This is a genomic window from Streptomyces sp. NPDC004732 (assembly GCF_040609235.1).
GTDB lineage: Bacteria > Actinomycetota > Actinomycetes > Streptomycetales > Streptomycetaceae > Streptomyces.
Genome location: NZ_JBEXJR010000001.1, coordinates 664,053 through 721,723, shown reverse-complemented (window position 1 = coordinate 721,723; position 57,671 = coordinate 664,053). Strand labels below are relative to the sequence as shown.

The following is a 57,671-nucleotide window of genomic DNA, read 5'->3' as shown; positions in this document are numbered from 1 at the left end:
CGCTCGGCTCCTGGGACTCCCAGGCGCAGCCGTCGCAGGAGATCCAGTTCACGCCGGCTCGCGTGATCATGCAGGACTTCACCGGCGTGCCCTGCGTCGTGGACCTCGCCACCATGCGTGAGGCCGTGAAGGAGCTCGGGGGTGACGCGGACAAGATCAACCCGCTGGCCCCGGCCGAGCTGGTCATCGACCACTCCGTCATCGCCGACAAGTTCGGTACGTCCGACGCCTTCGGCCAGAACGTCGAGCTGGAGTACGGCCGCAACAAGGAGCGCTACCAGTTCCTGCGCTGGGGCCAGACCGCCTTCGACGAGTTCAAGGTCGTCCCCCCGGGCACCGGCATCGTCCACCAGGTCAACATCGAGCACCTGGCGCGCACGGTCATGGTCCGCAACGGCCAGGCCTACCCCGACACCCTCGTCGGCACCGACTCGCACACCACGATGGTCAACGGCCTGGGCGTCCTGGGCTGGGGCGTCGGCGGCATCGAGGCCGAGGCCGCGATGCTGGGCCAGCCGGTCTCCATGCTCATCCCGCGCGTCGTCGGCTTCAAGCTGACCGGTGAGCTGAAGCCGGGCACCACCGCCACGGACCTCGTGCTCACCATCACCGAGATGCTGCGCAAGCACGGCGTCGTCGGCAAGTTCGTCGAATTCTACGGTGAGGGCGTCGCCGCCACCTCCCTCGCGAACCGCGCCACCATCGGCAACATGTCGCCGGAGTTCGGCTCCACCGCCGCGATCTTCCCGATCGACGGCGAGACGCTGAACTACCTGAAGCTGACCGGCCGCTCCGAGCAGCAGGTCGCGCTCGTCGAGGCGTACGCCAAGGAGCAGGGCCTCTGGCTCGACCCGGCCGCCGAGCCCGACTTCTCCGAGAAGCTGGAGCTCGACCTCTCCACGGTCGTTCCGTCGATCGCCGGTCCGAAGCGTCCGCAGGACCGCATCGTCCTCGCCAACGCCTCGCAGCAGTTCGCGCTCGACGTGCGCAACTACGTCGCCACCGCCGACGAGGCGGGCGAGGAGTCCTTCCCGGCCTCCGACGCCCCGGCCACCACCAACGGCGTCCCGTCGAACCCGACCACGGTCACGGCCCCCGACGGCTCGACCTACGAGATCGACCACGGTGCGGTGACGGTCGCGGCCATCACCTCCTGCACCAACACGTCGAACCCGTACGTGATGGTCGCCGCCGCGCTCGTCGCGAAGAAGGCCGTCGAGAAGGGCCTGACCCGCAAGCCGTGGGTCAAGACCACCCTCGCCCCGGGCTCCAAGGTCGTCACCGACTACTTCGACAAGGCGGGGCTCACCCCCTACCTCGACAAGGTCGGCTTCAACCTCGTCGGCTACGGCTGCACCACCTGCATCGGCAACTCGGGCCCGCTGCCCGAGGAGGTCTCGAAGGCCGTCAACGACCACGACCTGGCCGTGACGTCCGTCCTCTCCGGTAACCGGAACTTCGAGGGCCGCATCAACCCCGACGTCAAGATGAACTACCTCGCGTCCCCGCCGCTGGTCGTCGCGTACGCCATCGCGGGCTCGATGAAGGTCGACATCACGACCGAGGAACTCGGCACCGACCAGGACGGCAACCCGGTCTTCCTCAAGGACATCTGGCCCTCCGAGGCCGAGGTGAACGACGTCGTCGCCAACTCCATCGGCGAGGACATGTTCAACAAGTCCTACTCCGACGTCTTCGCGGGCGACGCCCAGTGGCAGGCGCTGCCGATCCCGACCGGCAACACCTTCGAGTGGGACGCCGAGTCGACCTACGTCCGCAAGCCCCCTTACTTCGAGGGCATGGCGCACGAGCCGTCCCCCGTCGAGGACATCGCGGGCGCCCGCGTCCTCGCCAAGCTGGGCGACTCGGTCACCACCGACCACATCTCCCCGGCCGGTGCGATCAAGGCCGACACCCCGGCGGGCAAGTACCTGACGGAGCACGGCGTGCAGCGCCGCGACTTCAACTCGTACGGCTCGCGCCGCGGCAACCACGAGGTCATGATTCGCGGCACGTTCGCGAACATCCGCCTGCGCAACCAGCTCGCGCCGGGCACCGAGGGCGGCTTCACCCGCGACTTCACGCAGGCCGAAGGACCGGTGTCGTTCATCTACGACGCCTCGCGCAACTACATCGAGCAGGGCACCCCGCTCGTCATCCTGGGCGGCAAGGAGTACGGCTCCGGCTCGTCCCGCGACTGGGCCGCCAAGGGCACCGCGCTCCTCGGCGTCAAGGCCGTCATCACCGAGTCGTACGAGCGCATCCACCGCTCGAACCTCATCGGCATGGGCGTCCTGCCGCTCCAGTACCCGGAGGGCCAGAACGCCGACTCCCTCGGCCTGACCGGCGAGGAGACCTTCTCCTTCGAGGGCGTCACCGAGCTGAACAACGGCTCGACCCCCCGCACGGTGAAGGTCACCACCGACACCGGTGTGGAGTTCGACGCGGTCGTCCGCATCGACACCCCCGGCGAGGCGGACTACTACCGCAACGGCGGCATCATGCAGTACGTGCTGCGCAACCTGATCCGCAAGTAAGCGGTCTGGTACGGCAGTTGAGGGCCGCACCCCCGGGCATGTCCCGGGGGTGCGGCCCTCGCCGCGTTCTCACCTCGTGACCAGCGACTCCGACGAGCCCGAGCGCATCACGTGGTCGACGTGGATCAGACGGGCGAGGGCCCGGCCGTTCTCCACGTTCGCCGAGATGCCCACCGGGACCACGTAGTTCCCGTCCGGGAGCCCGGCGTAGTACAGGCCGGGGAGCGGGCCGAGGCGGCCGTTCTCCTGGATCGGCGCCCCGTTCGCGTCGAGCACGTGGCGCGGCAGGATGCGGTAGTCGGGGCCGAATCCGGTGGACCAGACGATCGTCGTGATGCCGTGGTGCGCCAGGTCGAGCCGCTCGCCGAAGTCGGCGACGTGCTCCATGGGGACCTCGGGGGCGGGCTTCTGCTCCGGTGCCACGAAGCCCCGTCGCCGGATGCGGGTGTCGATCATGTCGACGGCGTGCCGGAAGGAGCGGGCGGACTCCTCGGCGACGGCGACGACGTTGTCCTTGAGGAGGAGCGCGCCGCCGTCGGCCGCCCGCACGGAGCCGACCAGGGTGACGCCCAGATCGGCCAGGGTGCCGACGTTGAGGTCCTCGCGCTTGTCCCGTACGGCGGTCACCGGCAGGCCGGGCAGCACGCAGCCGTCGCCGTCGCCGCCCACGGTCCCGAAGTTGTCGTACAGGGAGAGCGCCGACAGCCAGTCGAGCAGGCCGCGGCCGCGGTACTGGCGCGGCCAGGCGCGGTGCCGCCCGACCGCGAGGAAGGTGCGCCGTTCCGCGCTCGCCAGCTCGTGCGCGATCTGCTGACCGCTGATGCCCGCGCCGACCACGAGGACCGCGCCGTCCGGCAGGGCCGCGGGGTTGCGGTAGTCGCGGGAGTGCAGCTGGTGGATGGACGGGTCGACATCGGCGGCGAGGGCGGGGGTGCGGGGCGCCGCGTAGCCGCCCACCGCCACGACCAGGTTGCGGGACTCGACGGCGCCTCCCGCGGACAGGTGCGTCCTGAACCGCACCTCGGCGTGGTCCGGGGCGTCCGGCAGGCACTCGACCTCCCGGACGGACGTGTGCTCGCGCACCTGCAGTCCCCGGTCCGCCACGTAGCGGCGCAGGCGCCCGGCCAGTTCGGGCCCCGACATGAACCCGTCGGGGTCGTCACCGTCGTACTCCCTGCCGGGAAAGCGGACCGACCGGTTGCCGCTGCCGACCAGCAGGCTGTCCCACCGCTCGTGCGCCCAGGCCTGCCCGATCTCCGCCCGTTCAAGGACGAGCGCCTCGTGCCCCAGCTCCTGCAGCGCCGCGGCCGCGCCGCACCCCTGCTGCCCGGCGCCGACGACGACGGTCTCCACGTACTCGACTGCTGCCACGACAAAACCCCTCTGCCTCCGCCGCGAGAACACGGCTACTTAGGTTTACCTAAGTAAGACCTTGCCTCCTCAAGTCGACTTGATGTCAACTGTGTTCATGACGCGGCGAAGTGCGGTCCTCATCGGTGAAGCGGCGGCTCTCTACGGCCTGGCGCCGTCCACGGTGCGGTGGTGGGAGCAGCAGGGCGTGCTCAATCCGCCCGCCCGCCACGGCGGCAAGCGGCTCTACGGCGACGCCGAACTGCGCCGCCTCGGCCTCGCCTATCTGTGCTGTGTGGTCGGCCGGATGCCGTTGGACCAGGCCGCCGTCGTCACCTCGGGGAAGGCCGCGCGGGACGACTGGCAGGAGGCCATCGACGCCCAACTCGTGCGCCTTGAGCGGACGATCGAGGAGCTGGAGGCGGCCCGGGGCTATCTCCGCCACGCGTTGAACTGCACGAGCGACGACATCGCGGGGAGCTGCTCCATCATGGACGCCGAGCTGACCGCGCGCACCCCGCGCGGACGCTTCCCGGACGCCGACATCGTCACCGCCGCCCGCACGGCCCGCGGCAGTGCGGGGGGCGAGCCTCCGCGTGACGAACACGCGGCGGCCCGCCCCCGGTCCGGAGTGGTCAGCTCAGCGGAATGTTCTTCACGGCCGACAGCAGCGGGATGAGCACGTAGTCGCCGTTCCCGGCGCCACAGGTCGGGGTCGTCTCCTGGGTGTCGGAGATCTTCGTGCCCGTCGTGTACCGCTTGTCCGGGGCGGGCACCACGCTCGTCATGTGGCTCTTGAGCCGCTCCGAGTAGTACACGCACTGGTGCAGGTTGAGGTAGCGGCCCGCGGTCAGGTCCAGGGGCAGGGATCCCGAGAGGCCCGGGTTGGGCACGTGGTTGCCGTTGCCGGGACCGCAGGTGGGAGAGGTCTCCTTGGTGTTCGAGACCTTCGTGCCGGTGGAGTAGCGTCCGTCGCCGCTCGGTGTCACCAGGGTGGTGAAGCGGTCGGTGCTCGCGCTCCGGTAGTAGTCGCACTGCTGGAGGTTGAGGTAGCGCCCCGTGCCGAGGTTCAGCGCCTTGACGCCGTGCAGCAGCGGGACCGGCACGTGATTGCCGTTGCCCGCGCCGCACGCCGCCGTGGTGTCGGCGGTGGCGGAGTGCTTGGTGCCGGTGGAGTAGCGGCCGTCGCCGCTCGGCGTCACGAAGGTGTTGAAGTGGTCGTCGAGGCTGCTTGCGTAGTAGGCGCACTGGTGCAGGTTCAGATATCCGGAGGCGGCGGCCGCCTCGGACTCCCCGCCCCGTGTCGCTCCCGATGCCTGCGTCCCCGTGCCCATGGCTGCCGCCAGGCCCATGGCCACGGCGAGCGCCGGGCGCCACAGGCGGCCGCTGGTCCATCGCGTCATGTCGTGGTTCTCCTCTCCCTGTGCGGGGCGCTCAGGGCGCGTCCCGCACCTCGAACCACGAAGTTCCCAGGGGGAACGCGGGGCGGGTATCCCCGGATCCGGGGATACCCGCCCCGCGGGAGCCGTGCTACTTCTGCGGCCAGCCGCCGTACGGCACGGTGATGAGCTCCATCGCGTGCCCCGCGGGATCCAGGAAGTACACGCCACGGCCGCCGTCGTTGCGGTTGAACTCGCCCGGCTGCTTCTGGTGCGGGTCGGCCCAGTGCTCGATGCCGCGTGTCCTGATCTTTTCGTACGCCGCTTCGAACTCCGCCTCGGAGACGAGGAAGGCGTAGTGCTGCGGGGTGATCGACTCGGCCGGGATGGCGGCGAAGTCGAGGGTGACCGAATTGCTGAGGGCGACCGCGATGAACGGGCCCCATTCTCCGGCGATTTCGAGGCCCAACAGCTCCGCGAAGAACTCGGCGGACTCCCGGTTGTCCCGGGCGTGGGCGATCGTGTGATTCAACTGAACGGACAAGGAATGCCTCCACAAGGCATCTCCCGACACCTCCATGCCTCACCCAGCCGGTGACCGACACGCGATGTCGCCGTGGATCTTAGGCACGGCGGCAGCGCGCTGTCGAGCGGCGGCTTGAGCGGCTACTTCTTCCTGTACTTCTTCCTGAGGGCCAGGAGCACGCCCACCGCGGCGACGAGCACGACACCCGCCGCCCACGCGAACGCCGCCCGGAAATCGCCCACTTGGGTCGTACCGCCGAACGCGCCGCCCACCAGGACCGCGAGGCCGAGCGAGCCGCCGAGCTGGTCGACCGAGCGCTGCACGCCGGATGCGGTGCCCGCGTCGGTGTCGGTCACGCCGGACAGGGCCGCGTTCTGCAGGGCGATCAGACCGATGCCCATCCCGGCGGCGACGGCGACCATGCCGGGCAGGACGTCCACCCACAGGCTGCCACGGTCGGGCAGTCGCGCCAGCAGACCGAGGCCCGCCGCGGTCAGGAGCAGGCCCGCCACCGACGCGTACGCCGTGCCGAGCGCCCGGACGATCCGGCCGACTGTCACCACCGCGGCCAGCAGCGCGGCGCAGAACGGCAGGTAGGCCAACCCGGCCTGGAGCGGGGTAAGTTCGAGGACGTTCTGGAGATAGAGCGTCGCCAGGAAGAACGTCGTGGAGAGGCCCGCGCTGAGCGGCACCGTCGCCGCGTTCGCGACCATCCGGGTGCGGTGCGCGAAGAAGGAGAGTGGCACGAGCGGACTCTTCGCGCGCCGCTCGACGGCCACGAGGGCGCCGAGGAGCACGCATCCGGCGAGCGCCGCGGGCACGGAGTGGCGCAGCACGCCGAAGACCAGGAGCAGGGGTCCGGTGGTGAGGAGGGCAGCGCCCGGCAGGTCGAGCGGGCCGTCACCGCGGCGCGGTCCGTCCGGCCGTACGAGCGCCGGGGTCGCCAGGAGCACGACCGCGACCACCGGCACATTGATGCCGAAGATCCAGCGCCAGTCGAGCAGTTGGACGATCGCACCGGACAGCAGGACGCCGACGACGAGGCCGCTCGCGGAGATCGCGCCCCAGATGCCGAGCGCCCTGGCCCGCTCCTCGGGGCCCGGGTAGAGGAGCGCGATCAGCGACATCGCGGCGGGTGAGGCGAGCGCTTCGCCCGCGCCCTGCGCGAAGCGGGCGGCGACCAGCGCCTCCAGGTTCGGCGCGAGCCCGGCGGCGAGCGAGGCGAGGGCGAAGATCCCGGCGCCGAGCAGGAACATCCGCCGCCTCCCCAGCAGGTCGGTGAGCCGCCCACCGAGCAGCAGCAGCCCGCCGCCGACGAGGGTGTAGCCGGTGACGACCCAGGACAGGGTGCCCGGCCCGGCGTGGAAGTGTGCCCCGATGGTGGGGACCGCGACGTTCACGACGGTGACGTCGATGGCGATGAGGAACTGGAGGAGGGAGAGCAGCGCGAGGGTGAGGGTGCGGCGGTCGCGCACCGGGGTGTTCATGACGTTCATGAAGTGGGCACTCCAGATCGGCCCCGGGCGGCCCGGTGGGCGGCGGGGGCGGAGGAAGACGGACGCTTCCGTGCCACGGGCCCGCGCGGAGGCGGGCGGGGCACCTGGAGTTACTTGGTCACGGACACGTGGGGGACGGTAGCCGACGGGGCGGCCGGGACGCACGCGATTATGCGGCGTGCGAGAGGTGGGCGGCCCGGGGCGCCGGTGACAGGTCTGGACTTGTCCGCGCGGGCTCTCTACGCTCAGCCGCACCATCCTGCACTGAGAGCGCTCTCAATAGTTCAACTCCGTTCCACCCCACCGATGTTGGAACCACGAGAGGACACCCTGTGAGACGCAAGACCAGCGCACGCCTCGGACTGTCCGCCTTCCTGCTCGCGGCCGCCTGCGCGGGCACCGCCCTCGTCCCCGCCGCGGCCGCCGACCCCGGCGCCACCACCTCCGACTCCGACAAGGCCCTCGCCTCCGACGGCCTTCTCCGGGCGATGGAGCGCGACCTCGGCCTCTCGCCCGCCGCCGCGCGCGAGCGGCTCACCGACGAGAAGCAGGCCGTCAAGGTCGAGCGGACCGCGAGGAAGGCGGCCGGTGCGGCGTTCGGCGGGTCATGGTTCGACGCCGGGAGCGGGCGGCTCACCGTCGCCCTGACCGGGCGCGGGGCCGCCGCCGACGTACGGGAGACCGGCGCCGACGTCCGGTTCGTCGAGCACAGTGCCGCCAAGCTGGACGCGGCGAAGGTGCGCGTCGACAAGTTGGCCAAGAAGGTCAAGGCGCCCGAGGGTGTGGCCAGTTGGCGGGTCGATGCGAAAGCCAATCGTGTCGTCGTCGACGTCGTCGAAGGTCACCGTGCCGACAACGATGTCACCTCCTTCCTGGAGCGCGTCCGTGGCACCGCCCCCGTCCGCGTGGACACCGTCCCCGAGGGTCCGAGCACCTTCGCCGCAGGAACCGTCGGCGGCGACCCGTACTACACCGGCAACGTCCGCTGCTCCATCGGCTTCTCCGTGCAGGGCGGCTTCGTCACGGCCGGGCACTGCGGCCAGGCGGGCGCGGGCGTGCGCGGCTGGGACAACTCCAACATCGGCTCGTTCCAGGGCTCTTCGTTCCCCGACAACGACTACGCGTGGGTGTCCGTCGGCAACGGCTGGTGGACCGTGCCCGTCGTGCTCGGCTGGGGCACCATCCCCGACCGGCTGGTCAAGGGCTCCGCGGAGATGCCGGTCGGCACGTCGATCTGCCGCTCCGGCTCCACCACGAAGTGGCACTGCGGGAATCTTCTCGCCAAGAACGAGACCGTCAACTACTCGGGCGGCGCCGTCGTCCACCAGCTGACCAAGACCAGCGTCTGCGCCGAGGGCGGTGACTCGGGCGGCTCGTTCATCAGCGGCGACCAGGCCCAGGGCGTCACGTCCGGCGGCTGGGGCAACTGCAGCAGCGGTGGCGAGACGTGGTTCCAGCCGGTGAACGAGATCCTGCAGCGGTACAACCTGCGGCTCCACACCGCGTGACATGGGCGGTGCGCCCGGTGCCTGCAACTGCCGGGCGCACCCTGCTCGTTACCTCTTTACCGTGCGGGTCTGATCGACAACCTGTGCCGGAACTCGTCGCGCGGGTCGTACTTCGCCTTCACCTGCTGCAGACGCGGGTAGTTGCCCTTGTAGTAGAGCGTGTACCAGGGCACGCCCGACGTGTTCTGCTCCGGGTCGTCCAGGTCCGCGTCCGGGTAGTTGATGAACGCCCCGTCGCTGACCGCGCCCGGCACCGGGACGCCGCCGCTGTCGGCGTACACCCCGCGGTAGAGCGAACGCACCCACTCGATCTGGCGGGCCCCGTCCTGCGTCTCCGCGTCCCAGCCCGCCATGTAGACGGCCTTCAGGATCGAGTCGCGCTGGGCGACGGCGGTGGCGTCGGGCGCGACCTTGCGGGCCGCGCCGCCGTACGCGACGAGCCACAGCGTGCCGCTGATGCGCTCGGCCGGGTCGTCGGACGGCCGCAGGTGCTCGTGCAGGACGTCGAGCTGCCGGTCCGTGAAGGTCTTCCGCAGATAGGCGCTCTTGACCTTGAACGGCGAGGACCTGGTGTCCGTGATGGAGGTCAGCGCGTTCAGCCACGACAGCGGCGGCCTGCGGATCGCGGGCTCGGCGCCCACGCCCCGGCCGACGGCGGCGATGTAGTCGTCCACGAGCCGCTGCGCGCCGGGCACGGCCGCGTCGATGACGCCCGCCAGGACGGCACCGGAGCCCGCCGCCTGGGTGGTGTTGACCATCAGCACGCTGAACAGGTGCGCGTACGGCGAGTCGGGATCGCTGTTGCGCTCGCACCACTGCCCGTGGTTGCGCATGAGGGTCTTGAAGTCCCGCGCGTCCAGGTCCTTCCAGGTCCATCCGGCCCGGAAGGCGAGGAAGGAGGCGGGGGCTTTCGGCAGCAGCTTCGTCGGGTCGTCGCCGCGCGCACCCGGGGTACGGAACCAATACCGCGTCACGATGCCGAAGTTGCCGCCGCCCGCGCCGGTGTGTGCCCACCACAGGTCGTGGTGCGGGCTGTCGGGGTCGCGCTCGGCGATGACGGCACGCGCGGTGCCGTCCTTGTCCACGACGACGACTTCGAGCGCGTGCAGATGGTCGACGGAGACACCGTCGCGCCGCGACATCACGCCGTACCCGCCGCCGACGACGTGCCCGCCGATGCCGACCTCGGCGGTCGCGCCCGCCGGGATGGTCACGCCCCAGCCGATGAACAGCTCGCGGTACACCTCGGCGAGCTGCGCGCCGGGCTCCACGCAGAACGCCCGCCGCTCGGCGTCGTACGAGATCTCGCGCATCGGCGACATATCGATGACGGCCTTGATGTCCGGGTGGTCGACGAAGTCCTCGAAGCAGTGGCCGCCGCTGCGTACGGCGATGCGCTTGCCCTGGCGCACGGCGTGCTGGACTGCGTCGACGACCTCGGCGGTGGAGTGGACGACGCGGAAGTAGTCGGGCTTGCCGATGAAGCGGCCGTTGCAGCCGCGTTGGGTGAGGGAGAGGTAGCGGGGGTCGTCGGGGCCGATGGGGGTGGTGGGCGCGGGGGGTGCCGTGGGTGCCCCGGACCGGTTCGGGGTGGCCTCGGCCGTGCCGGTCGCCCCGGCTGCCAGTGCCGCGCCCCCGGCCGCAGTGGCGGCGAGCACGCGCCTGCGGCTGGGAGCGTGTCCCGTCTGTGGGTTGCTTGGCTCCGTCGTGCCTTTCATGTGCGTTCCCCCGTCGGGTGAGGTCTCGTTGACCCCACCACCATCACGGCGGGTGTGACCCCCGTCATCCACCGTTCGGCCAAGGGGCGCCTGCTCCCCAGGGTGCAGACGTACCCCTTAGGGGTGGGCCTGGAGATGGAGCAGTTTTCGGTCAGAGTGCACGGGGCAGCGCCTGCACGGACCGCTTGAGGGTGGATGCCGGCCGATCTCAACCTGAGTTGCCGGGGAAGACGAAGCCGTTTTCGTAGGCGAATACCACGGCTTGGGCGCGGTCGCGCAGATGGAGCTTGGCGAACATGCTGCCGATGTGGCTTTTCACCGTCGCCTCGGTCACGACCAGGTGCGCGGCGATCTCCGGGTTCGACAGGCCTCTGGCCACCAGGAGGAGGGTCTCGCGTTCCCGGGGAGTGAGATCGGCCAGCAGCTTGGTGGGGGGCCGGAGCGGTTCGGTGCGGGTGGCGTAGTCCTCGATCAGCCTGCGGGTGATCGACGGCGACAACAGGGCCTCACCGGCGTGCACGACGCGGATCGCCTCCAGCAGGCGGTCGCGGGAGGCGTCCTTGAGCAGGAAACCCGACGCGCCCGCCCGCAGTGCGCCGAAGACGTATTCGTCCAGGTCGTAGGTCGTGAGGATCAGCACCCGGGGCGAGGATCCGGAGGCGGTCAGCCGGGAGGTGGCCTCGACACCGTCCATGCGCGGCATGCGGATGTCCATCAGGACCACGTCAGGGCGCAGAGCGGCGGCCTGGGTGAGTGCCTCGTGGCCGTCGGCGGCTTCGCCGACGACCTCGAGGTCGTTCTGGGTCTGCAGGAACAGCCGGAAGCCGGTGCGGATCAGCTCCTGGTCGTCGACGATCAGAAGGCGGGTGGTCATACCGCATCTCCGACGGGGAGCCGGGCGGTCACCAGGAATCCGCCGTCGGTGTGGCGGGCGTCCAGGCTGCCGCCTGTCACCGCCGCACGCTCCCGCATCCCGAGGATGCCGTGCCCGGCGGCCGACGGGACCGGGTTGCGGCCGCCGCCGTCGTCTTCGACCGTGACGTCCAGCTGCGTCCGGTCGTAGTGGAGCGTCACCGTGACCTGGGTGGGGTCGGTGTGTTTCAGCACGTTGGTCAGCGCCTCCTCGACGATTCGGTAGGCCGACAGCTCGAGGCCGCCGGCCAGCGGCCGGGCCTCGCCGGTGAGCTCCAACCGCACGGGCATTCCGGCGGTCCGGTATCCGGAAACCAGCTCGGCGAGCTGGTCGAGCGACGGCTGCGGTCGCCACTGCGCGCTGTTGTCCGACGCGCGCAGCAGTCCGAGGATCCGGCGGAGCTCGGCCAGGCTCTGCTCCGCGTTGGCCTCGATCCGTTCCAGGGTCTCAGCCGCGACTTGGGGCTCGGTCGGCAGGACGTCCCTGGCGCCGCGCACGCCGATCAGCATGACGGTGACCGAATGGGCGACGATGTCGTGGAGTTCGCGGGCGATGGAGGTGCGTTCCCGCTGTGCCGCGATCTGGTCGAGCTGCTCGCGCTCGCGTTCCAGGGTGGCCGCGCGGTCCTCCAGCGCCCAGGTGTAGCGCCGCCGGGTCTGGAGGTACGAGCCGAGGGCCCACGCGCCGATCGACACGGGCAGCGAGCAGATGCTCGCCAGCAGCAGGAACAGCGCCGTCGGGACGAGCGCCGCCACCGAGACCTTTCGCTCACGCAGGTCGGCGAGCGAGGCAAGGGCGACCACGACGGGCGCCCCGCCCGGCGAGTAGCCCAGCGGCACGAGCACCGCGGCACCCGCGCAGGCGGCGATGAGCACCGCCAGCGGAGCGCGGCGTCGGAGGAGCAGGGCGGCGCCGGCAAGCACCGTCACCACGACCGGGATCACGTCGACCGGGATCTCGCCGACCCGGATCACGTCGATCGGGGGGCCGCCGTCGAAGAGCTGCCCCAGCTCCACTCCGGTCGTGATCACCGCCAGCGCGACGTCGAACAGCGCCGAGCGGCGCGCGACCAGCAGGCCGTACGCCGCCCGGGCCCGCCCAAGGAGCCGGTTCACGCCAGATCGCGCCGTCGCTCGACGATGACCGCGACAAGGGTGACCGCGACCGTCCATGCGGCCAGCACCCATCCGGCCTCGACCACCGACAGGGTGGTGTGGTGCGTCATCCGGCTCAGAATCGCGGCAGCGCCGAACGGCGTGAGGTTGACACCCGATTCCCAGGCGTCGGACAGCAGCGGGACCACGGCGAAGTTCACGATCAGGAGGACGACAACTCCCAGGACCGGGCTACGGATCAGGGCGCCGAGGGCGGCACCCAGGACCGCGGACAGGACGAACGCCACGAGGTTGCCCGCCACGACGCCACCGACGTCTCCCGAGGTGAGATCGGGACCCGGCTGGTCACTCAGCAGGGGCAGCGCCAGCCCGACCGACACCATGGTCGTCAGCGTACCGAGCAGGAGCCCGGTCAGTGCGTAGGCGGCAATTCTCGCCGACAGCACGACCCCGCGGTGACGGCGGCCCACCAGAGCAGCCGGTGCGGCCGTCCGGTGCCGATACTCCCCGGCCGTACCGACCAGCCCCCAGAGCAGAAGCAGGATCGGCAACGCCGACAGGGCCTCCTCCTTCTCGGGCACCTCGTCCAGCGTGCCCGACCACACCGCGACCACCAGAACGTTGAGGACCGCGAACGCGACCCCGCCCACCGCGAAGCCCAGCACAGTCCGGGTGGTCACGGTCTTGAACAATTCGCCTCGCAACAGATGGCTCAACGGTCCGCCCCTCCCGTAAGACCGAAAAACGCATCCTCCAGCGACGCAGTCCGCTGGACGATCTCCTCCAGCAGGACGCCGCCACGGTGGGCCAGCCGTGCGACCTCCGCGGCGTCGAGCCCTTCGACCAGCAGCCCGCCGCCGTCCTCGCGCTTCGTGCGGCCACCGGCCCGGGCCACCAGACCCGTCAGGCGCTCGGCCTCGGCGGTGCGTACGACGACCACGCTCGCCCCGGACCGTTCGAGGTCCCTGATCGCGCCTTCGTGGACCAGCTGACCCCGGTCGATCATGACCACGTCGTCGACGGTCTGGGCCGCCTCACCCAGCATGTGGCTGGACAGCAGGACCGTGCCACCGTTCGCGGCCCGCTCCCGCAGCAGCGTGCGCAACCAGCGGATGCCCTGCGGGTCCAGGCCGTTCACCGGCTCGTCAAGCACCAGGATCTCCGGATCGCCCAGGAGCGCCGCGGCGAGCCCGAGCCGCTGTCGCATGCCCATCGAATACTTTCCGACCCTGCCCCGGGCCGCCTCCTCCAGGCCGACGAGTTCCAGGACCTCACCGACCCGGCGGCCGGACAGCCCGGCCAGCGCGGCCAGCGACCGCAGGTGCGCCCGACCGGTCCGGCCGGGATGGGCACCGCACGGTTCGATGTGCACGCCGAGCAGGCGGGCGTCGGGCCTCATCGTCGCAACTGACGTGCCCCGGACGAGCGCCCGGCCCGCAGTCGGCCGCGCCAGTCCGACAACCGCTTTGAGCGCGGTGGTCTTCCCTGCCCCATTCGGGCCGAAGAACCCCGTCACCCTTCCGGACCTGACCGTGAACGACAGGTCGTCGACTGCCGTTCTACGGCCATAACGCTTGGTCAGCCCTTCGACCCTGATGGCTGCCGGGTCTCCAACGAGTGTTCGTGAAGAAGTCATGCCCGAAGCTTCCGATGTGGTGATCTCCCAGTCATCCGCCCACGGTCGAAACCCGAACTCCCACCAGGGGAGGAGACCACCGCTGGGCGCGGGTTGTTCCCTGGCGTCTGGGCGCGGAGGCAACCTGCCCGCCTCAACGCCTGCGGTCCGCGACGACGCGGAGTGCCGCACGCGAGTCCTCGCCCGTGAGGCCGTGCGTCCTGCAGTACGCGATGACGTGCGCGTCGGCCTCCTCCGTGCCCAGCGCCGCGAGACCCCGCAGCACGACGCCGTGCCGATAGGTGGGGCGGTCGGTGGCGAGGATCGCCGCCAGGGGCGCGGCGGCGTCGGGGGAGCGGCGTCCGGCCAGTGCCTCGGTCGCGGGCAGGTGGACGTCCTCGGTGTCCGGAGCGGTCGCGAGACGGGCCAGTGCTGTCACCGCTTCAGCCCCCGCGCACCCGGCGAGCGCCGTGACCAACTCCTGCGCGACGTCCCGCCGTAGCCCCTCCGCCAGCGAGACGAGAACGGGCGCCCCCGGAGCACCGATCCGGACCAGGGCCCGCACGGCGCCCCGCGCCACGTCACGGCTCGCGTCCCCCGCCGCGAGCTCCCCGAGCGCCTCGGCGGCCTCGGCCACGGGGAAGCGGCCCAACGCCTGCGTCGCCTGCACCCGCACCGGCTCCAGTGGGTCCCTGGCGGCGGCCAGCAGCACCGGCAGCGACTCGCGCGCGCCGATCAGCCCGAGCGCGTGGACGGCGCGGGCGCGAAGCGTGCCCGGCTCCTCGTCGTCGGCCGCGAGCACCGCGAGGCGGTCGGCGGCGGGCCCGTGCCGCAGGGCGCCGAGTGTGTCGGCGGCCGCCGACCGTACGTCCCCGGGGTTCTCGGCGTCGAGCGCGGCGAGGAGCAGCGGCGCGGCTTCCACGCACTCCAGCAGCCCCAACGCCACCGCCGCGCCCCGGCGTCGGCCCCGCGCCCGGGGCGAGCCGTCGGACAGCGCCGCGAGTAGCTCCCGCACGGGCGGCGCGGGCAGGGCGGACAGGGCGCGCGCGACCGCGTCACCGATCCGGTCGTCGCCGAGCGCGGCGAGGAGCGCGTCGGCCGCCCCTTCGCCCCCGACCGCGCCGAGCGCTGAGGCCGCCGCCCTGCGCACCGCCGGTACCGACTCCTCGCCGAGCAGATCGACCAGGGACGGCACGTCCCGGTAGTCCCGTGCCTCGCCGAAGAGTTCGGGCCGCTCCTGGATGAGCGCGCAGACCGTGACGGCGGAACAGTCCGGGGCGCGGTAGGCGGGCGGGCGCCCCGGCCGGGCGTCCCTGAGGTGGCCCCGCAGTTCGTCCCGGCCGTTGCTCGTCCTGGCGAGGAGCGCGGCCGCGGGGCGTGCGGTCTCCGCGTCCGGATCGCGCAGCGCGCGCCGCAGCATGACTTCGGGGGACAGGCCTGCTGGTGGCGGCCAGGAGTCCCTGGGGAGTTCCGTGAGCGCGAGCACCGCCGCCCTGCGCAGGCGCGCGGAGGTTCCTTCCGACCTCACCAGGAACAGCAGGGCCGGTGCCGTACGGGGGTCGCGCATCGCCCCCAGTGCCTCCACGGTGTGCACCTCGTCGCCGGGCAGCAGCGCCCAGAGCGCGGCAAGCAGTGCGGGCACGGCTTCCGGGGCGCGCAGCCGGGCCACCGCTTCGACGACCACGCGCGGCGGCTTCGGATCACCGAGCCGGTGGACGAGTTCGCGGACCGCCTCGGGCCCGCCGACGGCGCCCAGGTCCTCGTACATCCGGGCCACCCGCGCCCGTTCGTCGCCCTTGCGGCCCCGCACCTGCCCGAGGATCACCGGCACGGCCCGGCGGTCCCGCAGTTGCGCGAGGGCGGACAAGGCGTGCAGGGGCAGCCATCGCGGATAGTCGTCCGGCCGGTCCACGCAGTCGAAGAGGGCGTCGGCGGCCGCCGGGCCGCCGATGTCGCCCAGCAGGTCGACGGCCCACACGGGGTACGGGGAAGGGCCGGTCCGCATGACCTCGCTCAGGCCCGCGACATCGCGGTCCACCCGCATCCGCACGATGTCCGGCTCCACGTCAGGCCTCCCGGCGGGTGTCCTCGTCGGCCATCGCCACGTACAACGGCGTGCCGACCACGATGTCGACCTGGCGGCCGTCCTGCCCGGTCGCGGTGCCGTGCAGCAGCCGCCGCGCGAGGAACTCGCCGTAGACCGGCGGCCCCGTCAACGACTCCGCGAATTCCAGGACTTGATGTGCCGCCTCCTGATCGTGGGACGGCACGGCGGCCCGTCGCTCGCGCTGGTGGCGGGGCCAGTCCTCGGGGGCGTCGTCCAGGAGCCTGAACAGCGACGGCAGCATCGAGTAGGAGGCCTGGATCGTGTCGGGAGCGGTCCGCTGCCCGAGCAGGTGGTGCGCCGACCCGATGAGCGCGACGACGGTGTCGCCCTCGCGCCCCGTCATGAACGTCGGCCCGGCCGGTGACCCGTACCCGGCGATCCGCAGCTCCAGATCACCCCGGAACCAGGGCCTCGGCTCCGTCATCCAACTGACGTCGAACTCCCGCTCCAGGTAAGCCTCGACGATGTCCAGCCTGTCGTACGTGGTCACATCTGCACGCGGCGACTGAACGGCGACGCTGAGCACCTTGAGGTCGACCTTCGCCTCGACGGCGAGCCGCTTCAGGAGCTTGGGCGGGATCTGCTCGTACAGCATGTCCAGCTTGGCGCCGGAAACGTAGAGGTAGTACCGCACGTGACGTTAGGGGAGAGTCAGGAAGGCGGTCCAGGTGTCCGGGGCCACGGAGAAGTGCGGGCCGTCCGGGTTCTTGGAGTCGCGGATGTGAATCGCGGTGGGGTGGGCGGCGACTTCGATGCAGTTGCCGCCGTCACTGCCGCTGTAGCTGGACTTGCTCCAGGCGCAGGCGACTTCGAGGCACTGGCCGCCTTCGTCGCCGCTGTAACTGGACTTGAACCACTCAAGCGCGGTGCTGCCGCTCATTGCTCTCCTAGCAGTTGGTCCAACAGGCCCATGGTGTCTTCGGAGTTGAGGGCCTGCGTTCGCAGCATCGCATACTTCTGGGCAAGGATCGCTACCTCGTCGGGATCAGCGATCAGCTGGCTTCCGCGTTGCGTCTCCGTGTAGGCGAGCCGCTGGTGGTCAGGTGTCTCCAACAGGACGAAGGGCCCGTTGAGTCCGGCGTGCGTTGTGCGTCCGAGAGGCAGCACTTGCAACGCGAGGCCAGGCAGGGCGGCGTACTCGCGTAGATGCCGGAGCTGCTCGCTGTATACCTCCGGGCCGCCGAGCCGGTCTTGCAGTGCCGCCCCCCAGATCACAAAGCTGGTAGTCGGCGGGACTTTGCGGTGAAGGATTGTCTGCCGCTCGATGCGTGTAGCTACGAGCTGCTCAATCTCGTCCTCGTCGTACACAGGAACGCGACTGCGAAAGACCGCTCGGGCGTATTCCTCGGTCTGCAACTGGCCCGGCACGGCCAGGCTGTCGTACACGGAGATCGAGATCGCCTCCCGCTCGCAATCCAGATACTCCTCCGCCCACCGCGGGATCAGATCCACCTCCGGCATGTTCTCCACAGCCGTCTGCAACGTCCGGTTCGTGCCGAGGAAGTCGTCCAACTGGACCGCCAGGTCCATCTTCAGCGGCCGCCGCCCCTGCTCGATGGAGGCGATCAGCTCCTCGCTGACGGCGAACCGCTCGGCCAGCGACCGCTGGGTGTATCCGGCCGCCTCGCGGTGGACCGCGAGCAGCGCGCCCACCATCCGCATCGCCGAGGCGTTCCTGCGCGACCGTCGTTTTGGGCTGCTCATACGGTGCAACTCCCCACCAGAAGCCGTGTTTTCACACGAGGAACCCGTACGGCTCAGCTGTACGGGTTCACGTACTGCTTCATCATGGCCACGGAGAGTGACTCTCGTCACGTGAACCGAGAAAGTTTCTACCGGCGCGAACGCCGGTCCATCCCCGAGGCCCGCGCCTTCGCGGCCGCCGCGCTCGCCGACTGGGGGATCGACGGGGAGCGCGCGGACGACGTCACGCTCTGTGTGAGCGAGTTGGCGACCAACGCGCTGCTGCACGGCGCCCCGCCAGGGCGGGGGTTCCGGCTGTACGTGGACCATGCGGGCGACGTGATCCGCGTCGCCGTCCACGACAGCGGCACCGGGCGCCCGCGGCTCGACCTAGACGAGCGTGAGGACGACGAGTCGGGGCGCGGGCTCCTGCTCGTCGCGGCGCTGGCCGACAAGTGGGGGGTCGCGGAGTGCGACCCCGGCAAGGTGGTGTGGTGCGAGTTCGTCGGTCTCGCGTCACCCCTTCTTCTTGCGGTCGAACCAGATCGTGGCGAGGGTCGGGACGAGGCCCGCCCAGAACAGCACCTGTGGCACCGTCCGTTCCGACCACGGGACTTCCGCGAGGAGCAGCGCGCAGAGCATCGCCCAGGCGGCCTGGGCGAGGACGACGCGGGGCCATTTGCGGCGGTGGATCACGGAGCGCAGGTTGATCTGGATGCCCGCGCGCAGACGGCGGTACCGGAGCAGGGCGCCCACGGCCCAGATCGCGGCCATCGGGACGAGGAACCAGATCCGCTGGCCGAGTGAGACGGGCAGGTCGCGCGGGGTCTCGCCCTCGGTGACGAAGACGTCGAGGCCCGCCGCGACGAGGGCGAGGCAGAGGAGGGCGAGCCAGCGGATGCCGCGCAGCATGCGGTACGAGGCGTCGTCGAGGCCGTCCTGCATCGTCCGGGAGTCCGGGGCGGCGGCCAGCGCGTCCGCGTACAGCGTGGCGGCCTCGGCCGCCTTGACGCCGGGGGTGCTCGCCGCCTTCTCGGTCTGGCGGGCGAGCGCGTACGGGTGGCTGGGGTCGAGCCGGAGGATGGCGTGGTCGAGTTGGTCGGCGACCGTGGTGTTGCTCGCCAGTTCGGCGATCTGCCGGGCGACTTCGTGCGCGTAGAGCTCCTCGGGGCCCAGGCGCAGCGCCTCCATGGCGAGGTCGGCGGCCTCCCGCATGGGGGCTTCCATGTCGTGCTTGGTGAGCGTGCCGCCGTTGGCCTTGCCCTGGTTGACCAGGCGGATGCGCCACACGACGTCGGCGAGCAGCGCGTACGAGTACCAGTACTCCGGCGCCAGGCGTATCGCCTCGCGCAGCACGCCCTCGGACTCCTGCCAGCGGGTGCCGCCGATGCCGCGCAGGGCGTGCGCGCGCATGATGAGGCCGCCCACGTCCTCGGGGTCGAGCGCGAGGGCTCGGTCCGTCGCTTCCAGGGCCTTCTCGTGCTGCTCGGCGCGTACGTGGCAGAGCGCCAGCTTGGTCCACGCCCGGATGTCGTCGGGGTCCTCGGCGAGGCGCTGGCCCAGCAGGGCCTCGGCCTCGTCGTACCGCTTGAGCTCGATGAGCCCGTCGGCCCGCTCCACGGCGGGGTGCACAGCGCCAGTGCTCACAGCTTCCGCTTCTTCTTCAGGTAGGTGACCAGGTCGTCGTACATGCCGCCCTCGTTGGCGAACATCGCCACGTTGCGGGCGGCGGCGAACCACGGGTCGCTGGAGGGCGGGATCGTGGCGGCCGCTTCCATCAGGTCCTTCATGCCGATCATGCGGACGGTCCCGGTGCGCGCGGAGTCGAGGAGCGCGCGCTCGGCCCCGGCCTCGCACAGGTGGGCGAGGTCGGCGCCGGACAGGCCGTCGGTGGCCTTTGCGAGCTTGCGCAGGTCGACGCCCGCGACGGGGCGGTCCTTGAGGTGGTAGCGGAGGATCGCCTCGCGCGCGGGGGCGTCGGGCGGCAGGACGAGGAGCGTGCGGTCGAGGCGGCCGGGGCGGCGCAGCGCGTTGTCCACGTCCCAGGGGACGTTGGTGGCCGCAAGCACGAACACGCCCTCGTTGGCGCCCGCGTCGATGCCGTCGAGCTCGGTCAGGAGCTGGTTGACGGTGTTGCGCATGCCGCTGTGCGCGGTACGGCTGCGCTTGGCGCCCAGCGCGTCCAGCTCGTCGAGGAACAGCACGCAGGGGGCCTGGCGGCGGGCCGTCTCGAAGACCTCGTGCATGTTGCGCTCGGAGTTGCCCATCCACATGTCGAGCACGTCGTTGATGGATATGGACAGGAAGTTGGCGCCGAGCTCACCCGCCACGGCACGGGCGATGAACGTCTTGCCGCAGCCCGGCGGGCCGTACAGGAGGAGGCCGCCGCGCAGGCTCTTGCCGTACAGCTTGCGCAGCTCGGGGTTGCGCAGCGGCGCGAGGAACGCGGCCTCCAGGCGGTCCTTGACGTCCTGCATGCCGCCGACGTCGGCGAGCCGCACGCCGTCGGGCGCCTCGACCTCCCAGGCGGCGGCGTCACCGGGGTCGCCGCTCCCGTCGGCGGCCTGCGGGAGCTCCGGGGCCTCGACGAAGCGGGGCGGGACGACGTCGCCGACCTGGTCCTCGGCGGCCTTCCAGTTGAAGCCGGTGGGGGGCGCCTGCGGGGGAGCCTGGACCGGCGCCTGCGGCGCCCCCATCGCCCGTGCCATCAACTCCCGCGCCTGCGGGTCGCCCGGCGCGTGCTGCAGGGCCACGGCGACCTCGGCGACCGCCTCGTCGTGCTGCCCGCCCGCCACGAGGAGTTCCGCCAGGTGCAGCCGCAGGGGCACGTCATCGGGCGCGCCCGCGACGGCTGTGCGCAGGCTCTGGATCAAGGGGGAGTGATCGGGCATGGCATGAGGATACGGGGGGTGTGCGAGTGGTGTTCGAGCGGTGATTCCGGGGGTGTTTCGGGGAGGTGAGCGGTCCGGCCCGCCGCCCCCGACGCAGGTCGGTCGGGGACGGCGGGCCGGGTGGTGCGACGTGCCGGACGGATCCGGGATCAGCCGAGCAGCTCCACCTCCGCGAGCGTCACCGCGCCGCCGCCCTCCGGGACGAGCCGGTAGTGCCCGTATGTTCCCGGGCGGTCGACCGTGAAGGCCCGAGTCTGCTGGTCCCAGGCGAACGATTCGCCCGAGCGCTTGTCCAGGTCCTTCCACTTCGTGCCGTCCGAGGAGCCCTGCAGCACCCAGCCGCGCGGCGCCTTCGCCTTGTCGGCGGGCGACGTCAGCGTGTACTGCACCGCCTTCGTCTCCTTGCCGACCGGCAGCTCGATGGCCGACTCCGAAGTCGCCTCGGTCGCCGACGAGTCGTCGAAGAGCTTGCCCTCACCCTTGAGGGCGTCCTTCCGCGGCGACGGGACCTTGTCGTCCTTGGTGATCGACGCGGGCTGGGCGTTCTTGCCGCTGCCCCACGCCGACGGCTTCGGACCCATGTCGAACTCCAGGACTCCGCCGCGGGCGACGATGTCGTGCGGCAGCGCGGTCGACTTCCACGCCTTGCCGTTGACCTTCAGCCCCTGCACGTACACGTTCTTCGCGCTGTTCTTCGGCGCCTTCACGACCAGGTCGCGGCCGTTGTCGAGGTGCAGGGTCATCTTCGTGAACTGCGGCGACCCGATGGCGTACTCACCGCTGCCCATGACCAGGGGATAGAAGCCCAGCGAGGAGAACAGGTACCAGCCGGACTGCTCGCCGTTGTCCTCGTCGCCGTGGTAGCCCTGGCCGATCTCGCTGCCGGTGTAGAGGCGGGAGAGGACCTCGCGGACCTTCTCCTGCGTCTTGTACGGCTGCCCGGCCGCGTCGTACATGTACGCGGCGTGGTGGGCGACCTGGTTGGAGTGGCCGTACATCCCCATGCGTACGTCACGCGCCTCCGTCATCTCGTGGATGACGCCTCCGTAGGAGCCCGCGAACTCGGCGGAGCCGGTCTCCGGAGTGGCGAAGTACGTGTCGAGCTTGTCACCGAGGCCCTTGCGGCCGCCGTACAGGTTCGCCAGACCGCGCGAGTCCTGCGGGGCGGTGAAGGCGTAACCCCAGGCGTTGGTCTCCGTGTAGTCGTGGCCCCACACGCGCGGGTCGAACTTCTCCGAGGGGACGCGCCACACGCCCTTGCCGTCCTTGCCCTGGAAGAAGCCGGGGTCGGTGCCCGCGCCCGCCGCCTTGCCGTCGAAGAGGTTCACGTAGTCACGGGCACGGTTGAGGAAGTACTCGGACTCCTCCTTGTAGTGCTTCTTCCCCGTCTTCTTGTAGAGGGCCGCTCCCATCCGGGAGATCCCGTAGTCATTGACGTAACCCTCCAGGGCCCACGACAGGCCCTCGTGCGTCTCGCTGGGCGTGTAGCCGAGGAACGGCGACGTCTTCATGCCCTTGCGGCCGACGCCCGAGGTCGGCGGGACGACGCTCGCGTTCTTCAGCGCGGCGTCGTACGCGGCCTCCGCGTCGAACTTCACGCCCTTGGTGTACGCGTCGGCGAACGCCACGTCGGACGACGTGCCCGTCATCAGGTCCGCGGCACCTGGCGACGACCAGCGCGAGGTCCAGCCGCCGTCCTTGTAGTGCTGCACGAAGCCGTCGACCAGCTCACCCGCCTTCTTCGGAGTGAGCAGCGAGTAGGCGGGCCACGTCGTGCGGTACGTGTCCCAGAAGCCGTTGTTGACGTACGGCTTGCCCTCGACGATCTTCGCGCCGGTGTGGGTCGGAGTGTCGGGCCCGGTCTGCGGCGAGAACGGGGAGGCGTACTTGTACGTCGCCTTGCCGCCCTTCGCCCCGACCTTCTCGAAGCCGGAGTTGGGGTAGAGGTAGAGGCGGTACAGGCTGGAGTAGAGACTCGTGCGCTGGCCCTCGCTCGCGCCCTCCACCTCGACCTTGCCGAGGATGTCGTCCCACTGCTTCTGCGCGCGGTTCTTGACGCGGTCGAAGGAGGTGCCCGCCGGTATCTCGTCGGCGAGGTTCGCCTTCGCCTGGTCCAGGCTGATGAGGGACGTGGCGAGGCGGAGGTTGACGGTGCGGTCCTTGCCGGGCTTGAAGCGCAGATAGCCGGTCACGTCGCCACCACCGCCGCCGTCCAGCTTGCCGCCCGCGGTGGCGGGGGTGTCGAAGGTGCCGTAGACGAAGAGGCGCGTGGCACCGGCCGACAGACCGGACTTGACGTCCGAGAAGCCGGAGACGACGCCGTTCTCCTTGTCGACGGTCAGGCCGCCCTTCTCCGAGACGTTGTCGAAGATGACGCTCGCGTCGTCACCGGGATAGGTGAACTTCATCATCGCCGCGTGGTCGGTCGGCGCCATCTCGGCCTTGAGGCCGTTCTCGAACGTCACGCCGTAGTAGTGCGGGCGCGCCGTCTCCTTCTCGTGCTTGAAGGGCAGCGCCCGCTTGGTGCGGGACGCGTTCGGGGTGTCCTTGTCGACGGACGGCATCAGCTGGAACGTCTGCCGGTCGCCCATCCACGGGCTCGGCTCGTGGCTCGCGCTGAACGCCTGCATCGTCGGCAGGTTGTCGTCGTTGTTGCTGCGCGCATAGTCGTACAGCCAGCTCAGGGAGCCCGCGTTGGTCACCGGCGTCCAGAAGTTGAAGCCGTGCGGGACCGCGGTGGCGGGGAAGTTGTTGCCGCGCGAGAACCCGCCGCTGGAGTTGGTGCCGCGCCGCGTGTCGGCGTAGTCGGAGAGGTGCGCCTTCGGCTTCGCCGGGGCCTTCTCCTTCAGCGACACGTCGTCGAGCCAGCCGCGGAACTTCGCCGGGCCCTTGGGGGAGTCGTACGCGATGAGGACGCGGTCGACGGTCTTGCCGCGCGCGACCTGCCCGATGCGCGAGTCGACGTTGTTCCACTGGTTCACGTAGAGAACCTTGGAGTCGCCCTGCCCCTGCGGGGTGAGCGGGAACCCGTGCTGGTCCACGGCCTTCAGCTCGCTCAGATACGTGCCGTCGGTGAAGGCGAGGTCCACGGAGACGTTGGTGGCGGCGTAGTCGAGGTCGCCCTCGGCCATGGAGGGAAAGACGCGGTACCCGAGCTCGGTGTCGCGCCCGACCTTCACATTGACGTCGAAGACCTTGTTGTACGAGTAGCCGCGGCCGTCCGCCTTGTGGCTGCCCGCGTAGCGCAGCGCGCGCTTCCCGGTGAACCCGGCGCCGGACTTGGCGGTGGGGGAGCCGCTCGGGCCCCGGTCCACCAGGCTCAGCATGTCCTCGGGCGCGGGGGCCTGCGTGCCGCCGACCGAAAGCTGCACGTCGGCGAGTTGCAGGGCGTCGGACGCGCCGTTGTTGGCGGTGACGTCGAGGCGGAAGTGGGAGTAGGCCTTGGCGTCGTCGGGCTTGGCGAAGTCGTACTTCTTCGTCTTGTGCCGCCCGTCGAAGGCCTCGCCCTTCCGCTCGTCGAGGACCTTCCAGTCCTTGCCGTCGGTCGAGCCCTTGAGGGTCCAGTCCTTGGGGTCGCGCTCGGCGTGGTCGTTGGCCGATGTGAGCGCGTACGTCACGACCTTCGCGGGCTCGTCGAGGTCGAACTCGGCCCAGCCGTCCTTGGCGAACGTCAGCCACTTGCTGGTCGCCTCGCCGTCGACGAGGTTCGCCGCGACCTCGCCGGACCCGGCGTTCTCACCGCTGGCCCGCACCTCGGTGACGTGGTCGTTCACGCTGCCGGGCAGCCCGGAGCTGAACTCGCCGTTCACCCCGGCGGACTTCTTCTTGCCGTCGGACCCCGTCTCGACGGTGTTCAGCCAGTCCGGCAGGGCCTGGCCCTCCTCGAAGGACGAGGAGAACTCCCGGTCCGTCCGGGGCGGTCGCTCGGGCCCGGCGACGGCGGCCCCCTGTGCCGCCACGACGAGCGCGAACGCCAACGTCCCGACGGCCACGGCCGAGCGGGGCCCCTGACCGGGCGGACGCTGGTGTCTGAAACGAGGTCTGCGTGCCGTATTACGTGCCGATTGGCGTACCGAGTGCGGCATCCCCGAGCCCCTCCTTGCGGGTTGGACAACGTTGTCACGGTCGCTGCGCAAGGTCTAGTAGGGAGGCAAGTGGCGAGTGGTGTCAAGGCTGTTGACGGGGGTCGGGATGGTGTAGGGGAGGGGCGGGGTGGCCCGGGGCAGGGGTGCCCCGGGCGTCGCGAGCCTGCGGAGGTCCGTCAGGAGAACCCCAGGCCCCGGCGGATCGCGATCTCCACGGGAGAGTACGCGCCGTCGGCCCGCTCCAGTTCGTACGGCGCGACCGGCATCAGCGGCGGCTGGGCCATGAAGCGCGGCCGCTCCCCGTGGTGCGGTTGTGCCGCGTGCACCAGGAACGGATGGCAGAGGAAGACGTCGCCCGGGGACCCGGTGGCGAGGGCGAGCGGCCGGTGGTCGGACGCGGCCACCAGATCGGGCGCGAGGGCAAGCCCGCTCGCCCCGTCCTCCCCGTACCCCTCCAGCACCTTCGGCACGTCGAGGTGCGAGCCGATCCGGATCCGGGTCGGGGCGTCCTCCTCGCCGACCTCGCTGAACAGGTACAGCATCAGCAGCGCCCGCCCCCGGGAGCGCAGATTGGTGAAGTACCAGCTCTCGCCCTCCGGCAGATAGCTCCCCTCGATGTGCCAGCCCGCGTCGTCCGGCTCCTCCGCGTGGGGGAAGCGCAGCGGGAACGTACCCAGCGAGTAGCGCGGCTCCCAGCGGCCCGCGCCGACGAGCAGGTCGTACGCGCGGTGCAGGTCCGGTGAGTTGGGCGCGGCGGCGAACGGCCCCTGCGCCAGACCGCCCACCCAGTGCACGGGCTGCGTCCACGTCGAGGGGTCGTCCGGGTCGCAGCCGGTCTCCCGCCACAGCAGCCGTGCGCAGTCCGCGGCCACGCGCGGCGCGACGGCGCCTTCGAGCTTCACGAAGCCGTCGCGGAGGAAACGGGATACCAAGGTCGTGTCGTCCATGGCCCCATCGTGCGGCGACACCGGCCCCGCTCACCCGACACATGCGGTGCGGGAAGTGTCGGGTGATCACCCGAGCCGTCCGTCAGCGACACAGCCTGGCGGCGGCGGCCAGCATCGGGGTGGTCACGGCGTCGCGGATCGCCGCGCCTGCCCCCTTCCCCGCGGTCGGCGGTGTCGCGTGGACGGCGTCGCCCAGCGCGGTGATGCGGCCCGCGGGCCACGGCGCGAGGTCGGCGGCGCGGGCGATGACCTCCAGGGTGTGCCCGGCCCAGCCCAGGTCGCGGAACTACGCACTCCGGCGGATCGTGCCCATTTCCGAGGAGGAGGGCGTCTGCGGCGTCTACAGCGTCTCCTCCGGCGGACACGAGGGGCCCTGCGGGCCTAGGCGACCGTCAGGAGGCGGTGACGACCGTGGCGTTTCCGCCGCTCGTGCGGACGGTCACCTTGTGCGGGGACGTCGGGGCGTTGGTGACGTCCACCTTGCGGTTGCCGCCGTCGGTCTTGGCATCCACGGTGTAGGAGGCCTTGGGCAGCCGTACCGTCACGTTGCCGCCCTCCGACTCGGTCTCGGTCCGCTCGGGCGGCGCGGCGAAGGAGACGTCCAGGTTGCCGCCGCCCGTGCGGGCGGAGAGCTTCTTCATGGCGGCCCCGCGGATCCGGACGTTGCCGCCGTCGGACTGCGCCTCCATGGTTCCGGCGAGGCCGCGCGTCGTGATGTTCCCGCCGCCCGAGTCCACGGTCAGGGCGATGCCGCGGGGGACCTCGACGGTGTAGTCGACACCGCAGACGTCGGATCCGGTCCGGTTGCAGTCGGGAGCGTTGAGGGAGAGCTCGCCGTCGCGTGTGACGTGCTCGGTGTGCGGCTTCTTGTCCTTGTACCTGAACTTTTCGGTGACGCGGACAGCTGGGCCGTCCGTGGCGACCACTTCGGTGTTCCCTCCGTTCGTCCTGATCCGCAGGGAGGTCACCTTCTCGTCGACCTGGTAGTGCGACGTGCTTTCGTTCGTCTCACTGTCGCAGGCGGTGAGTACGGCCCCGGCGAGGGTGACGGACGCGGTCACCAGGAGCAGGGGTCTGAGCTTGTTCCGGGCACACTTCGAGTACATGGTTCGTCCTACGGGTTGGCTGGGCGGACGGAGATCGCGGAGCACACGAGAGCGCGGAGCCGGTGTGCTTCGGCGCGGCTATTCGACTTCTCTGAGGGTGCGTTCCATGGACTCGACCCGGGATCGCATGTCGGCGAGCTGCGCCGAGATGTCCTGCAACTGCTGTCCGGTCAGCTCCTGGGTGGTGACGGCCAGCTCGGTGAGGCGGTTGTACTCCTGGTCGCGGGTCAGGACGGCCTCGGCTCGTTTCGTCTTGCCCCGCTGGTGCAGGGCCACCATGGCCACCAACGCGAGCAGCAGCAGAGCGCCCAGCGTCAGGACGACGCCGTCGACGTCGTAGAAATGGTTCATCGTTCCCCCTCGGCCTGTTCGGCCTGTCCCTCGGCCTGTCAGGCCTTTCCGTCGGTGGCAATCGTGATGGTCTCGGCGAGCATGATGACGCTGCTCGGCGTCAGGTCCAGGGCGAAGGGCACGACCCGGTAGAACTTCATCGCCTTTCCGTCCTCCGATACCTCGATGGAGGACGTGACAAGACCGGCGGTCTCCAGCTTGCGCAGGTGGACCTGGAGCAGGGGTCGGCTGATCCCGAGCTCTCTGGCCAGTCGGCTCACGTAGTTGGGCTTGTCGGCCACGGCCGCGACGACACGCAGTCGATGCGGGTTGGACAGCGCCGCGAGGACCTGGACCAGCTCGTTCCCCGTGAGCTCGGAGAGGTTCATGCGAACTCCTTACTGCACCTGCAAAAGAAAGTTAGCAGGTGGCTGTGCAGGGTTCAACGGGTTGGCGTGATGGCAGGGGCCCGGTTTCGGACCGGAGAGTGCGGGCCGCCCTGCGGCTTCAAATCCGGCCACTCGGGTGGCACGAGGGAAAGTCCATGGAAACCGGCGCGAAAGTCCACGGGTTCCGGCGGCGATGTGCGAGAGGTTCGGACGGGGATCTTCACCGGCCCCGACCGGGGATCGTCGCAGGTCTCAACTCGGAAAAGGCTGCAGTCCAAAGTCGTATTCGATCTTGCCCACCCGGCCGCGAGTGGACTATACCTGTCCGCGTCTGCCCGGCCGTCCGACCGGCCGCAGGCCCGGGGGTGTTGGGGCGGGGGCGTCGAACGTCAACTGCCTTTTCCCGTCAGAGAACCCGGCGCACGAGCCCAGCTTCACACCACCGCGGTGCCGGGGAGGGTCCGGTTCACCGCCTGAGTCCTGGAGAAGGCGAGGACTTGAGCATGGGATCCACCAGCGTCAACCGTCGTGATGTCATGAAGAGGGCCGCGGTCGCGGGGCTGCTCGCGGTGCCGGCCGTGGGGGCACTCAGTTCGTGCGCCAGTGGCGGCGGCGACGAGAACAAGGCCGAAAAGGGCGACAAGAGCAAGAAGAATCCGCTCGGTGTCGCGGAGGACGCCGGACTCACCGTCTACATCTTCAATGGCGGGTACGGCGACAAGTACGCCCAGTTCGTCACGGACATGTACGACAAGAAGTACCCCAAGGCCGATCCGGAGCAGAAGCCCACCGAGAAGATCGCCACCCAGGTCCAGCCGAAGATCGTCCGCGGCAAGCCCACCGCCGACGTCGTCAACAACTCCGGTGCCGACCAGATGAACCCCGGCAAGCTGGTGCACAACAAGCAGGTCGCCGACCTCAGCGAGGTGCTCGACGCGCCCTCGTGGGACGACCCGAACGTCACCGTGCGCGAGACGCTCGTGCCGGTCGTCGAGCAGATGGGCCGCTTCGGCGGCAAGGAGTGCTACCAGCTCAACATCGCGCTGACGGTGTACGGAAACTGGTACTCCAAGAAGCTGCTCGAAGAGGGGCTCGACTCCTCGTATCCCAAGACCTGGGACGAGATGCTCGCCGTCTGCAAGAAGGCCAAGGCCAAGGGCATCCACGGCTGGAGCTACCCGGGCGGTCACCCGCGCTACATGTTCTTCAGCATGTACGCGATGTTCGCCCAGCGCGGCGGCCGCGAGGTCACCACGGCGATGGACTACCTGGAGCCGAACGCCTGGAAGCACGAGGCGGTCAAGGAGGTCTTCGAGGCCTGGGAGGAGCTGGTCGCCAAGAAGTACGTGCTGACCGGCTTCGACGGCACCGAGGCGCACACCGAGATGCAGACCGCGTGGACGAAGGAAGGCAAGTGCCTCTTCGTGCCCAACGGCTCCTGGGTGGAGAACGAGGCCAAGGACACCACGCCGAAGGACTTCGCGATGCAGGTCGGCGCGACCCCGTCGCTCGACTCCGGCGACAAGATGCCGTTCGGCACGCTCTACTCCCCGGCCGGTGAGCCCTTCATCGTCCCGGCCAAGGCCAAGAACCGGCAGGGCGGCCTGGAGTGGCTGCGGATGATGTACAGCAAGGAAGCCGCGCTCAATCTCTTCAAGGAGATCGGCTCGATGCCCGTCGTCAAGGGCGCCATCGACGGGCAGAAGCTGCCCTCGGGCGCGGCTAGCGCCCAGGCGGCGATCAAGGCGGCCGGGGAGAACATCGTGATCCCCCAGTTCATGGACTGGTACAACGAATTGTTCCGCGAGGACTTCAACAACATGATCCACAAGTTCATGCAGGGCCAGATCGGGCCCAAGCAGGCGATGGACACCATGCAGAAGGCCTCCGACCGGATCCTGAAGGACCCCGACATCACCAAGATCAAGAAGGCCTGACCTGTCGGTCCGGGGCCTGCACCGGCCCCGGACCCCGGCACGTAACCGAGCACGTGTAGGCATGTGAAAGAGCGGGCGGGGCTGATCAGCGTGAAGACCGACACCCGGGTGGACAAGACGCCACCTCCGAAGAAGCAGGCCGAACGCAAGCCCCCACCGGGGCCGCCGAACCTGCTGATGTTCGTGGTGGCGGTGCTCCTGCCACCACGCTTCACCCCCGAGCGCGTCCGCTACGACCGGCGCTACCGCACGCTCGACAAGTACCGCTTCATCGTGGGCTTCCTCGCCGTGCCGCTCGCGTTCTACGCGCTGTTCGTGATCTCGCCCTTCATCCAGGCGATCTACTACTCGTTCACCGACTGGTCCGGCGGCCCCGTCGCGAACTTCGTCGGGTTCGACAACTACCAGAAGATGTGGAACGACGACCGCTTCTGGGAGTCCCTGAAGATCAGCACGCTCCTGCTGGTCATCGCCCCTGCCATCACCCTCGTCCTCGGCATGTTCTTCGCCTACATGATCACCTCGGGCGGACGGCACCGCAGGGGACGGGCCATCGCGGGCGTCGCGGGCTCCTCCGTCTACAAGGTCGTCTACTTCTTCCCGCAGGTCCTGTCCGTCGCCATCATCGCCGTGGTGTGGGGCCGCGTCTTCAACACCAACAGCGGCCTGATCAACGGCGGTCTGGACAAGTTCGGCGTCGACGGACCCGCCTGGCTCGGCGGCGACCAGACCCTGGGCCTCATCTCACTGATCACCGTGATCAGCTGGAGCTTCATCGGCTTCTACGTCGTGCTGTTCTCCGCGGCGATGGGCGCCATCCCCAAGGACATCTACGAGGCCGCGCTCCTGGACGGCGCGGGCCGCGCCCGCACCTTCTTCAACGTGACCCTTCCGCTGATCTGGGACACGGTGCGCACCGGCTGGATCTACATGGGCATCCAGGCGCTCGACACCTTCGCGATCTGCCTGGTCATGGTGCCGCCACACGTCCTGAAGGTGACCCCGGTCTTCCTCTACGAACGGTTCCGGGACGGCCAGTACGGCTACGCCACCGCCATCGGCGTCGTCCTTCTCGGCCTGAGCATGACGTTCTCCCTGATCGTCATGCGGGTCGGGAACCGCGACCGGATCGAATACTGAGACCGCGGGAGTCACTGCATCATGACCACGACCACCACCACCGCTCCTCAGCAGAAGACCACCTCCGCGCCCCGGCGCGAGAAGGAGACGGGCGGCGCCCTCAACGTCTTCTCGCACGCCTTCCTCGTCCTCTGGGTGATCCTCGCCGCGGGGCCCCTGATCTGGGTCGCCCTCACCGCGCTCCGCCCTTCGGCGGAGATCCTCAGCGATCCGATGGGCTGGCCCGCCTCCTTCCACTGGGAGAACTTCTCCAACGCGTGGAACAAGGCCAACATCGGCCAGTACACACTCAACTCGCTGATCATCCTCGCGGGTTCCCTGACCGGCACCATGCTGCTCGGCTCGATGGCGGCCTACGTCATCGCCCGCTTCACCTTCCCCGGCAACCGCTTCATCTTCATGCTGTTCGCGGGCGGCATGATGTTCCCGGTCATCCTCGCCCTGGTGCCGCTCTTCGCGGTCATGGAGAACTTCGGCCTCCTCGACACCCGGCCCGGCCTGATGATCGCGTACATCGCGTACTCACTGCCCTTCACCACCTTCTTCCTGACCTCCTTCTTCCGCACGCTGCCGACCGGCGTGCAGGAGGCGGCAATGGTCGACGGGGCCTCCCACACCCGCACCTTCTTCCAGATCATGCTGCCGATGGCCAAGCCGGGACTCGTCAGCATCGGGATCTTCAACTTCCTCGGCCAGTGGAACCAGTACCTGCTTCCGCTGCTGCTCAACAACGAGGACGAGAAGAGCTACGTACTGCCCCAGGGGCTCGCCTCACTGGCCGTCTCGCAGGGCTACCGGGGCGACTGGGGCGCCCTCTTCGCGGGCCTGACGATCGCCATGCTTCCGGTGCTCGTCGTCTACGCCGTGTTCCAGCGACAGGTACAGGCAGGTCTGACCGCGGGAGCCATCAAGTGACCAGGTGGAGCAGGGTATTTCAGGTTGGCTACGAAAGTGGTCTAGGCCTGTCGAGGCGAATCGGGCCGTGAGTAGTGTCGGCGCCACGGAGCCGCGGGGTGCGGACTGGACGCGCTCAAGTCGACACCGATGTCGAAGGGTTGAATCAGCATGAGGAATCGAATAGTCGCCACCGGTGCGGCAACGCTCGCCATGGCTCTGGGACTTACCGCCTGCAGCGGTGACAGCGACAGCGGGGACAGCAAGACGATCAAGCTCGTCGCCGCCGACTACGGGGACAAGGCCTCCAACGCCTCCAAGGTGTACTGGAACGAGGTCAAGAAGGAATTCGAGCAGGCCAACAAGGGTTACAAGGTCGACGTCCAGGTCATCAACTGGAACGAGATCGACAAGTCCGTCAAGAACATGATCCAGGCGGGCAACGAGCCCGATCTGCTGCAGACCGGCGGCTATGCCGACAAGGTCGCCGACGACCTGCTGTACAAGGCGGACGAGGTCCTCTCGCGCGAGACCCGCGACAACCTCATCCCGTCCTTCGCCAAGGCCGGTGAGGTCGACGGCACCGAGTACGGCATCCCGTGGGTCTCCTCCAGCCGCGTGATGTTCTACAACAAGGCCGTCTTCAAGAAGGCCGGTGTCAAGACCCCGCCGAAGACGTGGGACGAACTCGCGGCCGCCGCAAAGAAGATCAAGGACAAGAAGGCCGCCGACACCCCTTACGCCCTGCCGCTCGGTCCCGAGGAGACCCAGGGCGAGTCGATGATGTGGGAGCTCGGCAACGGCGGCGGCTACACCGACGCCGACGGCAAGTACACCCTCGACAGCGCGAAGAACGTCGAGACCTTCGACTGGCTCAAGACCAACCTGGTCAAGCCCGGCCTGACCTACCCCAACCCGGCCTCCACCGACCGCAAGACCGCCTTCGCGGACTTCGCGGCGGGCAAGGTCGGCATGCTCAACGGCCACCCGAGCCTGATCCAGATGGCCAAGGACGGCAAGGTCGACTACGGCGTCGTGCCCATCCCCGGCAAGACGGGCCCGCTGAACAGCACCCTCGGCGTGGCCGACTGGATGATGGCGTTCAAGGACGGCGGCGCGGAGAAGGCGGGCGTGAAGAAGTTCCTGGACTTCACGTACTCCAAGAAGATGCTCAAGTTCGACGAGATGTACAACCTCATGCCGGTCACCAAGGACGCCCTGAAGCAGATGACCGACAGCGGCAAGCACAAGGACCTGGAGCCCTTCTTCCAGGTGCTGCCGAACGCCAAGTTCTACCCGCTGGGCGACACCTCCTGGGACGTCGTCTCGGCCGAGATGAAGAAGACCGGCGGCAAGGCCGTCTCCGACGACCCGAAGCAGGTCCTCGGCGACCTCCAGAAGAAGGCGGAGTCGGCGGCGGCCGACGCCAAGTAAGCGAGTAGGCAAGTAAGGGAGTCTTCGTGTCGCTCAAAGCCCCTTCGCCCCCGGCCGAGTCCGGCCGGGGGCGGGGCGGGCGCGCACCCAGGCCGGTGAGCCGCCGCAGCGGTCTGGCCCGGCTCGGTCCGCTGCCCTGGATAGCGCCCGTCATCCTGCTGATCCTCGCCGTGGTCGTCTGGCCCGTCGTCGAGCTGATCCGCACCTCGTTCCTCAACATCTCCATCTCCGGCAAGGTGCGTGGCAGCGCCGGGACCGACAAGTTCAAGAAGCTCTTCGAGGAGAGCGACTTCGGGGCCGTCCTGACCTGGACGGTGGTGTGGACGGTCGTCGTCGTCACCGTGACGATGCTGCTCTCGCTGGCCCTGGCCCAGCTGTTCAACCAGAAGTTCCCCGGCCGCCGCTACGTCCGCTGGGCGCTCATCGCCCCCTGGGCCGCATCCGTCCTGATGACCGCCATCGGCTTCAAGTGGATGCTCAACCAGACCGCGGGCGTCCTCAACACGCTGATGCTGGACCTCGGGCTCATCGACAGCTCCAAGGACTGGCTCGGCAAGGCGGAGACCGCCTGGCCGTGGATGATGGGCGTGGCCGTCTTCGTGTCGCTCCCCTTCACCACGTACACGCTCCTGGCCGGACTGCAGACCATCCCGCAGGACGTCTACGAAGCCTCGCGCATCGACGGCGCGAGCCCCTGGCAGACCTACCGGCACATCACGCTGCCGATGCTGCGGCCCGCCTTCCTCGTCGGCGTGGTCATCAACCTCATCAACGTCTTCAACTCCTTCCCGATCATCTGGGCCATGACCCAGGGCGGTCCGGGCTACGACACCTCCACGTCGATGGTGTTCATGTACAAGCTGAAGGAGACCGACATCGGTGAGTCCGCGGCCATGTCGGTCGTCAACTTCCTGATGGTCGTGGTGCTCGTGCTGATCTTCCTGAAGGTCAGCCGGTGGAACGAGGAGGACTGATGGCCACCGCGACGGCGACCCGCCCCGCGCCCCGGAAGGACGACGGGCCGAGGAAGAAGGCCAAACGCACCTTCCGGCCCCAAACCCTGGTCATCACGGCCTGCGCGTGGCTCCTGGCCGCGATCTTCCTCGCGCCGTACCTGGAGATGATCGTCACCGCGCTCCGCCCCAAGGAGGAGCTGCGGGACCGCACGTACCTGCCCAAGGACCTGGAGTGGGCCAACTTCATCGACGTCTGGAAGGAGTCGGAGCTCGGCCAGAACCTCCAGGTGACGCTGCTCGTCGCGGGCGGCGCCACCCTGCTGGTCCTGCTCGTCTCGCTGCCCGCCGCGTACTACACGGCCCGCATGCGGTTCCGCGGCCGCAAGCTCTTCCTGCTCCTCGTCCTTGTCACCCAGATGTTCCAGCCCACGGCGCTCCTGGTCGGCCTGTACCGCGAGTTCCACGAGCTGGACATGCTCAACTCGGTCTGGACGCTGATCCTCACCAACGCGGCGTTCAACCTCGCCTTCGCGGTGTGGATCCTGACGGCCTACATCAGCTCGATCCCGCCGGAGCTGGAGGAGGCCGCCATGGTGGACGGCACCAGCCGCTTCGGTGCCATGATCAAGGTGACGCTGCCGCTCGCGCTGCCGGGCGTCGTGACGGCCGTGATCTTCACCTTCATCACGTCCTGGAACGAGTTCGTGATGGGCCTGACCCTCACCACCCAGCCGGACAAGCAGCCGCTGACGGTCGGCATCAACAACTTCATCGGCAACTACACGGTGCAGTGGAACTACCTCTTCGCCGCGTCCGTGGTCGCGATCGTGCCGGTCATCGTGCTGTTCGCGTTCATCGAGCGGCATGTGGTGTCGGGGCTCACGGCGGGCTCCGTCAAGTAGACATACGTATGCCCTGCCCTCTCGCATGAGAGGTGCAGGGCATACGTGTGTGTCAGGCCAGGGGCTCGGCGTCGAGGCGCACGACCACCGCGGGACCGGCCCGGAACGCCGGGCTCTCCGCGTCGGCCTCGACCATGTGCGGCGTGACGTCGTGCGCGTCGAGCGCCTCCTGCGACGCCCACCGCTCGATGAGGACGAAGCGGTCGGGCTCGCCGCTCACCTGGTGCAGGTCGTACTGCAGGCAGCCGTCCTCGGCGCGCACGAGCGGCGCGATGCGCTCGTAGGCGGCGGTCTGCTCCTTGCCGCGGCCCGGCTGCGTGGTGATCTGGATGACGAGCTGAATCGGTTGGGACATGGTGGAACTCACTCCGTACTGGTGTCGTGAACTGGTGGTGTTTCGTCGGGCGCCGGGGCCCCGGGTCACTTGTGGATGCGCAGCACCCGGCCCACCTCCCGCACCTGGCCGAGGCTCCGCAGCTCGTCCAGCGCGCCGTGCAGCGCGTGTTCGGGCGCGGGGAACGTGATGAACACGATGCGGGCCTGCGATTCCGAGCCGTGCTGGTCCACCGTGCGGATGGACACGCCGTGCCGGGCGAACACCCCCGTCACCTCGGACAGGACGCCCGGCGCCTCGTCGACGTCGGCGCGGACGTAGTAGGAGTGCACCAGGTCACGGGTCGGCCGCAGGACCGCGGGCGGGCCCACCGGGACGCGGCGGTGCGTGCCGCGCACCAGCTGGTCCGCCGCACCCGTGACGTCACCGAGGATCGCGGAGGCCGACGGGCGCGGGCCCGCGCCGTGCCCGTAGAACATGAGCTCACCGGCGGCGGAGGTGGTGAGGAACACCGCGTTGAAGCTGTCCCGGACGCTGGCCAGGGGGTGGTCGCGCTCGATCAGGGCGGGGAAGACCTGGGCGCCCACCGCGCCGCCGTCGGCGAAGCGTTCGGCCACGGCGAGGAGCTTGATGTCGAACCCGAACCGGTCGGCAAGCTCGAAGTCCTCCCGGTCGAGGCCGACGATGCCCTCCCTGCTGACGTCGTCCGCGACGACCGACCTGTTGAAGGCGAGCGAGGCGAGAATGGCGACCTTGGACGCCGCGTCGGCGCCCTCGACGTCGGCGCTCGCGTCGGGCTCCGCGTACCCCAGCTCCTGGGCCCGCGCCAGCGCCTCGTCGAACCCGAGGCCGTCGACCGTCATCCGCGTCAGCATGTAGTTGGTGGTGCCGTTGACGATGCCGACCACCCGCGTCACGTCCTCGGCGAGCAAGGACTCCCGCAGGGGGCGCAGGATGGGGACGGCGGCCACCGCGGCCGCCTCGAAGAAGAGGTCGACGCCCGCCCGGTGGGCCGCGGCGAACAGCTCGGGGCCCGCGCTCGCCATGAGCTCCTTGTTCGCGGTCACCACCGGCTTTCCGGCGTCCAGGGCAGCCGTCACCAGCTCGCCCGCCGCCGACGTGCCGCCGATCAGCTCCACCACGAGGTCGACGTCGTCGGCCTTCACCACGTCGTGCGCGTCCGTGGTGAACAGCTCCGCGTCCAGGGCCGGGGGCCGCGGCTTGCGCGGATCGCGGACCGCGACGCGTACGAGCTCCAGGGACAGACCCGTGACGGACTCGATCGCGGCGCGCCGCGCCACGAGCAGCCCGGCGAAGTCCGCCCCGACCGTGCCGCAGCCGAGCAGCCCGATCCTGACCCGGTGCGTCATGCCGGTACCCCCCGGGCGGGCTCGCGGTACGGCTGGTGCGTGCCGAAGCTGCGCCGGTGGTAGACCAGCGGGGCCCTGCTCGCCGCGGCCTCCGCCGCGTCGACGCGGCCGAGGACGATGACGTGGTCGCCGCCGTCCGCGAAGTCGGCCACGGTCGAGGCGATCCACGCCGACGCCCGGGAGATGCGCGGGAGGCCGTGCTCGATGCTCCAGGACGTCCCGCGGAACTTGTCGGTCCCGCCCTTGGCGGCGAACGACATCGCCAGGTCGTCCTGGTCGGCGCCGAGCACGTTGAGCCCGAAGCGGCCGGACTCGCGGATGACCTCAAGGGTGCGCGAGCGCCGGTCCAGGCTGACCAGGATCATCGGCGGGGAGACCGAGAGCGAGGAGAAGGCGCTGACGGTCGCCCCGCACGGCGCGCCGTTGTGGGCGAGACCCGTCACGATCGAGACGGGCGTGGCCACGCAGGCCATGACGTCCTTGAACGTGTCCTGGAGGGTGGACGCGATGGTCTCAGAGGTTTTCATGGGTGCCTGTTCCGTTCGGGGAGCTCATCGGCGACTCGTCGACGAACCACGTGTCGAGGAGCTTCGGGTACGCGTCGGAGGCGAACACGTCGGCCAGCGCGGCATCGACGGCACGGACGAACTCCGGGTCGTCCTTGCGCATCATGAATCCGTAGCTCTCCGCACCGAGCCGCACGTCGAGCAGGGTGACGCCGTCCGGCGTCCGGTCGCCGCGCAGCAGGGTCCGCAGGATCACCTCGTCCGCCACCATCGCGTCGATGCGCGGGTCGTCGAGGAAGGCGTCCAAGGCCGCCCCGATGGACGGCACACCGGCGAAGGTGCAGGCGAACCCCGGATCCGGTGCGCTTTCGAGCGCGGCCTGACTCGTCGAGCCCTGGATGCCGACCACGCGCCGCGGGCCAGCCGTCCCCGCCGTCCCCGCCGTCGCGCCGGGCTTCACGGCGATGCGGTGCGAGGTCCGGAAGATCGGCGTGCTGAACGCGCAGCGCCCCAGCCGTGCCTCGGTGATGGTCGTCGACCCGCATTCGATGTCGATGCGGCCCTCGGCGAGGAGGCCTTCGCGTGTGCTGGAGGTGACCTCGACGGCTTCGAGGGACGGGGGTGGCCGCGTACCGTCGAAGACCTTGGCGAGCACGAGGCGGGCCAGGTCCACGGAGTAGCCGATGGGCTCGAAGGCCGCCGTGCCCGCCGTGGCGTGGGAGAACGGGGGAGTGTTCCGCTGGAACCCCACGCGGAGGGTTTCGCGGGCCAGTGCGCTACTCGACAACGGCGGCCGCCTCGGGAACGCCGGCCCGGGGGCCGAGCGGGCGCAGGCCCGTGCGGTACTGCGCGGCCAGCTCCCGGTATTCGGCGGCCGTCTCGTCGAGCACCGCCACATCGCTGTCGCTCAGCGTCATCAGTACGGTCGCGGGGTTGCCCGCGATGAGGCTCCGGGCCGGGTAGACGGGCCCCGCGCTCAGCACCACGCCCGCGGAGACGCGCGAACTCGCCCCGACCGAGACGCCGTTCAGGAGCACCGCACCGATGCCGACGACCGATCCCGCGCCGACCGAGCAGCCGTGCAGCACCGCGCTGTGGGCGACCGTCACATCACGCCCGATGATCAGCGGCTGCCCGGGATCGGAGTGCAGCATCGCGTGGTCCTGGACGTTCGAGCCGCGGCCGATGCGCACACCGCCCTTGTCCCCGCGGATCGTCACGCCGGGCCACAGGCTGACGCCCTCCTCGATCTCGACGTCCCCGATCACCACGACGTCGTCGAACGCGTAGACGCCGGGGTGGATGCGCGGCTCGATGCCCTGGAAGCTGTACGTCTTCACGGGTCAGGCTCCGTTCTGCAGAAGCGGCGAGAGGCGGGCGAGGCTCGCGAGGACCTCGTCCTTGGAAAGCCCGAAGTCGACGAGGCAGGCCACCTCGTCCACGCCCATGTCGTGGAAGCCCTCAAGGGTCGCGCGGGCCTGCTTCGCGTCGCCGATGAGCGAGCTCGACGTGACGTACCGCTGGAAGACCATCTCCAGGAAGTCCGCCCGGTCCCGGTCCAGGGTCCGCAGCGTCTCGGACTTGTCGCGCGACTCGCTCTGGCCGGAGGTCTCGTGCTGCGTGACGAAGGAGCTCAGGTACTCGATCATGGCGGGCCTGACCGTCTCCACGGCCTCGTCCATGTCGGCGCCCACATAGGTGTGCAGCATCAGCGACACGACACCGGTGTCGGGGTCGAGGCCCGCCCCGGACCGCGCCTCGCGGTAGATGTCGATGCGCTTCTTCAGCTCGGGAGGGCCGAAGTTGATGAGGGCGGACAGGACGTTGAAGCCGTTCTCTCCCGCGAACCGCCACGCGTCCTCGCTCTTGGACGAGGTCAGCCAGACCGGCAGCTCCGGCTGCACGGGCCGCGGGAAGGTCAGGATGTCGTGGCTCTCGCCCAGGGCGTCGGTGCGCTGGACGGTGTTGCCGCGCCACAGGTCCTGGAGCTGCTCGCGGGAGCGGTTGAGCACCTGCGCCCGGTCCTGGAACGCGTCGGGGTCGAGGACGAAGTCCCGCGCGTGCCAGCCGGGTGCCACCGCGAGGTCCACGCGCCCGCCGGACAGGTTGTCCACGAGCGCCCATTCCTCGGCGGCGCGCAGGACGTTGTGGAGGGGGAGGTTGATGCTGCCCGCCCGGATCCGCACGTTCTCGGTGATCATCGCGAGGGCGGCGCCGAGGACGGCCGGGTTGGGGTAGGCGCCGCCCGCGTCGGTGAAGTGCCGCTCCGGAGTCCAGACGGCGCCGAACCCGGCACCGTCGACGTAGCGGGAGACTTCGAGCAGGAGCTCGTAGGGGTCGCTGTCGCCGCTCAGCCCCGAGAAGAAGATGACGCCGAGGTCGGGGAGGGAGGAGGGAGCGGGGGCCGGGGCCTTGAGTTTCGCTTTCAGGCTCGCCAGCTGTCCGGCTTCGAGGAAGGAACTGTCAGACACGGGCGGGCTCCTGGAGCAGCAGGGACTTGATGACGTTCGTGGTGGCCGAGACCGAGCTGTTCTCGTAGAAGTCCCGCACGGAGAAGTCCAGTTCGAACGTCTCGCGGAGCTTGTTGATCAGCTGGATGGCCATGAGGGAGTTGCCGCCGAGCTCGAAGAACTCGCGCTCGTGGTCCGCGGCCGAGGCCGAGCCGGGGCCGCCGATGAAGCTCTCGAAGATCTTCGCGACGATCGCGCGGATCTCTTCGGTGGGGCCGTCGAGGTCGTCGGACCCCGCGTCCGGAGCAGTAGATGCCGTGGCCGCAGGGACAGCCGGTACAGGTGCGGACACCGGCGCGGCCGCCGGGACGTCCGCGCCGTCGTCCGAGCCGAACCCGAGCGTCGGCTCCACCCAGTGGACGTGCCGTTCGAACGCGTACGTGGGCAGGGACACCATGCGTGCGGCGGTCGCGTACTCCTCGACGGGCACCTCGGGGTCGGCGGCCCAGCCGAGCGCGACGGCGTCCGCGAAGGCCTCCTCCTCGTGCTCCAACTCGCCCAGGGTCTGCGCGAGTTCGGGTGTCAGCTCGGCCTCCGACGCGAGGTTGGCCCGCACCAGGTTGCTCATCGACCGGCCGGAGCCGATCTCGATGAACCTGCGCACGCCCGCCTCGCGCAGCGTCTCCATCGACTCGGCGAAGTCGACCGTGCGCAGCAGGTGGTCAGCCCAGTAGTGCGGGCTCCTGGCCTCGTACTCCGTGAGGACGCGGCCGGTGATGTTCGAGACCAGCGCGATGCGCGGCGCCCGGAACTCCACGGTGTGCAGGAACGTGCGGAACTCCTCCGCGGCGCCCCGCATGAGCGGCGAGTGGAAGGCGTGCGACGTCGCGAGGCGCTGGTGCCGCACCCCGGCGTCCGCAGCCCGCGCCACCGCCTCCCCGACGGCCTCGTGGGTGCCGGACAGCACGAACTGCGCGGGGGAGTTGGTCGCGGCGACCACCAGGTCCCCGCCGTCCAGCAGGTCCGTGAACGCGTCGAGGCGGTCCACCGCGAGCATCGAGCCGGTCGGGCAACTGCCCATGAGCCGCGCCCGCGTGGCGACGAGCGCCGCCGCGGAACGCAGGTCGAAGACGCCCGCGACCGTCGCCGCGACGATCTCGCCCAGGCTGTGCCCGAGGACGTAGCGGGGCCGTACGCCCGCATCGACGAGCGCGGTCGCAAGCGCGTACTCGACGGCGAACAGGAGCGGCTGCGCCACCGAGGTGTCGATGCCGTCGACCGGCCCTTCGGGGCCGAGGTAGGTGCGCACGTCGAAGTCCGTGTGTTCGTTCACGGCGTCGACGGCCTCGGCGAGACGGCGGGCGAAGTGCTCGTTCTTCGTGGCGAGCGCGGCGCCCATCGCCTGACGCTGGGTGCCCTGGCCCGCGAAGACGAACGCGATGTCGTTCGTGCCCGCCTCGGCTCCCCGGTGGTAGCGCCCGGCCCGCAGCCGGGTGACGGCCTCGGCCCGGTCGACGGCGGCCAGCGAGGCGCGGTAGGGGTGCAGGGTCCTGCCTTCGCGCAGCGTGTGCGCGTACGCGGCGAGGGAGGCGTCCGGGTCCGCGGCGAGGCGGTCCGCGAGCGCGGCGGCCTGGCCCCGCAGGGCGTCCTCGGAGCGTGCGGAGAAGGTGAGGATGCTCGGCCCCGCGTCGGCCGCGTCGGCCGTGTCGTCGGGGGTCTTCTCGGCGGGCGTCGGCGCGAAGCTCTTGAGGATGACGTGGCCGTTCGTACCGCCCATGCCGAAGGCGCTCACAGCGGCCCAGTTCTCGGCGTCGCGGTCGAGCGACAGGCCTTCGGTGGTGACGAAGTAGCGTGAGTCGTCCAGTTCGAGGGCGGGGTTGACCTCGTCGACGTTCACCGTCGGCGGCACGTAGCCGTGCTTCAGGACCAGGGCGGTCTTGATCAGGCCGATGATGCCCGCGGCGATGTTGAGGTGCCCGAAGTTGCCCTTGAGCGAGCCGATGCCGCAGGGGTCGCCGTCGAGGCCGTACGCCTGCTTGATCGCCTCGATCTCGATGGGGTCGCCGAGCGCGGTCCCCGTGCCGTGCGCCTCGATGTAGGTGATGTCCGTCTGCTTGGCGCCCGAGATCTGCAGGGCATCGCTCAACACGTCGACCTGGCCGGACACGCTGGGAGCGGTGAAACTCACCTTCTCCGCGCCGTCGTTGTTCACCGCGGACGCGGCGATCACGGCGTGCACCTCGTCGCCGTCGGCCACCGCGTCGCGCAGCCGCTTCAGGAGGACGAGCCCGATGCCGTTGGTGAAGACCGTGCCGTTGGCGCCGGAGCCGAACGGGCGGCAGACGCCGTCCGGCGAGAGCACGCCGCCCACCTGGTACCGGTATCCGGCGTGCTGCGGCAGCCGCACGTGCACGGCGCCCGCGACGGCCGCGTCGCACTCGTTCAGGAGCAGGCTCTGCACGGCGGAGTGGACGGCCACCAGACCGGTGGAGCACGCGGTCTGGACGTTGACGCTGGGGCCGCGCAGATTCAGCTTGTACGAGGTCCGCGTCGCGAGGAAGTCCTTGTCGTTGCCGTGCCTGATGACCATCTCGCCGAGCGACTCGACCAGATCGCGGCGGCGCAGGGCGCCGAAGAGGTAGGTGCTCATCCCCGAACCGGCGAAGACGCCGATGCGCTGCTGGGTGCGGTGCGGGTCGATGTTGGCGCGCTCCAGGAGCGACACCGACGACTCGAGCATCAGGCGCTGCTGGACATCGAGGATGTCCGCCTCGCGCGGGGAGTAGCCGAAGTACGTGGAGTCGAACTCGGCGACGCCGTCGAGGACCCCGGCCCGCTTCACGTAGTCCGCGCGCGACCGCCGCCCCTGAGGCACACCGGCCGCGGCGACCTCCTCGTCCGTGAGGTCCCGGACGGCGCTCTCGCCGTCCACCAGCTTTCGCCAGAACTCGTCGACGTCGTCGGCCTGCGGCAGGCGGCACTCCATCGACACGATGGCGATCAGCTCGTCGTCACTTTCCATGTTCATCCTTGGTCGGGTGCGGGGAGGGGGGTGGGTTGCCAGGACAGGCCCTAGCGGCGACGGGCGCGCCGGGTCGAGAGCACGCGGCCGCGCGCGGCACGGCCTGAGGCCGACGAGGCGCCCGGCGCGGGGTCGCGGGGCGCCTGCGTCACGGAGGTGAGGAAGCGCCGCTGCGCGTTGAAGGACGCGTGCTCGAAGAGGCGTACGAGGGGGAAGCGGACGCCGAACTCGCGCTGGAGCTCGGCGTGGAGCACCACGATGGTCAGCGAAGTCCCTCCCACGTCGAAGAAGTTGGCCTCGCGGTCGGTCAGGGACCCTGCCCCGCCGCCCGCCACGTCGAGCCAGATGCGTTCGAGCCGCTCGGCCACCGGGCGACCCGTCTCCGCCGCGGCCGCAGTCCGCTCGGCCTCGGCGCGCCGGGCCCGCTCCTCGACGTGGACCCGGGCTACCTCGGCGAGCGCCTTGCGGTCGGCCTTGCCGTTGGGGAGCTTCGGCAGCTCGGGCAGGAAGAGGAAGGCGGACGGGAGCATGACGCTCAGCAGGCGGCCGCCCACGTAGTCGCGCAGCTCCCGTTCGGCCGTCGCGTCGCCCTCCACGACCGCGATGATGACCTTGGTGAAGCGGTCCTCCTGGGCGCAGACGAAGACGTCGCGGACGCTGCTGTGGGACTGGATCGCGGAGCGGACCTCCTGCAGTTCGATCCGGACGCCCGCGATCTTGATCTGGTCGTCCGCCCGGCCGAGGATCTCCAGGCCGCCGTCAGGACTGCGGCGTCCGAGGTCGCCCGTCGGGTACGCGACGACGCGCTCCTCGCCGATGGCGACCTCGACGAAAGGCGAGACCATCCGGCCGTCGACCAGATAGCCGTGCGAGGGATGGTCGGCCGCGATGTGGATCTCACCGGAGGTGCCGTCCGGGCACAACTTCCGGTTCTCGTCCAGGACATGTGACCGCGAATGGGGAAGGCTCCGGCCCACTGGCTGGATTCCTGCGGCCGGATTCCGGGGGACGCGGTAGAAGTGCTGGGCCAGCGTCGTCTCGGTGGGCCCGTAGAGGTTCACGACCTGGCAGTCGGGAAAGAGCTCCTGCCACGCGCCGACAAGGGCGCCGTCCAGCGGTTCGCCCGCGAAGAAGGAGAGGCGGACGCCGGATATCGGCTCGCTCGGCGCGGCGCCGGACAGCCACACCTTGGCGAGCGAGGGCACGAGATGGAAACCCGTGATCTCGTTGCTCCGCAGGAATTCGAGGACTCCGTCGGCGTCGAGGTGCCGCTCGTCGGGAACGCACAGTGTGGCCCCGGAAAGCAGGGGCGTCAGGGCGTCCCGGAACCAGACGTCGAAGGAGAGATTGGTGAGGTGCGCGAACCGGTCGTGCGGGCCGATGCCGAATTCGTCCGACTGCCACTCCAGGAACCGGGACAGGCCGGTGTGGCTGCCGACGATCGCCTTGGGCTGCCCGGTGGATCCCGAAGTGAAGGCGATATAGGCGTAGTCCTCGTTGTCGAGGACCGCGGCCGCGGCGCCGCCCTCGCCCGGCACGGCGGGCCGCAGAGCGATCCGGTGACCGTCCGCGCAGTCGACGGTCGCCCGCGCCGGGCCGCAACCCAGCATCGTCTCGCGCCGCACCTCCGGCAGCGCTTCGTCCACGAGCATGACGATCGCCCCGGACATCCACACGCCGAGGACGGCCACGACCGCCGACGCGCCGCGGCTGCCGAGAATGCCGACGACGTCACCGCCGCCGACGCCCTGCGCCCGCAGGCCGACCGCCACCTTCTGGGCGCGTGAAAGCAGCTCGGAATACGACATCGAATCGGTGGGGGAAGTGATTGCGGTCGCGTCGGAGAATTTCTCGCACGCCCGCTTCAAAAGGGTGTCGACCGCCTGCACGGATAACTCTCCATGGGGGTGGGAATTTGGCACGAAACGGAAGAGGAAAGGCTCTCCGTGGCATCTGGCGCCGATGCTTCCAGCCGAAATCGATCACCGTCAAGCGGCAAATATCTGCCGCCAGGAGGCACAACCGGCAAATATTTGCCGGTTGTTGGACGGGGCCCGCTGCCACGCCCGCGCATCGATGAACCCGCAGGCACAGGTGCCGGAGATCACACTGTGTACTCCTTGAGTGACGGTAGTATGCGGGCTGAGCCGCGATGATCTTGTGCTGGCGGGCCGGTTTCCTATTTCGTGCCCATGTATGACGCAACTGAGAGGTAATTCCAGGTGGTGCACCACACCGCGAGGCTCCCGGACTTGTTGCGTGCCTGGCGGGTCACCGCGGGAAAGAAATTGCAGCGCGGCAAGCCGCTGCCCCAGAAAGAAGTCGCCGAGCGCATGGAAGTGAGCGAGCGCTGGTACCGCAATCTGGAGAGCGATGCCGGTGTACCCCTCACCCCCGACGCACTGACGCGGCTCGCCGCCGCGCTTGCGCTCGGTCCCGACGAGCGCCTGGCCCTGTACGGAAACGTGCACGCGCACGCCGACCCGGCCACGACCGGCGTCGGCCCCGGCCCCGGCGACGGCACGGAACCCCGGTGCGCGCTCGCCGAACTGCTCGCCACCCAGGAGCAGTTCCCCGCCTACCTGGTCGACCAGTCCTGGGACGTCCTCGACCACACGGGGACCATGGCCACCTGGTTCCCCTGGGTCCTCGAACCCGGCGCCAATCTCCTGCGCTGGGTCCTCACCTCCGCGCAGGCACGCGAGCAACTCACCGAGTGGCCCGCGCACGCCGCCGTCTATCTGGCCCAGCTACGCTTCGCCCTGGTGACGAGCCGGGGCGAGGGCCCGCTGGCCGCGCTCCTCGACGAAGTGCTCGACGACCACGAGTGCCGGAGCCTGTGGGGCCAGGATCTCAACGTCATCGCCTACCGGCAGGGGCACCGCTTCAGGCTGCGCCTGCCGCACGTATCGGCGGAAGAGATCACCGTCACCTCACAGGTACTGCTTCCCGCGTACCGTCAGGAGATCCGTTACGTACTGCTGCTGCCGTCGGAGACCTCGGCGCGGCAGGACGGAACCCGAATACAGCCCCCATCCCAACCTCGGGCCCAAGCCCTGTGATTTCCAGGAGGACGCGATCGTGAGCCGGCAGGTGGGACCAGCAGTGGTGGACGGCGATTCCGGGCAGCAGAACAAGATCGGTGGCCGCGTGCTCGCCGCCGCCTCCGTCACGGTGGTGCTCTGGGCGTCGTCGTTCATCTCGATCCGCAGCTCGGGCGAGCACTTCGGACCGGGCGCGCTCGCCTTCGGCAGGCTGGCGGTGGCGTCCCTCGTCCTGGTCGCCATCCTGCTGGTCAGGCGCGGAGGGCTGCCGCCCCGCGAGGCATGGCTGGGCATCGGCGCCTCGGGAGCCCTGTGGTTCGGTGCCTACATGGTCGCGCTGAACTGGGGCGAGCGGGAAGTGGACGCCGGTACGGCCTCCATGATCGTCAACGTCGGGCCGATCCTGATGGCGCTCCTCGGCGGCTGGCTGCTCAAGGAGGGCTTTCCGCCCAAGCTGATGGCGGGCATGGCGGTGTCCTTCGCCGGAGCCGTGGTCGTCGGGTTCGCCACGTCCGGCGGGAGCGGCTCCTCCCTCCTCGGCGTGCTGCTGTGCCTGGTCGCCGCCGTGGTCTACGCGGTCGGCGTGGTGCTGCAGAAGCCGACGCTGAAGCACGCCACACCCCTCCAGGTGACGACGTTCGGTGCGCTCACCGGCGCCGTGGTGTGCTCGCCGTTCGCCGGACAGTTCGTGTCGGAGGTGGGCAGGGCCCCGGCGTCGGCGACGGCTCAGGTGGTGTACCTGGGGGTGTTCCCGACCGCCCTCGCGTTCAGTACTTGGGCCTATGCGATCTCCCGCAGCACCGCCGGAAAGATGGGTTCGACCACATACGCGGTGCCGGTGATCGTCATCCTCATGTCGTGGCTGTTCCTCGGCGAGGTCCCCGGCTGGCTCGCGCTCCTCGGCGGTCTGCTCTGCTTGTCCGGCGTCGCGGTGTCACGCATGAGGGGGAAGGTGCGGGAGCAGGCCCCCGTGGACCCGGTGGCGGGGCCCGTCACCACGGAGGCCGACGCGTCGGCGAAGTCCGCTCGGTAGAGGTCCCAGTTTCCCTCAACGACTTGACTGCGGCAGCTCCTTCAGCGGAGTTTGGAGTTCACAACTTGTACATGGCCCGGTACCCGTTTCAGAGACCGGCGTCACGGGGGGCCACGGGCCGCCCGAATGAGGGCAAAGGGTGAGAGTCAATGGAGACTCCGGGGTCGCAGTCGTCTCTGCACCGGGCCAATCTCGAGCGGGTCGTACGCGCCGTGCGCCTCGCCGGGTCGCTCACGCAGGCGGAGATCGCGAGGACGACGGGCCTGTCGGCCGCGACGGTCTCCAACATCGTCCGGGAGCTCAAGGACGGCGGGACGGTCGAGGTCACGCCCACCTCGGCGGGCGGCAGGCGGGCCCGCAGCGTCTCCCTGAGCGGTGACGCGGGCATCGTCATCGGCGTCGACTTCGGCCACACGCACCTGCGCGTGGCGATCGGCAACCTTGCCCACCAGGTGCTCGCCGAGGAGTCCGAGCCGCTGGATGTGGACGCGTCCGCCGCGCAGGGCTTCGACCGGGCGGAGCAGCTGGTCAGCAGGCTGATCGCGGCCACCGGAGTGGACCGTACGAAGATCGCCGGAGTCGGGCTCGGCGTGCCGGGCCCCATCGACGTGGAGTCCGGCACCCTCGGCTCCACCTCGATCCTGCCGGGCTGGACCGGCACCAAGCCCGCCGAGGAGCTGGGCGGCCGCCTCGGGGTGCCCGTGCACGTCGACAACGACGCCAACCTGGGCGCGCTCGGCGAGCTGGTCTGGGGCAGCGGCCGGGGCGTCAAGGACCTCGCGTACATCAAGGTCGCCAGCGGTGTCGGCGCGGGCCTCGTGATCAGCGGGCGGATCTACCGCGGCCCCGGCGGCACCGCGGGGGAGATCGGGCACATCACGCTCGACGAGTCGGGCCCGGTCTGCCGCTGCGGCAACCGCGGCTGCCTGGAGACCTTCACCGCCGCCCGTTATGTCCTGCCGCTGCTCACCTCCAGTCACGGCACCGACCTGACCATGGAGCGCGTGGTCGGCCTCGCGCGCGAGGGGGACCCGGGGTGCCGGCGCGTGATCGCCGACGTCGGGCGGCACATCGGCAGCGGCGTCGCGAATCTCTGCAACCTCCTCAACCCCTCCCGTGTCGTGCTCGGCGGCGACCTCGCGGAGGCCGGGGAGCTGGTGCTCGGGCCGATCAGGGAGTCGGTCGGGCGGTATGCGATCCCGAGCGCCGCGCGTCAACTGTCCGTGCTGCCCGGGGCACTTGGCGGGCGCGCCGAAGTGCTCGGCGCACTGGCCCTCGCACTGAGCGAGATGGGCGATTCGACCCTTTTGGACGGAACGATGACTGCGAGCGCACCTGCCTTCACTTAGATAACGCATGGCACCGTTGTCATCTCGTTAAGGATTTACTCCTTGACGCTGGTGTGGCGGCCGAGTTGACTTCGAGCCACCTCGGCCGCAACGACGCGGCCTCGTCAGGGAGGCACCCCACCATGAACGCATTGACGCGTCGCGTCGTCATAGGCACGGCCGCGGTTTCGATGGCACTCGCCATGACCGCTTGTGGCAAGGCAGGCGACGACGACGACAAGGGCAGCGGCGACAACAAGACCATCGGTCTGCTGCTCCCCGAGAACAAGACCACGCGCTACGAGACCTTCGACCGCCCCTTCATGGAGGCGAAGATCAAGGACCTCTGCTCGGACTGCAAGGTCAAGTACAACAACGCGGCCCAGGACATCGAGACCCAGAAGAAGCAGTTCGACGCCCTCGTCACCCAGGGCGTCAAGGTCATCATCCTGGACGCGGTCGACTTCAAGTCGACCAAGTCGTGGGTCAAGCAGGCCGACAAGCAGGGCGTGAAGGTCGTCGCGTACGACCGCCTCGCCGAGGGCCCGCTCGCCGCCTACGTCTCGTACGACAACGAGAAGATCGGCCGCCTGCAGGGCGGTGCGATGGTCAAGGCGCTCGGCTCGGACGCCAAGAACGCCAACGTCGTCATGATCAACGGCTCTCCGACCGACCCGAACGCCCCCTTCTTCAAGAAGGGCGCCCACTCGGTGCTCGACAAGAAGGTCAAGAAGATCGCGTACGAGCAGGACATCCCGGACTGGTCGCCGGACGAGGCGAACCGCAAGATGGCCTCCGCGATCGACAAGCTCGGCAAGGACGGCATCCAGGGCGTCTACGCGGCCAACGACGGCATGGCGGGCGGCGTGATCACCGCCCTCAAGCAGCGCGGCATCAAGGTCCCGGTCGGCGGCCAGGACGCCGAGCTCGCGGGCATCCAGCGCATGCTGAGCGGCGACCAGGACTACACGATCTACAAGCAGATCAAGCCGGAGGCCGAGACCACCGCCGAGATCGCCGTCCGCCTGCTGCAGGGCAAGGACATCGACGCGATCACCGACCGCAAGGTCGACTCGCTGAGCGGCGACTTCAAGGGCATCCCGGCCAAGCTCTACGACGCGCAGGCGATCACCAAGGACGAGGTCGCGGACACGATCGTCAAGGACAAGGTCTACAAGGTCAGCGAGATCTGCACCGCCCAGTACAAGAAGGCGTGCGACGCCGCGGGTATCAAGTAGCTCCCGCTTGCGGTAAATCCGTCTCTACGAGACGAGGCCCGCGGACCCGCGAGAGCGCTCCCCGGCCCCCGTACGGGACGGCTTCCAGTACCGGCCCGGTGCCCGCCCCATCACACCGCCCCGCAAACGGGGGGCGGGCACCGGACCTGCCCTTGCTGCACCACCATTCCCCGCCGGTCAGGCGGCGAAGGAGATGATTCACGTGTCCGCTACGCCCGTGCTGGCGTTGCGCGGGGTCTCCAAGCGGTTCGGCGCCGTCCAGGCGCTCACGGACGTAGACCTCGAGATCCACACCGGTGAGGTGGTCGCCCTGGTCGGCGACAACGGCGCCGGCAAGTCCACTCTCGTCAAGACGATCTCGGGCGTTCACCCGATCGACGACGGGACCATCGAGTGGGAGGGCAAGGGGGTCCGCATCGGACGCCCGCACGACGCCCAGAACCTCGGCGTGGCCACCGTCTACCAGGACCTGGCGCTCTGCGACAACCTCGACGTCGTGGCCAACCTGTTCCTCGGCAGCGAGCTGAAGACGGCCTCCGTCCTCGACGAGATCAAGATGGAGAAGCGGGCCAAGCAGCTCCTCGACACCCTCTCCATCCGCATCCCCAGCGTCCGCATCCCGGTCGCGGCGCTCTCCGGCGGCCAGCGCCAGGTCGTCGCCATCGCCCGTGCGCTGGTCGGCGACCCCAAGGTCGTCATCCTCGACGAGCCGACCGCGGCCCTCGGCGTCGAGCAGACCGCCCAGGTCCTCGACCTGGTCGAGCGGCTGCGCGAGCGCGGCCACGGAGTCATCCTCATCAGCCACAACATGGCCGATGTGAAGGCCGTCGCCGACCGGGTCGCGGTGCTGCGGCTCGGCCGCAACAACGGCACCTTCAGCGTCGCCGACACCACCAACGAAGAGATCATCGCCGCCATCACCGGCGCCACGGACAACGCCGTGACCCGCCGCAGGGCGCGCACGGCCACGGCGACGAAGGAGGACGCAAAGTGAGCGACCTCGCCAAGACCCCCAAGGCCCCTTCCGACGCGCCGCCCGAGGCCCAGCCCTCGGCCGCGCCGGTCGCCGCGGTCGACCCCCGCCTGCTCGTCCGCGAGGAGGGCCTGGCCGGTTACTGGACCGAGTTCAAGCGGAAGATGCGCGGCGGTGAGCTCGGTTCGCTGCCCGTCGTCGTCGGTCTGATCGCCATCGCGATCATCTTCCAGATGAAGAACGAGCACTTCCTGGACGCGAGCAGCCTCGCGAACATCGCCGTCTTCACTTCCGGCCTCGGCATCATGGCCGTCGGCATCGTCTTCGTCCTGCTGCTCGGCGAGATCGACCTCTCGGTCGGCTCGGTGGCGGGCATGGGCGCGGCGGTGTGGGCCGTGCTGAGCGTCACACACGAGCTGAACGACTGGCTGTCGGTCTTCATCGCCATCGCGTCCGGCCTGGTCATCGGCTGCCTCCACGGCTTCTTTTTCGCCAAGATCGGCGTGCCCGCCTTCGTGGTCACCCTCGCGGGCTTCCTCGGCTGGAGCGGTCTGCAGATCTGGCTGATGGGCGGCGAGGGCAGCATCAACACGCCCGAGGGCAGCGTCGTCGAGGACCTGACCGGGCACTTCTTCGCGGAGAAGGGTGCCGCCTACGGCCTCGCGGCCGTCGCGATCATCGCGTACGCGGGCTCCCTGCTCCTCGACAGCAAGCGCCGCAAGGCCGCCGACCTCCCGTCGCGGCCGGTCAGTGAGATCGTCCTGCGCACGGTCGTCGTGGCCGTCCTGGCGGGCGGCGCGGCGTACGAGCTGAACGAGCCGCAAGGCGCCCGCGGCCTCCCGCTGGCCCTGGTGCTCTTCCTGGCCGTCCTGGTGATCGCGGACTTCGTGGCCCGGCGCACCACCTTCGGCCGCCAGGTCTTCGCGGTCGGCGGCAACGCGGAGGCCGCGCGGCGCGCGGGCATCAACGTCGACCGGATCCGGATCATCGTCTTCGGCATCTCCGGCATGCTCGCCGCCTTCGGCGGCCTCTTCATCGCCAGCCTCTCGGGCGGCGCCACGAAGAGCCTGGGCGGCGGCAACACACTGATGATGGTGATCGCGGCGGCGGTCATCGGCGGCACGAGCCTCTTCGGCGGCCGCGGCAAGGTGTGGTCCGCGCTGCTCGGCATGCTGGTGATCCAGTCGATCCAGCAGGGCCTGAACATGCTCGGCATGGCGAGCGAGATCCAGTTCATGATCACCGGAGCGGTCCTCCTGGCCGCGGTGGTGATCGACTCCGTCTCGCGCCGCACCCAGAAGTCCGCAGGTCGAGCCTGAGCCAGTCACCCCAGACGCACCGCCACGGGAACGTTTGCCCCGTGGCGGTGCGTCTGTTCGTGTGACCGGGAAAACGCCTCCCGGACGCGTGCTTCAGTGGCGGAACATTAGACTCGACAGACCCGGCAACGCTCGAACAGCACATCTCAGCTCTACTGCAAGGAGGCACGGGTGCCGCTGCTGACCCGCATCACGGGACCGCGCGATCTGGACCGTCTCAGCCCGGAGGAGCTGAACCAGCTGGCCGGAGAGATCCGCAGCTTCCTCGTCGACGCTGTCGCCAAGACCGGCGGCCACCTCGGGCCGAACCTCGGCGTGGTCGAGCTCACCATCGCCCTGCACCGCGTCTTCGAGTCCCCGCAGGACAAGGTTCTCTTCGACACCGGTCACCAGAGCTACGTGCACAAGCTGCTCACCGGCCGCCAGGACTTCGGCAAGCTCCGCACCAAGGGCGGCCTCTCCGGCTACCCCTCGCGCGCCGAGTCCGACCACGACGTGATCGAGAACAGCCACGCCTCCACCGTCCTCGGCTGGGCCGACGGCCTGGCCAAGGCCAACGAGGTCCGCGGCAAGGACGACCACGTCGTCGCCGTCATCGGTGACGGCGCGCTCACCGGCGGCATGGCCTGGGAGGCGCTGAACAACATCGCGGCCGCCAAGGACCGCCCCCTGGTCATCGTCGTCAACGACAACGAGCGGTCCTACGCCCCCACGATCGGTGGCCTGGCCAACCATCTGGCCACGCTGCGGACCACCGACGGCTACGAGCGGTTCCTGGCCCGTGGGAAGGACTTCCTGGAGCGCACGCCCGTCGTGGGCAAGCCGCTCTACGAGACCCTGCACGGCGCCAAGAAGGGCCTGAAGGACTTCATCGCCCCGCAGGGCATGTTCGAGGACCTCGGCCTGAAGTACGTCGGCCCGATCGACGGCCACGACATCGAGGCCCTGGAGTCCGCCCTGCAGCGCGCCAAGCGCTTCGGCGGCCCGGTCATCGTGCACTGCCTCACCGAGAAGGGCCGCGGCTACCAGCCCGCCGAGCAGGACGAGGCCGACCACTTCCACGGCATCGGCCCGATCCACCCCGACACGGGCCTGCCCATCGCCGCCTCCGGCATGGACTGGACGTCCGTCTTCGGCGAGGAGATGGTCAAGCTCGGCCGGGAGCGCGCGGACATCGTCGCGATCACCGCCGCCATGCTGCAGCCCGTCGGCCTGAAGAAGTTCGCCGACGAATTCCCCGACCGGGTCTACGACGTGGGCATCGCCGAGCAGCACGCGGCCGTCTCCGCCGCGGGCCTGGCCAGCGGCGGCCTGCACCCCGTCTTCGCGGTGTACGCGACGTTCCTCAACCGCGCCTTCGACCAGCTCCTGATGGACGTGGCCCTGCACAAGTGCGGCGTCACCTTCGTCCTGGACCGGGCCGGTGTCACCGGCACGGACGGCGCCTCGCACAACGGCATGTGGGACATGTCGATCCTGCAGTGCGTGCCGACGCTGCGGATCGCCGCGCCGCGCGACGCCGACCAGGTCCGTCTCCAGCTGCGCGAGGCCGTCGAGGTCGACGACGCCCCGACCGTGGTGCGCTACTCCAAGGGCGCGGTCGGCCCGGCGGTCAAGGCCGTCGGCAAGGTCGGCGGCATGGACGTGCTGCGGAACGCGGGCACGAAGAAGCCGGACGTCCTGCTCGTCTCCGTCGGCGCGCTCGCGCCCATGTGCCTGGAGATCGCCGAGCTGCTGAACAAGCAGGGCATCACCACGACCGTGATCGACCCGCGCTGGGTCAAGCCGGTCGACGAGGCCATGGCGCCGCTCGCCGAGCAGCACCGCGTCGTCGTCACCGTCGAGGACAATTCCCGCGCGGGCGGTGTCGGGTCGGCGATCGCGCAGGCCCTGCGCGACGCGGGCGTCGATGTGCCGCTGCGCGACTTCGGCATCCCGCCGCGCTTCCTGGACCACGCCTCGCGCAAGGAGATCATGGCCGAGATCGGCCTGACCGCGCCGGACATCTCCCGTCAGGTGACGGGCCTGGTCGCCAAGCTCGACGGCAGGTACGAGCGGACCGCCGTGGGTTCGGTGGACTCCGTGGAGCCCGCCCGCGACTGACGTCAACACGCACCGCCGATGGGCCGGTCCCCCCACCCTGTACGGGTGGTGGAACCGGCCCATTCGCGTGAATGGGCCCGTCCCGGGGCTTACGGGGTACTCGGCCTCTCGATCATGTCGGGGACGACAAGCGTGGGAGGTACGCCCGTGAGCAGCACCCTCTTCAGGACGAAGAGCGTCGAGCAGTCCATCAAGGACACCGAGGAACCGGAGCACGCGCTCAAAAAGTCGCTGTCCGCCCTCGACCTCACGGTCTTCGGCGTCGGCGTCATCATCGGCACCGGCATCTTCGTGCTGACCGGAAAGATCGCCAAGGAGACGGCGGGGCCCTCGGTCGCCCTCGCCTTCGTCGTCGCCGGGCTCGTCTGCGCCCTCGCGGCGCTCTGTTACGCCGAGTTCGCCTCGACCGTGCCGGTCGCCGGATCCGCATACACCTTCTCGTACGCCTCACTCGGCGAATTCCCGGCCTGGATCATCGGCTGGGACCTCATCCTGGAGCTGGCGCTCGGCTGCGCGGTGGTCGCGGTCGGCTGGTCGGGCTATCTGCGCTCGCTCCTGGACACCGCCGGGATGCACCTGCCGCAGGCGCTGAGCGGCACGCACGAGGGACAGTTCGGCTTCGACCTGCTGGCCAGCGTCCTCGTGCTCGTCCTCACCGCCATCCTGGTCGCGGGGATGAAGCTCTCCTCGCGGGTCACCAACGTCATCGTCGCCGTCAAGGTCACCGTGGTGCTGCTGGTCATCATCGTCGGGGCCTTCCTCATCACGGGCGCCAACTACGACCCGTTCATCCCGCCGTCCGAGCCCGCCGAGGGCGGCGGCGGCATCACCGCGCCACTGGTGCAGCTGATGTTCGGCTTCACTCCCTCGCACTTCGGCGTGATGGGCATCTTCACCGCGGCGGCCGTCGTCTTCTTCGCGTTCATCGGCTTCGACATCGTCGCGACCGCCGCCGAGGAGACCCACAACCCGCAGCGCGACGTGCCCCGCGGCATCCTCGGCTCGCTGCTCATCTGCACGATCCTGTATGTCGCGGTCTCCGTCGTCGTCACCGGCATGCAGAAGTACACCGAGCTCTCCACGGACGCGCCGCTCGCGGACGCCTTCAAGGCCGTCGGGCACCCGTTCTGGTCGGGCGTGATCAGCTTCGGGGCAGCCGTCGGACTCACCTCCGTCTGCATGATCCTGCTGCTCGGCCAGACCCGGGTGTTCTTCGCGATGAGCCGCGACGGACTGCTGCCGCAGACGTTCTCCAAGGTCCACCCGCAGTTCGGCACCCCGTACCGCTCCACGATCCTGCTCGGCGTGATCGTGGCGGTCGTCGCGGGCTTCACCTCCATCGACGAGCTCGCCGAACTGGTCAACATCGGCACGCTGTTCGCCTTCGTCGTGGTCGCCCTCGGCGTCATCCTGCTCCGCAGGCAGCGCCCCGACCTGCCGCGCGCCTTCCGCACCCCGCTGGTGCCCTTCGTGCCGATCCTGTCGGTCCTCGCGTCGTTCTGGCTGATGCTGAACCTGCCCGCGGAGACCTGGCTGCGGTTCGGCGTCTGGATGGTGCTCGGCGTCGTCATCTACTTCGTGTACGGGCGCTCGCACAGCCGTCTGCATCAGCGCGACCCGCACGCCGACGACGCACGGTAGTCATCCGCTCTTCCATGAGCCTTCTTGTCCGGCCCCGTATGTCCCGATCCGATAGGGACTGCGGGGCCGGATAGCGTGCACCGTATGGTCGCGCCGCCCTCAGCATCACTACGCTCCGTACGCAACCTCCGGGTGCCGGGCCCGCGCAAGGAGTACGTCGCCGACCGGGGCGTCCGGAACCCCTACTGGGCCCGACTGCTCCCGCTGCTCGCCGCCCTGGCCTGCGTGACCCGGCTGCCCTCCCTGCGGTGGCCGCTGTGGAACCCCGACGAGGGGTATCTCGCCGTCCAGGCGCGGATGCTGGCGCACGGCGGTGAGCTCTACACCACGGTCGTCGACCGCAAGCCGCCGCTCGTCCCCTGGCTGTACGCGGGCACCTTCGCGCTCTTCGGCGACGGCTCGCTGCTGCCCCTGAAGGTGCTCGCGGCGGCCGCGCAGCTCCTGACGGCGGTGCTCCTCGTCTCGCTGGCCCGGCGCCGCTGGGGGGACGGGGCGGGGCGCACGGCCGGTGTGCTGTACCTCCTGATCTCCATCGGCCTCAACCCCGAGGACGCCCAGGCCGCCGCCTTCGAAGTCTTCATGCTGCCGTGCACGGCCGCCGCCATGTGGTGCGCCGACCGTCGCCGGTGGGGAGCGGCGGGCGCCGCGGTGGCCTGCGCGTTCCTCGCCAAGCAGACCGGGGGAGCGGTGCTGCTCCCGGTCGCCTGGCTGCTGTGGCGGGACGGGGCTCCCCGGCGGGACGCGGGGCGCCTGGCGGCCGGGCTCGGCGGGCCCGTCCTCGCCGCGGCCCTGCTGACGACGCCCACGGGCTTCGTGTTCTGGACGGTGACGGGATCGGGTGCCTACGCCTCCTTCACCGGCTCCGAACTCCACGTACTCGGCCGGGGACTGGTGAATGCGGCGGTCCTCGCCGCGGCCTGTGCGGGCATCGTCGCACCGGTCTTACGCGTCCTGCGCATCGCCCGTACCGGGGCCGCGGAGCTGTGGCTCTGGCTGGCCTCGTCGGTGGCCGCGGTACTGCTCGGATTCCACTTCTTCGGCCACTACTACCTGCAACTCATGCCGCCGCTGGCCCTGTTGGGGGTGGCGGCCCTGCAGATCCTGCCGCGCGAGCGGACGGTGCGGGCGATCGTCGTCTCCGGGTGCGGGTGCGCGGTGTTCCTGGCCTGGGGCCTGCTCGCGCCGCGCCCCGAACTGGCCCACGCCGCGCGGCTCGCGGAGACCGTGCGGGCCCGCACCGCCCCGGACGACCGGGTGCTGTTCTGGGGGATGCACCCGGAGGCGTACTGGCTCGCCGACCGCGCCCCCGCCAGCCGCTTCCTCACGGCCGGGCTGCTCACCAACTACAGCGGGGGTAGGAACGGGCCCCAGGTGGGGGAGAAGTACGCGGTCGAGGGTGCCTGGCCGGTCTTCCGCGAGGAGCTGCGCAGCCACCCGCCCGCGGTCGTCGTCGACGACTCGCGTGGCAAGCCGTTCGCACCGGAACGGGTCCCGTCCCTGCGGCGGATCCTCGCGGTCGGGTACGAGCCGGTGGCGCGGACGGAAGGGGCGGTGGTGTACGTACGGGTGCCGCGGGTGGTGCCCTAAGGGGCGCCGCAGCGGGTGCCTCAGGGCCGCTGCCAGGTGCGCGTGACGGTCGCGAGGGCAGCCACGACCGACCTGATGTCGCCGCGGCGCTCGCGGAGCCGGGGCTCGAACTCCAGGTGCAGGAAGGGCACGTCGTGCGCCGCGGCCGAGCGCCCCTGCATGTTGTCGAGGCCTTCGAGCGGACAGGACCTCACCCAGGCGCGGCACACGTCGTAGTCCCGCTTCCGCAGCGCGTCCGCGAGGCGGCGGCCCTCGGTGACGGCCTCCCTGCCCCGGCCCGTGGAGGCGACGACGTCGTGTCCTGGGGCCGCGTCGTCGGTCATGCCGTGCAACTGGATGCCGGGCAGGCCGCGGCGGACCAGCTCGTCGCAGACCGCGTGGAACACGGTGTCCCTGCGGTGCGCGACATCGGCCGAGTCCCCGCGCCCGGCGTCGCGGTGCGCCCCCGCGAGCACGAGGACGCCGCCGGGGGAGCGGCGCATCAGCTCGGTGCCGAGTCGTTCGGTGTCGCGGTCGGCCACCGGGTGCGGCACCTGCACGGACCAGCGGACCGGTCCTTCGAGGTCGATGTAGACGCGGCCCCAGCCGCGCGGGGCCGTGCCGTCGTCGGAGCGGTCGGCGATCTCCGCGAACCGCCGCCCGGCGGCGCGGTCGGTGACCGTGCGCACCGTGAGATCCACATCGGAAAGCCGCCGCTCGGCCTGAGAGCGCCGGTCGTCCAGGAGCAGCCCGATACCCGCGGCGACCGCACGCCGGTCGGCCCGC

48 protein-coding genes and 1 pseudogene (2 of these 49 cut by a window edge) are annotated in these 57,671 nt (G+C 70.0%); 19 read left to right on the top strand and 30 right to left on the bottom strand.

The features are described from left to right. Positions 1-2,537, top strand: partial view of an aconitate hydratase AcnA gene (gene acnA, locus ABZV77_RS03010; RefSeq protein WP_356249611.1) — the 3' portion only. 178 nt of this gene lie to the left of the window's left edge; the window shows 2,537 of its 2,715 coding nt (coding positions 179-2,715); its start codon lies off the left edge, out of view; its stop codon occupies positions 2,535-2,537. Between the two features lie 69 nt (positions 2,538-2,606). Here the strand turns inward: acnA and ABZV77_RS03005 are convergent, their stop codons facing one another. Continuing rightward, on the bottom strand, positions 2,607-3,908 hold the full coding sequence (locus ABZV77_RS03005; protein WP_356249609.1) for an NAD(P)-binding domain-containing protein: 1,302 nt from the start codon (positions 3,906-3,908) through the stop codon (positions 2,607-2,609). Positions 3,909-4,005: 97 nt separating this feature from the next. On the opposite strand from ABZV77_RS03005, the gene ABZV77_RS03000 reads away from it, so the two are divergent. Next, the gene (locus ABZV77_RS03000; RefSeq protein WP_356249607.1) at positions 4,006-4,566 is read left to right on the top strand and encodes a MerR family transcriptional regulator; all 561 of its coding nucleotides are present in this window, start codon (positions 4,006-4,008) and stop codon (positions 4,564-4,566) included. Here ABZV77_RS03000 and ABZV77_RS02995 read toward each other — a convergent pair. The 3 genes from ABZV77_RS02995 to ABZV77_RS02985 all read right to left on the bottom strand — a co-directional run bounded on the left by ABZV77_RS02995 (position 4,523) and on the right by ABZV77_RS02985 (position 7,288). Next, entirely contained in the window at positions 4,523-5,290 is a 768-nt protein-coding gene (locus tag ABZV77_RS02995) for a hypothetical protein (RefSeq protein ID WP_356249606.1), read from the bottom strand. The genes ABZV77_RS03000 and ABZV77_RS02995 overlap by 44 nt on opposite strands. A 127-nt stretch (positions 5,291-5,417) precedes the next feature. After that, on the bottom strand, positions 5,418-5,810 hold the full coding sequence (locus ABZV77_RS02990) for a VOC family protein (RefSeq protein ID WP_356249604.1): 393 nt from the start codon (positions 5,808-5,810) through the stop codon (positions 5,418-5,420). Positions 5,811-5,932: 122 nt separating this feature from the next. Further along, complete coding sequence (locus ABZV77_RS02985) at positions 5,933-7,288, bottom strand: MFS transporter (protein ID WP_356249603.1); 1,356 nt, start codon at positions 7,286-7,288, stop codon at positions 5,933-5,935. Between the two features lie 332 nt (positions 7,289-7,620). On the opposite strand from ABZV77_RS02985, the gene ABZV77_RS02980 reads away from it, so the two are divergent. Then, positions 7,621-8,796 carry a S1 family peptidase gene (locus ABZV77_RS02980; protein WP_356249601.1) on the top strand — a complete coding sequence of 392 codons (1,176 nt, stop codon included), beginning with the start codon at positions 7,621-7,623 and terminating at the stop codon, positions 8,794-8,796. Positions 8,797-8,852: 56 nt separating this feature from the next. Here ABZV77_RS02980 and ABZV77_RS02975 read toward each other — a convergent pair whose 3' ends face one another. The 9 genes from ABZV77_RS02975 to ABZV77_RS02935 all read right to left on the bottom strand — a co-directional run bounded on the left by ABZV77_RS02975 (position 8,853) and on the right by ABZV77_RS02935 (position 17,968). Further along, entirely contained in the window at positions 8,853-10,514 is a 1,662-nt protein-coding gene (locus tag ABZV77_RS02975) for an FAD-binding protein (protein WP_356249599.1), read from the bottom strand. Between the two features lie 208 nt (positions 10,515-10,722). Next, positions 10,723-11,388 carry a response regulator transcription factor gene (locus tag ABZV77_RS02970; protein ID WP_356249597.1) on the bottom strand — a complete coding sequence of 222 codons (666 nt, stop codon included), beginning with the start codon at positions 11,386-11,388 and terminating at the stop codon, positions 10,723-10,725. Beyond that, positions 11,385-12,542, bottom strand: a complete 1,158-nt coding sequence (locus ABZV77_RS02965; RefSeq protein ID WP_356249595.1) for a histidine kinase — start codon at positions 12,540-12,542, stop codon at positions 11,385-11,387. Before ABZV77_RS02965 ends, ABZV77_RS02970 begins: the two co-directional genes overlap by 4 nt. Beyond that, on the bottom strand, positions 12,539-13,222 hold the full coding sequence (locus ABZV77_RS02960; RefSeq protein WP_356249593.1) for an ABC transporter permease: 684 nt from the start codon (positions 13,220-13,222) through the stop codon (positions 12,539-12,541). The genes ABZV77_RS02965 and ABZV77_RS02960 overlap by 4 nt, the downstream gene beginning before the upstream one ends. Positions 13,223-13,254: 32 nt before the next feature. Beyond that, positions 13,255-14,178 (bottom strand): ATP-binding cassette domain-containing protein, encoded by a 924-nt coding sequence (locus tag ABZV77_RS02955; RefSeq protein ID WP_356249591.1) that lies wholly within the window; start codon positions 14,176-14,178, stop codon positions 13,255-13,257. Positions 14,179-14,311: 133 nt separating this feature from the next. Beyond that, positions 14,312-16,222: a HEAT repeat domain-containing protein gene (locus ABZV77_RS02950; protein WP_356249589.1), complete on the bottom strand. Its 1,911-nt coding sequence runs from the start codon at positions 16,220-16,222 to the stop codon at positions 14,312-14,314. Between the two features lies 1 nt (position 16,223). Beyond that, entirely contained in the window at positions 16,224-16,898 is a 675-nt protein-coding gene (locus ABZV77_RS02945; RefSeq protein WP_356249587.1) for an SAVMC3_10250 family protein, read from the bottom strand. Between the two features lie 6 nt (positions 16,899-16,904). Next, positions 16,905-17,144: a DUF397 domain-containing protein gene (locus ABZV77_RS02940; RefSeq protein ID WP_356249585.1), complete on the bottom strand. Its 240-nt coding sequence runs from the start codon at positions 17,142-17,144 to the stop codon at positions 16,905-16,907. Continuing rightward, positions 17,141-17,968 (bottom strand): helix-turn-helix transcriptional regulator, encoded by an 828-nt coding sequence (locus ABZV77_RS02935; RefSeq protein ID WP_356249583.1) that lies wholly within the window; start codon positions 17,966-17,968, stop codon positions 17,141-17,143. Before ABZV77_RS02935 ends, ABZV77_RS02940 begins: the two co-directional genes overlap by 4 nt. A gap of 84 nt (positions 17,969-18,052) precedes the next feature. On the opposite strand from ABZV77_RS02935, the pseudogene ABZV77_RS02930 reads away from it, so the two are divergent. Next, a pseudogene (locus ABZV77_RS02930) lies at positions 18,053-18,451 on the top strand (ATP-binding protein); the annotation flags it as partial. Positions 18,452-18,463: 12 nt separating this feature from the next. Here ABZV77_RS02930 and ABZV77_RS02925 read toward each other — a convergent pair. The 8 genes from ABZV77_RS02925 to ABZV77_RS02890 all read right to left on the bottom strand — a co-directional run bounded on the left by ABZV77_RS02925 (position 18,464) and on the right by ABZV77_RS02890 (position 27,695). Next, positions 18,464-19,594 carry a tetratricopeptide repeat protein gene (locus ABZV77_RS02925; protein WP_356249581.1) on the bottom strand — a complete coding sequence of 377 codons (1,131 nt, stop codon included), beginning with the start codon at positions 19,592-19,594 and terminating at the stop codon, positions 18,464-18,466. Beyond that, positions 19,591-20,838 (bottom strand): tetratricopeptide repeat protein, encoded by a 1,248-nt coding sequence (locus ABZV77_RS02920; protein WP_356249579.1) that lies wholly within the window; start codon positions 20,836-20,838, stop codon positions 19,591-19,593. The genes ABZV77_RS02925 and ABZV77_RS02920 overlap by 4 nt, the downstream gene beginning before the upstream one ends. 149 nt (positions 20,839-20,987) lie before the next feature. Further along, positions 20,988-24,923, bottom strand: coding sequence for a GH92 family glycosyl hydrolase (locus ABZV77_RS02915; RefSeq protein ID WP_356249577.1), 3,936 nt, complete (start codon positions 24,921-24,923; stop codon positions 20,988-20,990). 176 nt (positions 24,924-25,099) lie between these two features. Then, positions 25,100-25,870 carry a phytanoyl-CoA dioxygenase family protein gene (locus tag ABZV77_RS02910; RefSeq protein WP_356249575.1) on the bottom strand — a complete coding sequence of 257 codons (771 nt, stop codon included), beginning with the start codon at positions 25,868-25,870 and terminating at the stop codon, positions 25,100-25,102. Between the two features lie 82 nt (positions 25,871-25,952). Continuing rightward, a complete protein-coding gene (locus ABZV77_RS02905; protein ID WP_356250164.1) occupies positions 25,953-26,117 on the bottom strand; it encodes an FAD-dependent monooxygenase in 165 nt (54 codons plus the stop codon). A 145-nt stretch (positions 26,118-26,262) separates the two neighbouring features. Further along, positions 26,263-26,976, bottom strand: coding sequence for a DUF4097 family beta strand repeat-containing protein (locus ABZV77_RS02900; RefSeq protein ID WP_356249573.1), 714 nt, complete (start codon positions 26,974-26,976; stop codon positions 26,263-26,265). A 78-nt stretch (positions 26,977-27,054) separates the two neighbouring features. Continuing rightward, a complete protein-coding gene (locus ABZV77_RS02895; protein WP_356249572.1) occupies positions 27,055-27,327 on the bottom strand; it encodes a hypothetical protein in 273 nt (90 codons plus the stop codon). Between the two features lie 38 nt (positions 27,328-27,365). Next, positions 27,366-27,695 carry an ArsR family transcriptional regulator gene (locus ABZV77_RS02890; protein WP_356249570.1) on the bottom strand — a complete coding sequence of 110 codons (330 nt, stop codon included), beginning with the start codon at positions 27,693-27,695 and terminating at the stop codon, positions 27,366-27,368. A 503-nt stretch (positions 27,696-28,198) separates the two neighbouring features. On the opposite strand from ABZV77_RS02890, the gene ngcE reads away from it, so the two are divergent. The 6 genes from ngcE to ABZV77_RS02860 all read left to right on the top strand — a co-directional run bounded on the left by ngcE (position 28,199) and on the right by ABZV77_RS02860 (position 34,958). Next, a complete protein-coding gene (gene ngcE / locus ABZV77_RS02885; protein ID WP_356249568.1) occupies positions 28,199-29,632 on the top strand; it encodes an N-acetylglucosamine/diacetylchitobiose ABC transporter substrate-binding protein in 1,434 nt (477 codons plus the stop codon). 177 nt (positions 29,633-29,809) lie between these two features. Continuing rightward, positions 29,810-30,772 (top strand): sugar ABC transporter permease, encoded by a 963-nt coding sequence (locus tag ABZV77_RS02880; RefSeq protein ID WP_356250162.1) that lies wholly within the window; start codon positions 29,810-29,812, stop codon positions 30,770-30,772. Between the two features lie 21 nt (positions 30,773-30,793). Further along, positions 30,794-31,687, top strand: coding sequence for a carbohydrate ABC transporter permease (locus tag ABZV77_RS02875; protein WP_356249566.1), 894 nt, complete (start codon positions 30,794-30,796; stop codon positions 31,685-31,687). Positions 31,688-31,837: 150 nt separating this feature from the next. Further along, the gene (locus ABZV77_RS02870) at positions 31,838-33,100 is read left to right on the top strand and encodes an extracellular solute-binding protein (protein WP_356249564.1); all 1,263 of its coding nucleotides are present in this window, start codon (positions 31,838-31,840) and stop codon (positions 33,098-33,100) included. 26 nt (positions 33,101-33,126) lie between these two features. Further along, the gene (locus ABZV77_RS02865) at positions 33,127-34,074 is read left to right on the top strand and encodes a sugar ABC transporter permease (RefSeq protein WP_356249563.1); all 948 of its coding nucleotides are present in this window, start codon (positions 33,127-33,129) and stop codon (positions 34,072-34,074) included. Next, positions 34,074-34,958, top strand: a complete 885-nt coding sequence (locus ABZV77_RS02860) for a carbohydrate ABC transporter permease (RefSeq protein WP_356249561.1) — start codon at positions 34,074-34,076, stop codon at positions 34,956-34,958. Before ABZV77_RS02865 ends, ABZV77_RS02860 begins: the two co-directional genes overlap by 1 nt. A 52-nt stretch (positions 34,959-35,010) precedes the next feature. Here the strand turns inward: ABZV77_RS02860 and ABZV77_RS02855 are convergent, their stop codons facing one another. From ABZV77_RS02855 to ABZV77_RS02820, 8 genes are all read right to left on the bottom strand, one after another. Next, positions 35,011-35,313, bottom strand: a complete 303-nt coding sequence (locus tag ABZV77_RS02855) for a putative quinol monooxygenase (protein WP_356249559.1) — start codon at positions 35,311-35,313, stop codon at positions 35,011-35,013. Positions 35,314-35,378: 65 nt separating this feature from the next. Next, positions 35,379-36,662: a homoserine dehydrogenase gene (locus ABZV77_RS02850; RefSeq protein WP_356249557.1), complete on the bottom strand. Its 1,284-nt coding sequence runs from the start codon at positions 36,660-36,662 to the stop codon at positions 35,379-35,381. Beyond that, entirely contained in the window at positions 36,659-37,189 is a 531-nt protein-coding gene (locus ABZV77_RS02845; protein WP_356249555.1) for a flavin reductase family protein, read from the bottom strand. Before ABZV77_RS02845 ends, ABZV77_RS02850 begins: the two co-directional genes overlap by 4 nt. Further along, on the bottom strand, positions 37,176-37,955 hold the full coding sequence (locus tag ABZV77_RS02840) for a transporter substrate-binding domain-containing protein (protein ID WP_356249553.1): 780 nt from the start codon (positions 37,953-37,955) through the stop codon (positions 37,176-37,178). Before ABZV77_RS02840 ends, ABZV77_RS02845 begins: the two co-directional genes overlap by 14 nt. Next, complete coding sequence (locus tag ABZV77_RS02835; protein WP_356249551.1) at positions 37,945-38,508, bottom strand: gamma carbonic anhydrase family protein; 564 nt, start codon at positions 38,506-38,508, stop codon at positions 37,945-37,947. Before ABZV77_RS02835 ends, ABZV77_RS02840 begins: the two co-directional genes overlap by 11 nt. 3 nt (positions 38,509-38,511) lie before the next feature. Then, complete coding sequence (locus tag ABZV77_RS02830) at positions 38,512-39,639, bottom strand: MupA/Atu3671 family FMN-dependent luciferase-like monooxygenase (RefSeq protein ID WP_356249549.1); 1,128 nt, start codon at positions 39,637-39,639, stop codon at positions 38,512-38,514. Then, entirely contained in the window at positions 39,632-42,640 is a 3,009-nt protein-coding gene (locus ABZV77_RS02825) for a beta-ketoacyl synthase N-terminal-like domain-containing protein (protein ID WP_356249548.1), read from the bottom strand. Before ABZV77_RS02825 ends, ABZV77_RS02830 begins: the two co-directional genes overlap by 8 nt. A gap of 50 nt (positions 42,641-42,690) precedes the next feature. Continuing rightward, positions 42,691-44,529 (bottom strand): non-ribosomal peptide synthetase, encoded by a 1,839-nt coding sequence (locus tag ABZV77_RS02820; protein WP_356249546.1) that lies wholly within the window; start codon positions 44,527-44,529, stop codon positions 42,691-42,693. 333 nt (positions 44,530-44,862) lie between these two features. Between ABZV77_RS02820 and ABZV77_RS02815 the strand changes: the two genes are divergently transcribed. The 9 genes from ABZV77_RS02815 (at position 44,863) to ABZV77_RS02775 (ending at position 56,906) form a co-directional block, all read left to right on the top strand. Continuing rightward, entirely contained in the window at positions 44,863-45,702 is an 840-nt protein-coding gene (locus ABZV77_RS02815; protein ID WP_356249544.1) for a helix-turn-helix domain-containing protein, read from the top strand. 76 nt (positions 45,703-45,778) lie between these two features. Beyond that, positions 45,779-46,717, top strand: coding sequence for a DMT family transporter (locus tag ABZV77_RS02810; RefSeq protein ID WP_356250160.1), 939 nt, complete (start codon positions 45,779-45,781; stop codon positions 46,715-46,717). Between the two features lie 149 nt (positions 46,718-46,866). After that, on the top strand, positions 46,867-48,066 hold the full coding sequence (locus ABZV77_RS02805; RefSeq protein WP_356249542.1) for an ROK family transcriptional regulator: 1,200 nt from the start codon (positions 46,867-46,869) through the stop codon (positions 48,064-48,066). A gap of 122 nt (positions 48,067-48,188) precedes the next feature. Continuing rightward, entirely contained in the window at positions 48,189-49,283 is a 1,095-nt protein-coding gene (locus ABZV77_RS02800; RefSeq protein WP_356249540.1) for a substrate-binding domain-containing protein, read from the top strand. A 193-nt stretch (positions 49,284-49,476) separates the two neighbouring features. Continuing rightward, a complete protein-coding gene (locus ABZV77_RS02795; protein WP_356249538.1) occupies positions 49,477-50,277 on the top strand; it encodes an ATP-binding cassette domain-containing protein in 801 nt (266 codons plus the stop codon). Further along, a complete protein-coding gene (locus tag ABZV77_RS02790; protein ID WP_356249536.1) occupies positions 50,274-51,575 on the top strand; it encodes a sugar ABC transporter permease in 1,302 nt (433 codons plus the stop codon). The genes ABZV77_RS02795 and ABZV77_RS02790 overlap by 4 nt, the downstream gene beginning before the upstream one ends. Positions 51,576-51,746: 171 nt before the next feature. After that, positions 51,747-53,678 (top strand): 1-deoxy-D-xylulose-5-phosphate synthase, encoded by a 1,932-nt coding sequence (gene dxs, locus ABZV77_RS02785; protein WP_356249534.1) that lies wholly within the window; start codon positions 51,747-51,749, stop codon positions 53,676-53,678. A gap of 114 nt (positions 53,679-53,792) precedes the next feature. Continuing rightward, the gene (locus ABZV77_RS02780; protein ID WP_356249532.1) at positions 53,793-55,319 is read left to right on the top strand and encodes an amino acid permease; all 1,527 of its coding nucleotides are present in this window, start codon (positions 53,793-53,795) and stop codon (positions 55,317-55,319) included. A gap of 84 nt (positions 55,320-55,403) precedes the next feature. Then, positions 55,404-56,906, top strand: a complete 1,503-nt coding sequence (locus ABZV77_RS02775) for a glycosyltransferase family 39 protein (RefSeq protein WP_356249530.1) — start codon at positions 55,404-55,406, stop codon at positions 56,904-56,906. Between the two features lie 20 nt (positions 56,907-56,926). Here the strand turns inward: ABZV77_RS02775 and ABZV77_RS02770 are convergent, their stop codons facing one another. Further along, on the bottom strand, positions 56,927-57,671 hold the 3' portion of the coding sequence (locus ABZV77_RS02770) for a hypothetical protein (RefSeq protein ID WP_356249528.1). Its footprint extends 152 nt past the window's final position; only the last 745 of its 897 coding nucleotides appear in the window; its start codon lies off the right edge, out of view; it ends in the stop codon at positions 56,927-56,929.

Coding starts and splice junctions, on each gene's coding strand:
- ABZV77_RS03000 (WP_356249607.1), top strand. CDS start 4,006: ATGACGCGGCGAAGTGCGGTCCTCATCGGTGAAGCGGCGGCTCTCTAC.
- ABZV77_RS02995 (WP_356249606.1), bottom strand. CDS start 5,290: ATGACGCGATGGACCAGCGGCCGCCTGTGGCGCCCGGCGCTCGCCGTG.
- ABZV77_RS02985 (WP_356249603.1), bottom strand. CDS start 7,288: ATGAACGTCATGAACACCCCGGTGCGCGACCGCCGCACCCTCACCCTC.
- ABZV77_RS02975 (WP_356249599.1), bottom strand. CDS start 10,514: ATGAAAGGCACGACGGAGCCAAGCAACCCACAGACGGGACACGCTCCC.
- ABZV77_RS02970 (WP_356249597.1), bottom strand. CDS start 11,388: ATGACCACCCGCCTTCTGATCGTCGACGACCAGGAGCTGATCCGCACC.
- ABZV77_RS02955 (WP_356249591.1), bottom strand. CDS start 14,178: ATGACTTCTTCACGAACACTCGTTGGAGACCCGGCAGCCATCAGGGTC.
- ABZV77_RS02940 (WP_356249585.1), bottom strand. CDS start 17,144: ATGAGCGGCAGCACCGCGCTTGAGTGGTTCAAGTCCAGTTACAGCGGC.
- ABZV77_RS02935 (WP_356249583.1), bottom strand. CDS start 17,968: ATGAGCAGCCCAAAACGACGGTCGCGCAGGAACGCCTCGGCGATGCGG.
- ABZV77_RS02920 (WP_356249579.1), bottom strand. CDS start 20,838: ATGCCCGATCACTCCCCCTTGATCCAGAGCCTGCGCACAGCCGTCGCG.
- ABZV77_RS02915 (WP_356249577.1), bottom strand. CDS start 24,923: ATGCCGCACTCGGTACGCCAATCGGCACGTAATACGGCACGCAGACCT.
- ABZV77_RS02910 (WP_356249575.1), bottom strand. CDS start 25,870: ATGGACGACACGACCTTGGTATCCCGTTTCCTCCGCGACGGCTTCGTG.
- ABZV77_RS02900 (WP_356249573.1), bottom strand. CDS start 26,976: ATGTACTCGAAGTGTGCCCGGAACAAGCTCAGACCCCTGCTCCTGGTG.
- ABZV77_RS02895 (WP_356249572.1), bottom strand. CDS start 27,327: ATGAACCATTTCTACGACGTCGACGGCGTCGTCCTGACGCTGGGCGCT.
- ABZV77_RS02890 (WP_356249570.1), bottom strand. CDS start 27,695: ATGAACCTCTCCGAGCTCACGGGGAACGAGCTGGTCCAGGTCCTCGCG.
- ngcE (WP_356249568.1), top strand. CDS start 28,199: ATGGGATCCACCAGCGTCAACCGTCGTGATGTCATGAAGAGGGCCGCG.
- ABZV77_RS02880 (WP_356250162.1), top strand. CDS start 29,810: ATGTTCGTGGTGGCGGTGCTCCTGCCACCACGCTTCACCCCCGAGCGC.
- ABZV77_RS02875 (WP_356249566.1), top strand. CDS start 30,794: ATGACCACGACCACCACCACCGCTCCTCAGCAGAAGACCACCTCCGCG.
- ABZV77_RS02870 (WP_356249564.1), top strand. CDS start 31,838: ATGAGGAATCGAATAGTCGCCACCGGTGCGGCAACGCTCGCCATGGCT.
- ABZV77_RS02860 (WP_356249561.1), top strand. CDS start 34,074: ATGGCCACCGCGACGGCGACCCGCCCCGCGCCCCGGAAGGACGACGGG.
- ABZV77_RS02855 (WP_356249559.1), bottom strand. CDS start 35,313: ATGTCCCAACCGATTCAGCTCGTCATCCAGATCACCACGCAGCCGGGC.
- ABZV77_RS02850 (WP_356249557.1), bottom strand. CDS start 36,662: ATGACGCACCGGGTCAGGATCGGGCTGCTCGGCTGCGGCACGGTCGGG.
- ABZV77_RS02845 (WP_356249555.1), bottom strand. CDS start 37,189: ATGAAAACCTCTGAGACCATCGCGTCCACCCTCCAGGACACGTTCAAG.
- ABZV77_RS02825 (WP_356249548.1), bottom strand. CDS start 42,640: ATGGAAAGTGACGACGAGCTGATCGCCATCGTGTCGATGGAGTGCCGC.
- ABZV77_RS02805 (WP_356249542.1), top strand. CDS start 46,867: ATGGAGACTCCGGGGTCGCAGTCGTCTCTGCACCGGGCCAATCTCGAG.
- ABZV77_RS02800 (WP_356249540.1), top strand. CDS start 48,189: ATGAACGCATTGACGCGTCGCGTCGTCATAGGCACGGCCGCGGTTTCG.
- ABZV77_RS02795 (WP_356249538.1), top strand. CDS start 49,477: ATGATTCACGTGTCCGCTACGCCCGTGCTGGCGTTGCGCGGGGTCTCC.
- ABZV77_RS02780 (WP_356249532.1), top strand. CDS start 53,793: ATGTCGGGGACGACAAGCGTGGGAGGTACGCCCGTGAGCAGCACCCTC.
- ABZV77_RS02775 (WP_356249530.1), top strand. CDS start 55,404: ATGGTCGCGCCGCCCTCAGCATCACTACGCTCCGTACGCAACCTCCGG.